This window comes from Pseudoalteromonas sp. PPB1 (assembly GCF_015356275.1).
GTDB classification, from domain to species: Bacteria; Pseudomonadota; Gammaproteobacteria; order Enterobacterales; family Alteromonadaceae; genus Pseudoalteromonas; species Pseudoalteromonas rubra_D.
Genome location: NZ_JACEQV010000020.1, coordinates 1 through 57,671 on the forward strand (window position 1 = coordinate 1; position 57,671 = coordinate 57,671).

Below are 57,671 nucleotides of genomic sequence, written 5' to 3' on the forward strand. Positions count from 1 at the left end.
ACTCACCCGTCCGCCGCTCGTCATCTTCTAGCAAGCTAGAAATGTTACCGCTCGACTTGCATGTGTTAGGCCTGCCGCCAGCGTTCAATCTGAGCCATGATCAAACTCTTCAATTAAAAGTTTTTTGAAACCGAAGTTTCGTGCTCATTGAATTCTGATTTTGATTTCCCACCTATAAAAGATGAGATATCGAATTGACTGTGCTGAAACAAGTAAACTTGTTTCCGTTGGTCACTCAGTTCAATTGAGACTCTAAATTTTTGTGCGTCATTCAGTAAAACTGAAATCCGCTGTTAGAACTCAATCTGTACGAGTGCCCACACAGATGATTGCTTCATATTTTTAAAGAACGGTGCGACTTAATGTCGCCGCGCTGTTAGCGCTGAGGGTTGTGCATTCTAATCACTTCCCATTTTATGTCAACACTTAATTTTGAAAAGTTTCAGAATCAAGTTTTATTTGACTCCCAACTCGTTGGCTCGTTGCTTTTCAGCGTTGTGCCCCGTGTCGGTGGATGCGCATTATAGGGAAATCGAAACCCAGCGCAACCCCTTTTTTGAAGAAAAGTGAGAAAAACAGCGCGTTCGAACAAGATTCAAACAAAACGCGCTTTTTTAGGCCTTTATTGTACAAAAAGAGCGCTTAATCGCGCTCAATTTTCAATATCCAGCCGGCTTTTTCCTGATACCCAGCTTCTAACTCTAATTCGCTGCGCATCAAAGGGTGCTCGTGCAGCCACTCATCAGGCAAAGTCAGGGTAAGCGTTTCAGGTTCAGTCGCTGTGATGTATAGATCTGGCAGGACATCATCCTGACGGCGCATAGATAAGATAACCGCAACCCGGAAGATCCTGACAAGTAACTCAATGAATCCCTGATGATGACCAAACTGAAGAAAGGTATCTTCTTCTACGTCGAGTCGGTGGTTACCTACTAAAGTTACCACCATCTGCTTTTGTACTCGGGAATATCCCGGCATACCAGTATGTTTTAAAATGTACGCACTGTGCAGATGATAAGACTTATAGTCAATGACCAGACCAATCTCGTGCATAGATGCAGCGGCACTCAATAAACTACAGGCGCTTTGAAAATCAAACTGCATTGGTGCTTTCAATTGCTGTAGAAAAATTTTGCATATATCAAACACACGAGCCGCTTGTCCGGCATCAACATGATACCGGGACATAAAGCCATCGAGTGTGCGTTTACGAATATCAGCCTGGTTCAACTGATCAATCATACTGTATAGAATGCCTTCACGCAGTGCACCGCCTGCAAGGCCCATTCGTTCAATCTTTAATGCTTCAAATAGCGCAATTAAAATTGCCAGCCCAGAAACAAACACCAAACGGCGTTCTTCACTCAGGCCGGGCAACTCAAGCTGCTCTATATTTTCAAACTGAATGGCTTGCGCACGAATTGCCTGAAGCTTATCCAGCGTCAGCATCTCATCCAGGCCCTGCGCCGCAAAAATTTCCTGAATCGCCTGGACTGTTCCAGATGCGCCAATGGCAAGCTCCCAGCCAGACGACTTATATTGAGCAGCATAAGGAGCAACAACCTCGTGTGCTGCAGCCGTTGCTGCAGAGAAATTGGCCTCGCTCAGTGTACCATCTGAAAAATAGCGCTCTAAATAGGTGACACATCCCATATTCAGGCTATGGTACAGCTGTGCTTCAAAGCCCTGACCAATGACAATTTCGGTGCTCGCGCCACCGATATCAACAACAAGCTGTCGACCCTGGCAAGCTGAGGTATGTGCGACGCCCTTGTATATAGACCGGGCCTCTTCTTCCCCACTAATAATAGAAATAGAGTGACCCAGAATTTGCTCAGCTTTATTCTTAAAGACATCAGCGTTGGTTGCCAGGCGCAAGGTTGCGGTGGCCACAATACGTATATTGTTAGCCGGGATATCCTGAAGTCGTTCAGCGAACAAGGATAAACATTCCCACCCTCGCTGCATCGCTTCTTCACTCAGCAAATTTTGCTCATCCAGGCCTGCTGCCAGCCTTACTTTACGTTTGACCCGACCAATTGTATGCACGCCACCGGCCATATGTTTTGCGATCAACATATGGAAGCTGTTTGATCCTAAATCAATCACCGCATACACATTTTCATGTGGAGATCTCTGAACCACGCTTACTAACCTCTATCTACCTCTACCAAAACGCCCAATTAATTGCGCGGGCGCGATTTTTGGTAACTACCTTGTCGACGGTTATTACCGCTGCGATTACCGCGCTGACCGGACGTATTTCTGCGCCTTTGTTGTCTGGCTGGCGCTTTAATATCGTCGAGCAGAGCTGACTTATCGTAGTGTGAAACCGGAATTGCATGGTCAATGTATTCTTCAATCTCATGTAAGTTATATGCATATTGCTCACAGGCAAAACTTATTGCATGCCCTGACGCGCCTGCTCGGCCAGTACGGCCAATGCGATGCACATAATCTTCACAGTCGTCTGGCAAATCAAAATTGAGTACATGACTCACCTCAGGAATATGCAAACCTCGCGCGGCAACATCCGTTGCAACCAGCAGGTCTAATTCGCCCTTAGTGAATTTAGACAAAATCGACAAACGCTTCTTCTGATTAACGTCACCGGTTAACAATCCAACCCGATGCCCATCATTTTTCAGCCACTCATACACGTTTTCACAACTGTGCTTTGTATTGGCAAATACAATCGCCTTGTCTGGCCACTCTTCCTCAATCAAGGTAAGGAGTAAAGGAATTTTGTCCTCTTGCGAGGGATGGAACAACTCTTCTTTGATCCGTTTGCCTGTTTTAACATCCGGTTCAATTTGTACATGAATCGGATTGTGCATATGTTCAAAAGCTAGCTCCTGAACACGATAAGACAGAGTTGCAGAAAACAGCAGATTCAGACGTTGTTGTGTATCCGGCATGCGATTAAACATATAACGAATATCTTTGATAAAGCCCAAATCAAACATTCGGTCTGCTTCATCTAGTACAACAACTTCAATATTATTAAGGTTATAGGCACCTTGTTTATAGAAATCGATCAGGCGTCCGGTCGTACCAATGAGGATATCCACCCCTTTTTCTAGTTGTGACCGTTGTTTTTCGTATTCTTCGCCACCATATACTAAACCAAGCTTTAACCCACACGCCGGCGCCATGATTTGTGCGTCTTTGTGGATTTGGATCGCAAGCTCTCGTGTCGGTGCCATAATCAATGCCCGTGGCTGACCGGCAACCTGAGCGTCAGATTGGCTTTGCATCAGCCTGTGACAAGTCGCAGTTAAAAACGCCAGCGTTTTACCTGTACCTGTCTGAGCCTGACCGGCAATGTCTCTGCCCTCACTAATGTAGGGCATGCACTTTGCTTGGATTGGCGTACAGTATTCGAAGCCACTCGCTGTCAAACCGGCGACCACTTCCGGCGCTAAAGCAAAGTCGATAAATTTTTTATTGGTCAAATGTGTCTTAGTCATAGCGATTAAGCATAACGTTTAAACTTGCAATAAGAAACAAGAGTGTTTAAATACGCATTAAATAATTGACCTAATTCTAACGGAGAGCGCAATGAGCGACAAAATTATTCAATTAACTGATGACAGCTTCGAAGCAGACGTGCTTAAGTCGGATACCCCTGTACTGGTAGATTTCTGGGCTGAATGGTGTGGTCCATGTAAAATGATTGCACCTATCCTGGACGAAATTGCAGACGAGTTCGAAGGTCGCGCAACTGTAGCTAAGCTCAACATCGATCAAAACTCACTAACACCACCTAAATTTGGTATCCGTGGTATCCCAACTCTGCTGCTATTCAAAGACGGTGCCGTTGCAGCCACTAAAGTTGGTGCGTTGTCTAAAACACAACTGATCGAGTTCCTTGAGAACAACATCTAACTGAACACTTATTACCAGCATCAGCGTAAGCTGGTCGCTGATAAGTCACAGTCTGAATGTAACAGGTAGTGCTGTGTTAGCACTACCTGATTAAATTTGTATAAAGACTGGACGACTGCTCCCCTAGCTGCTAACTTATAGAGCCACTAACCTTAAGCAATTTCAATTCAATCCCTCGTACCACGAGAGAACAACTTTTAAATAAAGAACCCACCAATATGCATTTACGCGAACTGAAAGACAAGTCAATCAATGAGCTTGTAAAACTTGCCGAGTCTATGGGACTCGAAAACGTCGCCCGTCTGAGAAAACAAGACATCATCTTCGCCATCTTGAAAGCGCACGCGAAAAGCGGCGAAAACATTTATGGTGGCGGCGTGCTGGAAATTCTTCAGGATGGCTTCGGCTTTTTACGCTCATCGGAAGCCTCCTATCTGGCAGGCCCGGATGACATTTATGTTTCGCCAAGTCAGATCAGACGCTTTAGCCTACGTACCGGTGACAGTATCAGCGGTCTGATCCGCCCACCTAAAGATGGTGAGCGCTACTTCGCACTGCTGAAAGTGAATGAAGTTAACTTTGATAAGCCAGAAAATTCCAGAACTAAAATCCTGTTTGAAAACCTAACACCTATCCATGCCAACGAACGTATGGTGATGGAACGTGGTAACGGTAGTACAGAAGATATCACTGCGCGTGTTCTGGATCTGGCTTCTCCGATCGGTAAAGGTCAACGTGCATTGATTGTTGCGCCACCTAAAGCCGGTAAAACCATGCTGCTACAAAACATTGCGCAGTCTATTTCTTACAACAACCCAGATGCAACACTCATGGTATTGCTGATCGATGAGCGTCCGGAAGAAGTAACAGAAATGCAGCGCCTGGTGCAGGGTGAAGTAGTCGCCTCAACCTTCGATGAACCAGCAAGCCGCCACGTACAGGTTGCAGAAATGGTCATTGAAAAGGCGAAACGTTTAGTCGAGCACAAGAAAGACGTCATCATTCTGTTGGACTCAATCACCCGTCTTGCACGCGCCTACAACACAGTCATCCCATCTTCAGGTAAAGTCCTGACAGGTGGTGTTGATGCCAACGCACTGCACAAGCCGAAGCGCTTTTTCGGTGCTGCACGTAATGTAGAAGAAGGTGGCAGCCTGACTATTATCGCTACTGCCCTGATTGATACAGGCTCTAAGATGGATGAAGTCATTTACGAAGAGTTTAAGGGCACCGGTAACATGGAATTGCACTTAAACCGTAAGATCGCTGAAAAGCGTGTCTTCCCGGCGATCGACTTTAACCGCTCAGGTACCCGTCGTGAAGAGCTACTCACTAAGCCAGATGAGCTGCAAAAGATGTGGATTTTACGCAAGATTGTTCATGAAATGAGCGAAATCGATGCAATGGAGTTCCTGATCGATAAGCTTTCAATGTGCAAAACCAACAACGAGTTCTTTGACTCGATGAAGCGAAAATAACCCTCCACTTCAGAAAAAGCCTGCTTATGCAGGCTTTTTTTATGGCGTCATAGCTTGGAACTCTCTGATTGGTGTTCTATATATTAGGAAGTGTACAAAGACACATGTTTGTATGTCAGGGAAAGGCTCCTCTCCCGACCGCACGGCTCTCAACCAGGGCCTGCAATTGCATTACGACACGTGTTATTTAGTAAGCCTGATAAGGAAGAACACTTCAATGCGTTTAGTAGCCAGTGCCATGGCCGTGACTGCGGTGAACATAGCTGCCGTGCTGGTCTGTGCAGCCATATTCTCCCTACCTCTAATAGCCACCGCCTCACTGATTGTCATGATGCTGATTTCATCTGTTGTGATCACACTCTGGGTAGACAAGAAGCAAGAAAAGGGCGCCTACCTGCAAAGTTTTGTCAGTGCGCTTCATCACCAGGACACGATTGACCTGACTTTTCGCTTTGACGAAAAAGACAAATCACTCCCCAAAGCTTGCCTAGCCATAAACGCCAGTATGGCGATGATGGAACACATTATTGGAGAAGTCTATGCCTCTTCATCGCGACTGACCCCCATGGCCGATAGCCTACGTGATACCTATGCCTCCATGACACAAAAAGCCACCATTCAACATGCACATGGAGAAGACCTGGCCACAGCCATCAACCATATGTTGACAGTTTCAAGAGAGCTGGATGACAGCCTGGAGAAAATCTACAGCTCCGTTGAAAATGCCACGCAGGCAGTCAAAAAAACCCGAGTGGATACTGACAAAAGCCAACAAAGCCTGATGACGCTGGCAAGCAATATTCAGGCGACCAGCGAACAAATAGCGATACTAAAAACAGACAGCGATGCCATTAGCTCCGTCATTGATGTGATTAATGCCATTGCAGATCAAACCAACTTGTTAGCACTGAATGCCGCTATTGAGGCCGCAAGAGCGGGTGAACAAGGTCGAGGGTTTGCCGTAGTAGCCGACGAAGTGCGCAGCCTTGCAGCTCGCACCAGCCAATCGACGCAAGAAGTACGCAACATGGTCAACAAGATCCAGGCAGGTACAGACAGTGCACATGCTCTGATGTTAACCGCACTGGAAGAAACCGATAAAACGGTTAGTTTGTCAGAAGCCTCAACGAAAGAGGTCGATCAGATTGAACGGGCTATGATTGATATTAATGCTATGTCGCACAGCATCCATGACCAGGTGAGCCAACAGAAAACCGTCTCTGATGAAGCGCAATCCAGCATTGAGTCTATGGTTGAACTCAATTCAGATGCGCTGTCCGCGTCAAAAATTCAGGCTGTATCGAGCAGTGATCTGATCAACCTGGCCGCATGTATTCATGAAAAGTTATCTATGTTTACCGCAGAGCGACCACATCCTGACATGTCTCACAGGACCGACACCAGTCGCTATAACAGCAATGTTGATACTAACGCAGTCTCCAATAAGCCCCACAGCCCCCAAGCTGAGGAACACAGTAAATTAGGAGACATCGAGCTGTTCTGAGTAACTGCACACTTTGAGTTCATCACACAGGATCAGAAACAAATCCTGATAAAGCGCAGTTTGCTCTTGCTTCAACGCCGCTTCAAACTGTGAGGCAATATCTGCAATATGCACAAACTCGAACATACTCGCCGCCCCGTTTAATTTATGGCAGTGATGCTGTAATGCCTGCCAATCCTGCTCTTGCCATAAATCGATCAGCTTATACCTTTCCTGCTCCAGGGTCTGTGCAAAACTCTGTTTGAGATCGCTCATGTCTATCGACAAGTCCAGTGCCTGAGCCGCATTGGTGCGCTGCAAGGACTGAGCAAGCGTTTGATATAGCACATCACTGTTGATCGGTTTACTGAGATGACCACTGAACCCCTGAGCCAGGTAACCTTTAATTTCATGCTCCATCACGTTTGCCGTCAGTGCATAGACCTCACCCTCAAAGCCAGCCTGACGCAATAGTTGCAATGCTTCAAGGCCATCCATTTCTGGCATCTGAATGTCCATCAACACTACATCAGGATAAGCACTGAGACAGCGTTCTACAGCTTGCCTTCCGTTACTGACGGCATCCACTTCCAGGCCCATTTTTTCCAGTAAACGAACGATCAAAGCACGGTTATCATCATGATCTTCCGCCAGCAATACCGTGCCGGACAAGCGTGTACCTGGTTCCTGATTGAGGGCGGGCTGCGCCTCATTAAGGCACTCTATTCCATTGGTGTGACTCAGCCGGGCACAAGGGACAACCAACTTAAACTGGCTCCCTTTCTCGACTTCACTATGTACCGAAATCTCCCCCCCCATCATCTTAGCCAAATGCTGTGACAGGCTAAGCCCTAATCCGGAGCCGCCAAACCGACGCGTAATACTGTTATCTCCTTGCTGGAAACACTCAAAAATCCTGGCCACCTGCGACGGTGACATGCCAATGCCACTGTCCCGGACAAGAAAGGTGAGACCATCTTCATATTGCCGAATAATCAGCTCTACCTGCCCATGCTGCGTAAACTTAACCGCATTGCTGAGTAAGTTTATTAAGATCTGTTTCAGGCGCACATAGTCAAGCCGAACCAAATAGGGGACAGGCAACTCATTTTCGACTAACAAGGCAAGTGACTTTTCCATACAAGGACGCTGAAACATATCGCAGACATCTGCCAATAAATTCTCTATGGTAAATTCGGTGTACTCCAGCTCCAGTCGCTGTGCCTCTATTTTGCTCAGGTCCAGTACATCGCTAATGAGGTCTTTGAGATGATTGCCCTGTCGCGTCACAACGGCCAATGACGACATAAGATGGGCGTCGTGCGTGTAATCCTGCTGCAAGCTTTCGGCATGGCCCAAAATTGCAGTCAGCGGGGTGCGAATTTCATGGCTGATATTGGCTAAAAACTGACTTTTTACCTGGTTTGCATTACGCAGCTCATCGGCGCTTTGCTGCAACTGTGCCGTTCGCTGTGCCACTTTTTTACTAAGCTCAATTTTTGCCCGTCGCTCGGTCGCGCGATGATAAAAAGCAAACACGGAGATCAGCGCCAGACATAAGATCAGCCCACTCATCCACAATAGTTGATTACGTTGTTCATCTTGCAGTTGCTGTAGCTCCTGCGCTTGCTTCATTTTAGCAAGCTCCTGGCTTAACTGACTTTCTTCAAACTTACTCTGGTACTTATTAAGACGTGTAATAAGCCCCTCATTGAGCAACGAGAATTGCAAGTCCCGATAGTAATCGAGCGTTTCAGCCGCAGACTGCATCTTGCCTGTTGCCGCCTGAACCAGCGCCAGCAAGTGTAAAAACTCACGTTCCCTGAGCCTATCTCCCAGTTTGCGAGTCAGCATTAACCCTTGATCAATGCTGGCTTTTGCACCGGCGATATCATTGCGCATCAGCTGCAACCTGGCCATCGGATGTAAGGCATGCATTACGCCAGCCTGATTGTCGGCTTTTTCAGCGTAATACATGGCAAAATTGACCTCCTGCTCTGCTGTCGTGTAATCACGGACCAGCAGGCTCAGTTTCGCCATATTGACATATTCAAATGCCAGATGACGCGTATCATTGATACTGTGGTAGTAATCAACAGCAGCTTTAACCGCACCACGGGCCAATTCAGGACGATTTGATTCGGTGTAAATGACCCCCAGATTACCCTGTACTAAAGCCACACCATAATGATCTTCAAGCCGCTCAAATAACGTCCTGGCACGCTTGAGTAACTCTTCTGCTTTATCGTAGCGAAATTGGCGAATATAAACGCCGGCAAGATTCAGCAGCATATCAGCCCTATCCTGCTCATTTCCATGCTGTTCATACAGCATATATGCTGCCAGATACTGTTCCAGTGAGGCTTCTAAATCATGGATCTGAATAAATGACATGCCCAGATTATTGTGGATGTCTGCGCGCTCAATGGGGTTATCTCTTTGTTCAGCAACTGCGAGTGCCTGCTGATAATCGACCACAGATGCAGCGTAATCTCCCTGATAAAACGCACTGATCCCCTGCATCTTAAGTGCATGATACAAACTGTCAGACAAACGCTCATCACGACTAAAAGATTCCAGTTGCTCAAAATAACGGATCGCCATCTCATAGCGCATGCTTTCGAGTGCAATTTTACCTATGGCCTTAAGGGTCGCCGCACGTTGCTGCGGACTTAATTCAGTGACCTGTAGCAATCGTTCGGCACTGAGTACCTGCTCCTGCCAGCTGGACAGGTCTGATAAGGCCTCAATTTGTGATGTAATCGCAGGTTTGGCAGTAGACTCAGCACGGCCTTGCGCCGACCAGATCCCCACCAGTAACACAGTGGCCACAGCCCACTTAAACCCCTTAATCATCCCTGTCTGCCCCGTATTACTTGCAATAGACGTGTTAAAAAATAAGAATTGAACAAAGAAGATACACTATGTTTACAGGCGGAACAATGTTGAACCCCCTCCTTGATGCCACTTTTAGAATAATCACCCGTGAACGCGCAACCCAATTGCATCGATTGGCCGCCGCGCTGGATGCTGAAATCGGATTGCCGAAACTAGATAATGATCCGGACAAGGACCTTTTTAAACGTAACTTTTTGTTGATGAACGCACTGTATCAGCTACAGCACGAGGGTGCGGAACAAGGTTACCACCTTCAGGTAGAGGCCATGGATATCCGCCTGACTGAGCAACCTGCCAAATCAGCTTTGCAAACACAGGATCCGCTCAGAGATTATTATTTAGATTGGCGCAATTATGATACCAGCAAGGACGACGTGATTGCGTTACTCGATCAGTTCTGGCAACGCTACCTCAAATTACCGCAACTGGCACCGCAACAACACGCCGAGTTAATTAAAAAATGGCAGCTGCCGACCCCATATTGCCGGCGCCAACTCAGTAAGCGCTGGCGCACACTGGCATTTGCAGCCCACCCGGATCAACAAGGTAACAACTCCGAGTTTCAGCAGCTTCAGTACGAATACGAGCAACTCAAACACTATGCGAAAGTAGAAAACTCAAGCAACTCGCATAAAACGGAAAAATCTTCGCGATAACACAGCAATTATTTAGCGATTTAGCCCGGCTAAATTAGCGATTTTTAACCCTATTATCGACAGATTTCCCTTCGCTTAATGTGCATTGATAACCCTACAGGCTCATTCGCTTGGCTTTAAATTTACGCCCCTTTAGCTTGCTCTCCTGTAACTTCCTCAGCGCAGGCTTGACCCCTTCTCTGGCTACCGCGACAAATGCCTGATGATCCAACACATCGATATTACCGATCAGACTTGCACCTATCCCCTGCTCAGAAGTCAGACAACCGACAATATCACCCGCACGAAGTTTATCTTTTTTACCGCCATCAACCTGCAAAGTCACCATAGGAGGCTTAAACACAGGTTTGTCGAGCAGGCTCAGTGGCGGAGGAGTTGCCGGCTCAAAGGTGTGCTCATAAATTTCGCCCAATTTAGCGACTTTAAACGCCTCGTTTTCACCGTACAAGGAGCACGCAAGGCCTTTTTTGCCACCCCGCCCGGTTCGACCTACCCGGTGTACATGAGTTTGCGGATCCAGCGCCATATGGTAGTTGATCACCATATCAACGTCTTCAATATCCAGGCCCCGGGCAGCGACATCCGTGGCAACCAATACCGATGCACTTTTATTGGCAAAGCGGATCAGTGCACGAACCCGCTCAGCTTGATCCAGGTCGCCATGTAAGGTCACGACGTTGACACCACTACTCTTAAGCTCACTGTACAGCTTTTTCGTTTCCACTTTGGTGTTACAAAAAGCAATGCAACTGACGGGTTTGTAATGCTGGAGCAACAGTCGCAAAGTATTCAATCTCAGCTTGTTATTTTTGAGTGCAAAAAACTGCTGCTTAATCTGCCTGTTGAGAGTCTCTTCTTCTCCTTTCACCATCACAGGTTCACGCATGAACTGCTGTGTCAGCGCTTCGATGTCCTTCTGATAAGTGGCACTGAACATCAAGGTCTGGCGCTCTGGTGGCAGATATATCGCGATATTTTCCAGCGCTTCGACAAACCCCATGGCCAACATCTGATCGGCTTCATCCAACACCCAGGTCTGCACTTGGGTCAGGTCGAGTGTTCCTTTATACAAATGTTCTTCAATCCGCCCTGGGGTGCCAACCACCACGTGCGCACCATGCTCCAATGAGCTGATCTGGGGCCCGATAGGCTCACCACCACATACGGTCAGTACTTTGATATTTTGCATACTACGCGCCAGCTTGCGGATCTCAGTAGCCACCTGCTGCGCCAGCTCTCGAGTCGGCGCCAGTACTAAACTCTGGATCACCTGCTCTTCGACCACCAATTTATTCAGCAGGCCAAGGCTAAATGCCAGTGTTTTCCCCGACCCTGTTTTTGCCTGCGCAATCACATCCTGGCGGGCAATAATGGCGGGCAATGCCTGCGCCTGAATGGGCGTCATGGTAGTAAAACCGGCTTGCTGTAAACCACTTTGAAGGTGCCGGGTCAACGACACTTGATTAAACGACTGAGTCACACTATTACCTCGGATGAATTCAATCCGCCAAGTTTAGCAAATCCCCCATAGCGCCGTCACTTCAGTAAGCAAAAACGCCCATTCACCCCGAAACAGTTTAATTTAACAACAATTGTTGCGACAATCTCTGTCGATGTAAATTACCAAGGGTTACTATGGATCAGATAATACGCTTTGCGCCTTTTGGCAGGCTAACCAGCGCCGCCAGACATTGGCTATTGCCACTTTGTGCGTTAACCGCCAGCTTTGTGGGTCAGGCTGATGAATTCACACAAAAACAACTCGAAGACGTCGCCAAAGTGCGCACGCTGGCAAGTCAGAGCGACTTAAGCTGGCAGTTACTGGAATCACTCACCACAGAAATTGGCCCACGCCTGCCCGGCACAGAAAACGATAAATTAACCGTGGCCTGGGCGGAGAAACAGTTTAAGCGCCTGGGCTTTGATAAAGTCTGGCTGGAAGCCGCGACCTTCCCTGAGTGGCGACGCTATCATGAATCGGCAAAACTAATCGCGCCCAGTGAGCAGCCCCTGCATATCACGGCGCTGGGCAACAGTATCAGCACCCCACAACAAGGGTTACGTGGTGAAGTCGTGCTGTTTGAAACTTTTGATGAACTCAAAGCCGCACCGGTTGGCAGCCTGAAAGGTAAAATTGCCTTCATCAACTACCGAATGAATCGGGACATCGATGGTAATGGCTACGGCCCGGCGGTTCAGGCACGCAATAAGGGGGCTGTAGAAGCGGCGAAAAAAGGGGCTATCGCTTACATGATGCGTTCCGTCAGTACTGCCCATCATCGCTTTGCCCACACCGGTGGCAGCCACTACGATGAGCAAGTTACAAAAATACCCGCAACCGCCATTGCGAATCCGGACGCCGACCAAATCGCGCGTCTACTCAAGCATGGCCACACGCCTCAGGTTGAGATCAATATTCAGACCGAAGATCTGGGCGAAGGAACCAGTTTTAACGTGATCGGCGAAATCACCGGTTCAGAGTTTCCTGATCAATATGTGCTGCTTGGCAGCCATCACGACTCTTGGGATCTTGGGACCGGCGCATTGGACGACGGCGCTGGTATGGCGCTGACCATGGCTGCGGCCAAACACATTGCGTCAGTCACTCGCCCCAAGCGCAGTATTCGGGTAGTCCTGTTTGCCGCGGAAGAGCTTGGATTGTGGGGTGCGAAAGCCTACTTTAAACGCCATGAAGACAAACTGGCGCAGATTGTAGCCGCCGCTGAGTCAGACTTTGGTGCTGACGTAGTGTATGCGTTTGAGTCAAAAGTGAATGCAGCGTCTCTGCCACTGGTACGTGCTATTGCGGAACAGCTTAAGCCGCTCGGCATTACCTATATTGGTGCTAATCGCGCGCGTGGCGGTCCGGACCTGATACCGTTAAATAACATGACATCAGCGCCCATTTTCGACCTGCACCAGGATGGTACAGACTATTTTGATTATCATCACACAGCCGACGATACGCTGGATAAAGTGGATCCGGAAAAACTCAAGCAAAATACCGCAGCCTATGCCGTCTTTGCTTTAATGGCTGCTAATGGCAAAACATCGATGCAAGGCAAATAATGCCGGCATTGTTCAGTAAGTGATTTCCGCACAGGCACCGGACTGAATTGGGCGGTGCCTCATCCCAATCAAGGAATGCCCATGGATAAACTCACCGCAGGCCTGTTTACATCCCATGACCTGATCACCCGCTTTCTCATCCGCTTCAAAAATGCGTTGCTGGTTGCGACTGTACTGAGCGTTATCGGGTACTTTTGGCTCCAGCATGCTCAGCAAACAGCGCAGTTTCAGCGGCTGTTACTCGAGCCCAAAACAGATGACCTGATTTTGGTTGATTTAGGTCGCTTTGATACGCAACGAGTCTACCAGGCCCAATATCGGATCACTCAGGTTGTGGCGACGACCGACGACATTATCACCGTCAAACAAGGGCGATATACTTATGGTCGCAAACGAGATGTAAAACGAGCAATTCAGTTAGATAACCTGATGCTGGACAATTATTTTGATGCCACGCCACTGCAATGGCCCCGCACTGAACTGGCACACTATTTTGAGCAAGGTGCGATCTACGCCATCCACCGCCCCAATGACATTTATGTCATGGGTGGGATAGTCAAGCCCAGAGTGATACCGCGCCTGCATACACCAACAGCCAAACACCGGCTCTCGCCCGACAACCAACGCGGCATAGCGCACTATCAAATGGGTGAACTGCAGCAGGCACGCGAGGCCTTTGCTCTTTCAGCGCAACAGGATGATCACTGGGGGCAGTATAATCTCGCAACCATGCTACTTGGTGGCGAAGGGGGAGAGGCAGATCCTAAGCGGGCAATCGAATTACTGCGTCAGGCCGCGACAAAAGGCAACCCCAAAGCACAAACACTGCTCAGCGAGCTGTGTCCTGGTAACAAAGCCTGTGACTAGCTAGCGCGCCACTGTTACCTGCTTAGCCTCTCCGTCAGGCTGCTCTGCATAGCGATGAATAAAAGCTTCAAATTGTGCCGCATCAGCGGGTTTCGCATGCAGGAAGCCTTGTGTGTAATCACATCCGAGCGACTGTAAAAACGCCAGCTGGGCCGGGGTTTCAACCCCCTCGGCAATCACCGTCAGGTTAAGCTGTCCGGCCATGGATACAATGGCACTCACCAGGGCTCGGTCTTCCTCGTCCTCAGGCAAGTCTCGAATAAATGCGCGATCAATTTTCAGTTTTGACAGCGGGAAACGTTTGAGATAGCTCAATGATGAATAACCCGTCCCGAAGTCATCAATAGCCAGACCAACCCCCATTGCACGCAAGGTCTCCAGCTGACGCTGAATATGGCCCGAGTTGTCCGCCAATACGGTTTCAGTGATCTCTAATGTCAGCGCATCGGCCGCTAACCCGGTTTCTTTGAGTACCTTAGCAACCAGACTGGCGATGTCCTGTCGCTTAAACTGCGTACTCGACACATTCACGGAAACAAACAAGGGCTGACCCGTTTGTGTGATCCAGGACTTCGCCTGCGCACAAGCCTGATAAAGCACCCATTCACCGATAGTGATGATCAATCCCAGCTCCTCGCAGATAGGGATAAAGTCAGCAGGCGACACCAATCCCAGCTGCGGATTGTGCCATCGCAATAAGGCTTCACAACCCAGTCGCTTTTGCCCGACAATCGGCTGGTACGCCAGGTAGAGCTCACGATTTGTCAGCGCGCGGTGTAACGCCCCTTCCAGCGCACTGCGTGCTTTTGCATGCTCATGCATCGCAGAGGTAAAGAACTGAAAACAATTACGACCATGCTCTTTTGCTTTATACATGGCGCTGTCGGCATTCCTGAGCAACACTTTGCGATCTGCGCCATCATCGGGATAGAAGGTGATCCCCATACTGCCAGACACAAACGCTTCATGGCCTTCCAGAAAAAACGGCTCACTCAACGCATGCAGTACCTTGGTCGCCAGTTTTTCCATGTCACTGATCTTCGCCATATCGGGCAACAGCAGCGCAAATTCATCACCACCTAATCGCGCAACGGTATCCGAGTTACGGGTACACTCTCGGATCCGGTTGGCCGCTTCAATCAATAATTGGTCGCCAATATGGTGTCCCAGCGTATCATTCACGGCTTTAAAGCGGTCCAGATCGATAAAGCACACCGCCAGACGAGTTTGCTTTTGTTTCGCTTGTGCCAGCGCCAAATCAAACTTAGTGTGATAATGGTGACGATTTGCCAGCCCGGTAAGATTGTCAAAGTTGGCCTGCTGCCACATCAGCTGTTCATTGCGCTTACGTGACGTAATATCATTAAACAATGCCACATACATATCGATTTCGCCCGCGGCATCAAACACCGCTGACACCTGCAACCAGCTTGGATAAACCTCACCATTTTTGCGTTTATTCCAGATCTCACCTTCCCAGTGTCCACGCGAGGTTAGCGCATCATACAACTGAGCAAAATAGGCCGCATCGTGCCGACCTGAATTGAATATCGATGGTGTGTTACCCAGTACCTCTGCAGCCGAGAAGCCAGTGATGTCGGTGAAAGCCTGATTCACCATCTGGATCTGATTGTCACGATTCGACACCAATACCCCTTCGCTGGTTGTCGAAAATACCGTGCTGGCCAGGCGTTGTTCTTTTTCGCCCGCAAGGCGCTTGCTGATGTCCTGGATCAAATAAATCGATCCAGTCTCCGTGCCCGCATTATCCAGCACTGGAGTTTTACTAATCTCAACATCGCGCCGTTTACCCGCCAGCGTAACCTGACATTCCACAGGCTCAGCACCCAGGTTATCCAGGCAGCGACAGTCCTCCATAATAAGCGCCATTGGGCGCCCCTGAATGCTGCCTAAATCTCGCCGGGCAGCCTGATTGGCCGAGGCCACCACATTACTCGAATTGGTATAGATGAGATAATCACCAATGGCATTAAAAATAGCACTGAAGCGGTTTTTCTGTAGTTCGGTGCGGCGTTTGGCGCGGCGTAAGCGCAAGGTAAATAACACCAGCACTAAAATAGAACCACCAAGAATCGCAATCACGCTGCCGAGCAAGATCAACTGCACCGTATTCGCCTCTTTCAACTCAGCAGTTTGCAGGGCGACTTGCTGCTCAAGGTTAGACTGGTAATGCCATAAGTCGCGCTCCAGACTGCGTTGTGCACTGATATCCTGGATCACCGACAACAACAGTGGCTGACCCTGTTCATTGCTAAAAGGGGCAGAATACACACTCACGGTTCTGATTTCCTGGCTGGCCAGCTGATGCTGAAAGATAAAATAATTGCGCCCTTCGCTGAGCGCAGACATTCTCTCCTGCTCAACCTGCTGGGGTGTAAACTGATTGATCTGCTGGATCTGCATGGTTTCCAGCCGGGCCTGAGAGTAGCCATAAAAGCGCGCCGCGGCCTCATTCGCCTGAACGATGTTGCCGGTTTTTGGCTCAATGAGTAACATCACCGCACTATGCTGCTCAAACGCACTCGCAGGCAAAAATGGCTGCACGGTTGAACTACTTGCAGCGGAGCAAAACAAGGCCAGAATGGCAATACATGAGCTGGCTATTATGGTTGTTATCTTCAAGCCGCCTCCAAACAAATACTGCGCAATGCAACTGACTATAACTGAAAGCCAAAAGCAAAGATATATACCCAGTTCAGACTATTGCGCCGAATCAATTATTTCCTCTGTTAGCATAATAGTCGCTAATAGAACTTTGATACACCCACAGTATGCCCTTTTTCACCTAAGTTCCCCCTGCCAGTAAACCAAACCGGCAAACCAGTCGTAAATCTCTGTTCTACATCTGGCGACTTGTTATACTAGCGCCATAAAGTCTGTGCAGCCCAAATTAATGATGAAATATAAAGATTTGAGAGAATTTATTGCTCTGCTGGAAAAGCAGGGCGAACTGGTACGGGTCAGCCAGCCCATCTCCACAAAACTGGAGATGACTGAAATTGCCGACCGTACATTACGGGCCGGTGGACCGGCTATCCTGTTTGAAAACCCCATTGGCTTTGATATGCCAGTACTGGCTAATCTATTTGGCACCCCCAAACGTGTTGCAATGGGCATGGGCCAGGATGACGTCAGTGAATTACGCGAAGTCGGTAAGCTGTTGGCATTTCTAAAAGAACCTGAACCACCTAAGGGGATCAAAGAAGCACTTGGGCAAATACCGGTCTTTAAGCAAGTACTGAATATGCCGACGAAGGAGCTCAAAAAAGCCCCATGTCAGCAAGTAGTAATGAGTGGCGATGAGGTCGATCTCACCCGCCTCCCTATCCAGCATTGCTGGCCTGGTGATGCAGCACCGCTTATCACCTGGGGGCTAACCGTCACCCGTGGACCGCATAAAAAGCGCCAGAACCTGGGCATTTACCGCCAACAGCTGATCGGAAAAAACAAGATCATTATGCGCTGGCTCTCCCACCGAGGCGGCGCACTGGATTTCCGGGAGTGGTGCCAGCAAAATCCGGGAGAACCATATCCTGTGTCTGTTGCCCTGGGTGCTGATCCTGCCACTATTCTGGGTGCCGTTACCCCGGTCCCCGACACCTTGAGCGAATACGCCTTTGCAGGCCTGTTACGCGGCAGTAAAACCGAAGTAGTCAAGTCTATTTCCAATGACCTACATGTCCCGGCCACCGCTGAAATTATCCTGGAAGGCTACATTCAGCCGGGTGAAACCGCGCCGGAAGGCCCTTATGGCGACCATACTGGCTACTACAATGAAGTAGATGATTTCCCGGTGATGACAGTGACACATATCACACACCGCGAAGATCCCATATACCACAGCACCTACACCGGCCGCCCACCCGATGAACCGGCCATCCTGGGGGTTGCGCTCAACGAAGTCTTCGTGCCGATTTTACAAAAACAATTTCCAGAAATTGTCGATTTTTATCTGCCACCAGAAGGCTGCTCGTATCGAATGGCGGTCGTCACTATGAAAAAACAATACCCAGGCCATGCCAAGCGCGTGATGCTGGGGGTGTGGTCGTTTCTGCGCCAGTTTATGTACACCAAATTTGTGATTGTGTGTGACGATGATGTCAATGCCAGAGACTGGAATGATGTGATCTGGGCAATTACCACGCGCATGGATCCAGCCAGGGATACCACTATGATAGAGAACACGCCAATTGATTACCTCGACTTCGCATCACCCGTGTCGGGCCTTGGCTCGAAAATGGGAATGGATGCCACCAACAAGTGGCCGGGTGAAACCGATCGGGAATGGGGAGAGCCCATTGTGATGGACGAGGCAACCAAACAACGCGTTGATGAAATTTGGGATAGCCTGAAAATCATTAAGACATAATGAATCCGACAGACTTTTTTCTGGTATGCGACGATAAGCTAACTGGGAATCTGTCTGTCTTGGTGTGAAAGCGGTTACAGGGTCAACCTGAGTGTGCTAAAGTGCACACACTTTCACCACCGTGCTTATTTTCTAAGGTAAAAAATGCAAGTACTCAAAGCCACAGTGGCCGAGATTTCGCCACTGACCGAATACGTCTCTAAAGTTGTCTTAACACCGGAGCAGGATGCCGAATTTGCAGCTGGCCATTACCTGCAATTAGTACTGGGTGAAAAAGACAAGCGTGCCTTCTCAATCGCCAGCAGCCCATCGAAGAAAAATGCCCTCGAGCTGCATATTGGCGCTTCAGGTGCCGACTCTTATGCGATGCAAGCATTGGATCATTTAAAAGCCGCCCACACGAACCAAACGCAAGTTGATTTGGAAGTGGGCCTGGGTGTTTCTCAGGTTCGCCCTGAACAGGCAAGACCCCTGGTATTGTTGGCAGGCGGTACAGGATTTTCGTACGTTAAATCCATGGCAGACCACCTTGCTGAAATTAACTACGATCAGCCGGTACTATTCTACTGGGGTGTTAAAGAAGAGTCTGCGCTGTATGCTAAGGCGGACATGGAAGCATGGGCAAATAGCAAAGCAAACTTTCAGTTTATTCCTGTAGTTGAACATGCATCAGAGCAATGGAAAGGCCATACCGGTTATGTCCACCAGGCGGTCATGAAAGACATCGTCTCACTTGAGCCATACAGTGTCTACATGGCAGGCCGTTTTGACATGATAGGCATAGTGCGCGACGACTTCATCAATCATGGCGCGCAACGTGAGTTCATGTTCGCAGACGCTTTTGCATTTATCAAATAATGCCCTGTGATGCGCGGTTGCCCAACCGCGCATTCAATCCATAAAATCAATCACTCTGATACAAATAATCCATTTTAAAAATTGATGATAGTTATCCATACTGGGTTTGTCACTTAACAGGAGAACCCCCATGGCTAAACAATTTATCTCAGACATCATGTCCACACAATTTCCGCTGATCACCCCTGATACTGAAATCACGCAGGCCATCGCACAGCTAGAAAAATTTGCCCTTTTTGGCGCCCCGGTCCAGGACTGTAATGGTAAACTGGTCGGCTTTATTTCCGAACAACAATTGCTTGCGCCATTGCTACAAAGTAGCTATTTCTGTGATGGTGCCACTCAGGTTGGTCAGTTGATGCGTAAGGACACTTTGTCGGTCAGCAAAACCACCACAGTGGTGGATTTAGCGACTCAGATGCAACAGGACAAGCCAAAAATCTATCCGGTTGTCGATAATGATAAGGTGATAGCGGTAGTGACCCGCAGCCAGGTGCTGAGAGCATTAAAAGAAAACTACTTAAGCTGCTCAACACACTGAGCAGCTCGGCAAAATACTAACGCGGGTTACGCATACTTTTGTAACAGCGCCTGTTTGTCTGAATCACTTAAAAATGCAATTTCAACCGCATTCTTTTGCGCCTGGAGGATATCAGAACCACTGAGCCCAGCCTGTGGTGCAGCATGCTCAAATTCATTGTCCAGCTCCACGCCTTGTACGGCAGGATCATCTGTATTGATGGTAGCCAGAATACCGTGATCTAAAAACTGTTTGAGCGGATGCGTCTCAATGCTTGCCACAGTGCTGGTTTGTAAGTTGCTGGTCAGGCAAGACTCGATGCCAATGCGATTATCACGCAGATAATCCATCAGTTTAGGATCTTCAATGGCTTTCACACCATGGCCAATCCGCGTCGCGCCCAGCTCATTGATAGCCTGCCAGATGCTGCTGGCCCCTTCGGCTTCTCCGGCATGGATTGTTGCGCCCAGGTAGGCGTCACGAACTTGTTTAAAATGATCAATGAACAAGGCACCCGGAAAGCCGATTTCATCCCCGGCCAAATCCACTGCCACTAAATCGTTTTTGAACGCCAGCAAGGCATCGAGTTCATATTGGCATTTTTCAACGCCAAAGGTACGCGACATAATACCAATCAGATTCACCTTGATATCCCGACCCCGCGTGGCCGATTTTATGCCGTCGACCACCGCCTCGACCACGCCTTGTGGATGTAAGTTATGGGTTTTAGCCATATAGTAAGGACTGAAGCGTAGCTCAGTGTAATCCATCTTCTGTGCAATGGCGTCTTCCACATTTTCAACTGCAATACGGCGACACGCATCGTAATCACCCAGCACTTTAACGCCCCAGTCCAGCTTGGCCAGAAAGGCCATCAGGTTTGGTGCATTGTCAATGACCTGAACATGTGGCCTTAACCCTTCCACGTCGTGAGCAGGCAGCGGCATATTAAACTGCTGACCAAGGTCTAAAATGGTCTCAGCACGCACGTTACCGTCTAAGTGGCGGTGTAAATCAAGTAAAGGTAGTTTGGTATTGATCATAAGGCACTCGGATTGCAGATAAAATTTTTCAGATCATACGCAGCTTAAGTGTAGTTTCAAGGACAAATATCCGCAAAGCAGAATATTCATAGCAAAAAAAACCGGTCAGGTGACCGGTGTTTTGACTGTGTCTTGGTATTATTGAGTGGCCAGCAGGTAGGCTTTATCAAATTGCCCGGTTTGGGCATAAGCGCGCTGTGCTTGCTGCTGCCACAACGTTTGCCAGGGTGACTTTGCCAGCGTGTCGAAAATCTTGGCTGCCAGTTCATACTCTCCCTCAGCATTGGCCAAACAAGCCAGACTAAATAACAACTCTGGTTGCTCCGGCTGCTTGTGTAATGCGGTCTGTATCAGTTTACGCAACTCTGGGTCTGAGCTGCCAGCATACTGCAACGCCTCAGCGAGCTGCAGGTACTGACCTTTTTTCAGATATTTTAATAAGTCACCGCGCACGGCATCAAATTGTCCCTGTCGCAAGGCTTGCTGAGTCAAAGCGCCAGCCGCCATAGGACGCAGCGCTTTGGGTAGCGCGTTAAAGGTAGCCTGCGCCGAGTTATCATCTATGGCAAACAACGCATTAAGGTGCTTTTTCCAGCGCGCTTCAGACCAGCGCAATTGTTTATGTTTTTGCTGGATCAGCGTCAACGCTTGTTCACGCTGCTCGGCCTGGATCAGCGCGTCAAGGTAACTGGCAACCACGTTGTCCGGAACTTTTTTCTCATCCATTTGTGCACCCAGTAAAGACAATGCCAGCTCACCCTGATTGGCTTGCAGCCACAACTTAGCGACCTGTCCCTGTGACTCTGGAGACATCCCCTGCAACTGCGCCAGCGCCTGTGCAGACTGTTGCTGCTGCAACGCAACCCGTGCCGCCATAGCGCGCTGCTGATCCCTCCATTGTGCTGGCAGCTCAGCAATGGCCAGAGCCTGCTGCAACTGCGCGTCATCACCATTAATGCATGCCCAGACAGCGGCTTCCAGCGCTTGTTGCTGACGCTTATTTTTGCGCCCTTTTAGCCAGCCACGGCTACGCGCGAATGTCCGCCAAAGTGCACCCAGCACGCTCAGTACCAAAGCACCCAGCAACACAGCAAAAATCACAATCACAGCAAGCGCAAACAATGAGGTCTCTATGGTGTGGTTGTTCACCGCAATCAACAGGTAGCCTTTTTCGTCAATCAACAAATGGCCTGCTGCCAGCACGCCCAGCAGCACAATGATCGAGATCAGTGTACGTGTCATTGTAACCACTCCTTCACCGCCTGTGGGGTTTGTAATTCAAGGGCTGTTTGTGCTGTAAACTCTTTTTGTTGCAGCGCTTTCAAACCTGCCTGCATCGCAACGACAGCACTGTTATCAGAGCGATAATAACGCGCTAAGGTCATGCCGGCACCTTCCAGTGCGGTGAAATACACACTCTGCTGTTGCTGCATCAGAGCGGTCTGCGCCTGACGCAGATAACTATTCAGCTGAGCGCGAATAAGCTGCTGCTCCTGAGCATCCAGCAGCGGATCAATGACCGGTTTATCATGGGTGCGAAACTTAATAAATTGATCCTGGATTTTTAACCACGAGCGCCAGGCATTGGCTTTCCAGTCACTCACCTGCTCCGTTAATTCACGCTGTTTGATTTGTGGATCTGCCGGCTTGGTCATGATCTGTAACGGTAAATCGTCAGCCTGAGTCACATAACCGTGCAAGTCCAAATACAAGGCTTCCAGCTGCGGTTTAGGCTGAGCTTTCAAGAGCGCCAGATCAGCGGCAATGGCGGTTTGCACAGTCGTTGTATTACTTTGTTCACGCACCAGTGAGTGCAAGCGTGTCAGGGTCGCGGCAGCAGCCAGATAATGGCGCTGAATATTGGCCTGAAACTCGGCGCTGCGTGTCAGGGCTGCAATTTCTGCTTTTTGAGCGCTCCCAAGCTGCTGCTTGGCTGTCTGCAAGGTCGCCTGTAATCGCTGTTCAAGCTCACGCGTTTGCGCCTGGAGTTGCTGTGCGACTGCTTGTTCGCGTTGGGCCAACTGCCCATGTAACTCAGTCAGTGCCTGTTTACTGGACGCCAGCTCGGCGTGTAATTGCTGATTATCCTGAGTCACCTGCGCCAGCGTTTGCTGATACTGAGTCAGCTGCTGTTGTCCCAGATAATAGACACCCGCAGCACCCACTCCGGAAGTCAGCGCCACCAGCAGAGCCAGGATGGCCGTTTTGCTGATTTTGCCCGACACAGCGGCGGGATTGGATGACTTGTCCGAAGACTGAGGGCTTGACTGACTTTGTTGTTGTTCTGTCATAGTTCCACCTTGGCGGGGCTGATTATCCATTATGCAGGCCAGTAACGCATCGTTATCTGCGCCTGCACTGATGGCGATTTGTTTGTCCTTTATCGCGTATTGTTCGCGAAGGTATTCTGCACTGCGTTGACTGACCAGATAAAACCGACGGCTGCTCAGCCAGTTTAATAATTCGCTTTGCTGGGTATTAAAGATGGCATCAATGGCCGCATTACTGGTGATCACTATACCGTCAATGCTTTGCCTTTGCCAGTGGTCCAACCAGATATCAGACCCTGTGGCAGCCGGGATCCGCTCATACACCACACAATGTGATACCCGGGCGCCACGCTGCTTCAGCATCTGACTGATCAACGTACGCCCTCCACGCCCTTTCACTACCACCACTCTCTTATCTTCAACCTGTTGCAGTGCGGGTAAGGCAAGTACCCCCTCAGAGTCATGCTGCTCAGGTACGATGGCGCGGCGGTCAAAACAGGCTTCTATGGCCGCTGCAGTTTTGTCACCTACAGCAAAAAACTGACAGTCGGGTGAAAAGGTAGGCTGATGCTGTGCCAGGTAATACACCGCATCCTGAGAAATGAAAATAAGCTGTTCTGCTTCCATGATAGGTGCCAGCTCAGTATCACTGACTGACAGCTTTACTAGCTCCAGCACGGGGGTACAGTCACAGCTGATCCCCTGTGCCTCGAGCTGTTCACCAAGCAACGCTCCTTTGCCTGCCGGGCGGGTGATGGCTAGTTTCACATTAGTTGTCCCGGTAAACCTCAGCCAAAATTTGGTCCGCACCTTGTGCCAGCAAAGATTCCGCCAGGCGGACTCCCAATTGCTCAGCATCAGCAACCGGCCCGCTTTGCTCGCCGCGTAAAATCTGACTGCCGTCTATGGCACCTACCAGCCCACGCAGGGTAAGTTGCTCGCCGTCGATTTCTGCATAAGCGCCAATTGGCACCTGACAGCCACCTTCCAGACGGCGGTTCATTGCACGCTCAGCCAGCACACGCATGCGTGTTTCGCTGTGCTCAAGCGGGGCAAGCCAGGCCTGAACCTGCGCATCGTCACTGCGACATTCAATACCCACGGCCCCCTGACCATTGGCAGGCAGCGAGTCTTCAACACTCACAAAACTGGCGATCCGTTCGGCCATCTCCAGTCGGATCAATCCCGCAGCCGCAAGAATAATGGCATCGAACTCACCAGCATCCAACTTCGCCAGGCGCGTGTTCACATTGCCACGTAAATCTTTGATCACCAAGTCCGGGCGCTGGGCGCGGATCTGACATTGACGACGCAGGCTTGAGGTGCCAACTACAGCACCAGCCGGAAGTTCAGACAGCGACTTGTAGCGGTTCGAAACAAATGCATCACGGGGATCTTCACGCTCACAAATGGTGTGCAGTTCCAAACCATCAGGGAAATCAACAGGGACATCTTTCATCGAGTGTACGGCAATATCCGCACGACCTTCCAGCATGGCTTGCTCCAGCTCTTTCACAAACAGCCCCTTACCGCCGATTTTTGCCAGTGGTGTGTCCAGGATCTTGTCACCTTTGGTCGACATAGGGACCAGTTCAACCGTCAGGTCGGTGTGGAACTTTTCAAGTTCAGCTTTCACATACTCGGCCTGCCATAAGGCCAGCGCACTTTTTCTTGTTGCGATGCGCAACACATTTTTTTTCGTCGTCATGCTTTACTCAGTCTGCTCACTATTGAGCGGTTGCGATAATTCTAAAGGTTTTTTGTGCCAGTAGCCGATCATCTGCGGTGATCACTTCAATACGCCATTGACCACTTTGGCTGGGCATTATGTTTTTGCTGGAGTAGGTGCGATGCCGGTAAGCACTGATAGCCAAATCAATCTCCGCCATCAATTGATCCTGATGAAACCATAAATGGCGAATGGTTTGTCCCTGCAAGCCTCGCACTTCGGTAAAGAAATACAGCTTATCCGCAAAGGCCGATTGCTCAACACTGTCTTTGAGCACATTCACCGGCTCCCGGTTCATCACTTCGGTGGTCAACACGGCACGGCTAATATGCTTAGTATCAACCTGGGCTGCCATGGCGACACTGGCAACCTGCGCGTCCTCAGCAAAACGCTTAGTCGGTGCATTGCTATTATCGTAGTCAACGGTCAAATCAGCAGTCTCCTGCTCATCAGCTACCACCGCTTCTTCATCGGTCAACTCAGGCTCATCCTGGCTCTTTACCACTGCTGCCGACACCACTAAATTCGCTGTGGATTGCGGCAATTCAGCCGCCACCGGCTCGGATACCAATGTCGCTGAGACAGGCTCAGAGGCAAGGCGCCTTTCAGGCTCACTGACAGGCTCTAAAAAGTCAGAGTCAGCAGTGTCAATGACACCGTCAGCCTGTTCCGGTTGCTGGTAGGTATTCATCGTTGTCACAGGCTGCTCATCGGCACTGACCGAATTCACGATCCCATAAAACAAAGCGGCCAGGCCAAATACTGCCGCGCTGCCAACCACACCAATGCGGCGCCAGTGGTACTGGTATGTTACGGACTTAGCCGGGGCTTCACTTGCTTTCGTTACCGCTGTTTTAATCACAATGCGTTGTGTCATGGGGGATCACTCTGTTATCACGTTAATCTGGCCAGTAACCAGGTGCGAATTGCCTCCAGCTCTTCCTGACAAACCTGATGCTGCATCGGGTAATCCTGCCAGCTTACTTCATAGCCTTGTGCTTGTAAGGTCTCAAATGCTTGTCGCCCTGCGACCATAGGCACCACGGGATCAAGGCTGCCATGAGCCATAAACACGTTCAGGTCGGTTTGGACTGCTTGTTGCGCAAGTTTTTCCGGAGCGCACATGTAGCAAGATAACGCCATCACGCCACCCAAGTGCGCCTTAAAACGCGGCGCCACATGCAGGGCCATCACGCCGCCTTGAGAAAAACCTGCCAAAATAATACGCTCTGCAGGGATCCCTGCAGCCAGTTCAGCCTCAATAAGCGCTTCAACCAACTTCGCTGAGTCTCTCACACCCGCTTCGTCGGCTCTTTTATCCAGATCAAAGGATTTGATGTCATACCAGGAGCGCATCACCATGCCATTGTTCACAGTGACAGGCTGCTCAGGCGCGTGCGGAAAAATAAACCGCACGCCCAGTTCAGCAGGTAATCGTAACTCAGGGGCAATCGGCAAGAAGCCTTCTCCTGAATCACCAAGACCATGTAACCAAATCACGCTTGCCTTGTGGGTTCCCTGGGCTGGGTATTCTACGAACGGCAGCATTAGTCGTGCTGCCATTCAATAGTTTGACCGGCCTGACGCGTGGCTGCATCACTCATAAACTGCCAGAACTCAGCGCCGCTGCGGTTGTCTATCCACTGCGTATCGCGCAGCTCAAAATGATGCCCATTAAATTTAGTGGCGACCCACACTTGGTGCAGCGGGGCTTGCTTGTTAATCACAATTTTACTACGGTCCGGAAAAATAATTTCCAGGATCCCGGATGCCGATTCATAATCCAGGTCGACCTCGCAGTCATCAATTTGTTCCTCAATGGTCAACATTAACGCATCGGCTAACTCGTGATATTCATGATCTGTCATAGCTTGATCCTTACTGTGCAAACCCCGAAAGTCCGCCGCTCAGGCGGAATTAAATTTACTTTCTAAGCTGCTTTTTTTACCAATTCTGTTACTCTGCGATTATAAAGGCACTGACATCATTAATCTAATGAAAGCGACATACACTCAATTTAGCCTATTTACCCTGATCTTGACCAGCCTCTTGCTACTAAGTGCATGCGGTCAGAGTGGGCCTTTGTATTTACCCGAGCAACGTCCCCAACCGACCAATGCGCCCGAGCAAGCACCTCAGCCTGCCCAGGATACTACACCGTCTGAAAACGATGATACGAAACAGGAGTCGTAAATGGATTTCTTTCACTATCAGGATAACCAATTGCATGCCGAGCAGGTGCCCATAAGCGACATCGCTGCACAATATGGTACACCTTGTTATGTGTATTCACGCAAGACGCTGGAGCGTCATTATCATGCATTCACCGATGCCGCACAGGGACATCCACATCTGGTGTGTTATGCCGTCAAAGCCAACAGTAACCTGGCGGTACTCAATGTACTTGCCAGACTCGGCGCAGGCTTTGATATCGTGTCCCAGGGTGAGTTAGCACGGGTGCTCAAAGCAGGCGGCGAACCCACCAAAATTGTGTTTTCTGGTGTCGCTAAAACCGCACAGGAGATAGCTTATGCACTCAATACAGGCATCAAATGCTTTAATGTAGAGTCCGCAGCTGAATTGCATCGCATCAGCGAAGTCGCCAGTGAGCTCAATCTACGTGCGCCTATTTCAATTCGTGTGAACCCGGATATAGATGCCAAAACACACCCCTACATTTCTACCGGATTAAAAGAAAACAAGTTTGGTATCGATATCAAAGAAGCCTTTGATGTTTATCAGCTGGCTTGTGCTTTGCCAGGTCTGGAAGTAGTGGGGATAGACTTCCACATCGGCTCACAGCTTACTGAGGTTGCCCCCTTTATTGCCGCACTAGACAAAGTGCTGGCCTTGGTTCAGGCCCTGGAATCAGCCGGTATCACACTGAAGCACTTGGATATTGGGGGTGGCCTGGGCGTGCCGTACGACAGTGAAAAACCACCTCACCCCAGTGCCTATGCCGCTGAAGTCAAAGCACGGCTGGCTGAGTATCAACATCTGGAGCTAATTTTTGAACCTGGTCGTGCGATTGCCGCCAACGCCGGGCTGTTGGTCACCAAAGTGGAGTACCTCAAGCCAACCAAAGAAAAGCATTTTGCCATTGTTGATGCAGGCATGAATGATATGTTGCGGCCCTCGCTGTATCAGGCCTGGCAACAAATTATTGCCGTTGCCCCCAGACAGGATGATACCCCTTTACACACTTATGATGTGGTAGGTCCGGTGTGCGAAACCGGGGACTTTATAGGTAAAGACAGACCGTTAGCTATTCAACCCGGTGATCTGCTGGCGCAACGCGGTGCAGGTGCCTATGGCTTTACCATGAGCTCAAATTACAACTCACGCCCTCGGATTGCAGAAATCATGGTCGACGGCGATACTTGTCACTTGATCCGCAAAAGAGAGACCTTAGAATCACTGTGGCAGGGTGAGCAAGTGCTTCCGTAATGGCGCACAGCATGGCAAAGTAGGGTTATCACAATCATAAATAGGTGCGGCGCATACTGGCCGCCGACACCAAAATAGATAAGGCTTTATGTTTGTAAATTTTTCTAAGATGCATGGTTTGGGCAATGACTTCGTCGTCGTGGACAACGTGACCCAAAATGTCTTTTTGTCACGAGACCAGATCCGTAAACTGGCACACCGTAATTTTGGCATCGGTTTCGATCAGCTGCTTTTGGTTGAACCGCCCTATTCCCCGGACCTGGACTTCCACTACCGCATATTTAATGCCGACGGCACCGAAGTAGAACAATGCGGCAATGGCGCGCGCTGCTTTGCCCGCTTTGTCCGCATGAAAGGCCTGACCAATAAGCATAAAGTGAGTGTCTCCACCAAAGGTGGCAACATTACCCTGTTCACCGAAAAGGATGGACAAGTCACTGTCAACATGGGCAAACCAGAATTTGCGCCTGCACAGGTCCCGTTTAAGGCAAAGCAACAAGAGCAAACCTATATTTTACGTGCCGAAGAACACACCGTTTTTTGTGGCGTAGTTTCCATGGGTAACCCCCATTGTGTGATAGAAGTCGAAGACATTGAGCAAGCAGACGTCGACACATTGGGACCCTTACTGGAACAACACGAACGGTTTCCAAAACGTGCTAATATTGGCTTTATGCAAATCATTAATCGTGAACACATCAAGTTACGTGTCTGGGAACGAGGTGCTGCGGAAACCCTCGCATGCGGCAGTGGGGCTTGCGCCGCTGCGGTGATCGGCATTGCTCAGGATAAACTAGCCAGTACAGTGCGAGTCGACTTACCCGGTGGGAGTATTCAGGTACGCTGGAATGGGCCAGGGCAAAGCGTCAAAATGACGGGTCCTGCAGAGCACGTCTTCGACGGACAAATTGCATTATGAGCCGCTCCTCAAATTCACTGACACCCGAACAGGTGCAAGCGTTTCTCCACCAGCACCCAGATTTTTTGCTGACGCACCCTTACCTGTTACTGGAGCTGAACCTGTATAACGAGACGCAAGGTGCGCCTAACCTGGCATTGTTACAACAACGCACATTACGTGAGCAAAACCAGCAACAGCAAAAGCAAATTGCACAGATGGTCGCGCATGCACAAGAGAATGAACAGATTTATCGCTTGTTCAGCGAATGTCAGCGACGCCTCTGGCAATGCCAGGACGTCGGTGCGCTGAGTGAGCTCTTAAGCGATGAACTAACACAGTTGCCCAACGTCAGTCACTGCCAACTGATCAATCTCACTGACGACAGTGAGCAGGCCCGTGCGGTCAACGCCCTCAGACAAAACCGTCTGAAAGCGTGTAACCGTTACCTGGGTCGCCTGAGTGCTTCAGAACGTAGCAGCCTGATCACGGATACCCGTTGCCAGTCATTCGCCCTCTACACACTCGGGGAAAACGATAACCCACACACAGTATTGCTATTTGCGAGTCATTGCGCCGATCACTTTGCTCCCGGCAATGGCGATCTGTTCGTCAGTGAACTGGTGTCTTCTTTGCAACTCAGGTTGCAACACCTGGCATGAGTAAGCCGCACCTTGATGCTAACCCCAATACACTCGACCCGCGCTGGCTCGAGCCAATCGCTGACTTTGCCGCCTATTTGAAGTTTGAGCGCCAGTACTCAGCACACACACTCGGACAATATCAGCGTCAGTTATTGCAAGCCGCCGCGTTTTTTGCCCCACACTGTGATCACTGGCTGGAAGTCAGCAGCGAGCTGGTCAGGCGTTACTCAGTGCAACTGCGCACCCGACAATATAACCCACGCAGTATTAATCTAAAGCTCAGCTGTGTGCGCAGTTTGTACAAGTTTTTACAGCATAAGCAATCCATCAACCATGACACACATAATCCGGCGCAAGGGCTACGAGGGCCAAAATTTCAAAAGCCGCTCCCTAAGAGTCTGGATGTGGATCAAATGGCGCAGCTGCTGGATATTGAGGATGACGATGTGCTCGCCGTGCGCGACAAAGCCATGATGGAACTAATGTATTCCAGCGGGCTGCGGATCAGTGAACTGGTCAACGCCAACCTGCATGATATCCGCGATGGCGAAATCCGGGTACTGGGTAAAGGTAACAAGGAACGGGTTGTACCGGTGGGCTCCAAAGCCCTGGACGCCATTGCGCAGTGGTTAAAACACCGTCCGCAATTTGCCCATGCCGATGAACCTGCGTTGTTTGTCAGCAAACGTAAAACACGTATTTCGGTGCGCCATGTGCGCGCCAGAATGCAGCAATGGGGGATCCGCCAGGGGATAACGGGTACCATTCACCCGCATAAACTGCGTCACTCCTTTGCCACGCACTTACTCGAATCCAGTGGTGATCTGCGGGCCATACAGGAAATGTTAGGTCACACCAGTTTATCCGCCACCCAGGTCTACACTCATGTCGATTTTGGCCACCTTGCCAAAGTGTACGACAACGCACATCCCAGAGCTCGTAAACAACGCAAAGACTGAGTGGGCTTTCAGGCATTCTTTAGGTACACTCAAGTGGACCAAAAACAAAGAGAGATGTTATGCGATTTAACCGTGCCATTGATAAGATTCAGGTGCTGAGCTTTGACCTGGATGATACGCTGTATAACAACCACCCAGTGATCGCAGCCGCGGTTCAAGCGATGAACGATTATGTCAACGCACTGGCTCCCTGGCATGCTCAAGGTCCACAGTTTTGGCTCGCATGTCGCCAACACGTCGCATTACAACAACCAGAGCTTACCCATGATGTCACTCGTTGGCGTCAAGTTGCACTGCGCTATGGTTTACAACAAGCTGGATTCAGCGCCTCAGAAATAGACACGCATGCCGAGGCAGCCTACCAGGCTTTTGCTACAGCCCGCAGTCAAATCGTGGTCGATGCGTCGGTACTGGCGCTGTTAGCAAGCCTGAGAAAGCGCTTTCGGCTCATCGCCATCACCAATGGTAATGTGGAAATAGAGCGCTTCAATCTGGCCGGCCAGTTCGAATACGTGCTCATGGCAGGTCGAGATGGTCGCGCCAAACCCCATGCCGATCTGTTTGACGCCGCGTGTCAACATTGCGCAGTAGCGCCGCACCAGTTGCTGCACATTGGGGATAGCCTAGATACAGACGTACAGGGTGCAAATCTGGCTGGATGTCGCAGCGTATGGCTGAATAACCAGGATACTTCCTACCATTATCAGGGCCTTGCTGATCTTGAGATCTCAGACATACACGCCCTGTCAGTGCTGGCTGACTAAACTCACAAGCACGTTTGCTGCAACGGGCTGGCGACCTCGTCGTCAGTTGCAAAATTTTAACAAATCACGTACTAATAAGACTTTCGTATAATAAAACAACAATCGGAAGTCTATTATGTCATCACTGGATACCCATCAGGATACCGGGTTTTTTGGCCACCCTCGGGGCCTCTCTACCCTCTTCTTCACCGAAATGTGGGAGCGCATGAGCTATTATGGTATGCGCGCCTTATTAGTACTGTTTATGACAGCGTCTTTACAAGAGGAAGGCCTTGAATTTACCGTCGCCGCAGCGGCTGCCATCTACGGTTTATACACAGGCGCTGTGTACTTTCTGGGTTTACCCGGTGGCTGGATAGCGGACCGTTTGCTAGGCGGACAACGTACCGTCTGGTATGGCGGGATCATCATTATGTGTGGTCATATTGTACTGGCCATTCCCGCCCATGAGACCTTTTTCATTGGGCTGATCCTGGTGGCCGCAGGCACTGGTCTGCTAAAGCCCAATATCAGCGCGATGGTTGGTCAGCTTTATCGTGATGAAGACGAACGACGCGATGGTGGCTATGCACTTTATTACATGGGTATCAATTTAGGCTCAGTGCTGGGGTATACCATCTGTGGCTATTTCATGGAAAACCTGGGCTGGCACTGGGCATTTGGTGCTGCCGCTGTGGGTATGGGCGTTGGTCTTATTCAGTATCGCAAGACCCTGGGTAATATTGCCCATGTCGGCGACCAACCCAGCAACCCGCTATCTGCAGATAAGGCACGCAAGGCCTGGTCGGTCATAGCAGCAGTGGTGGCTGCCGTCGCTGGCGTCGTGGCGCTGACCTATACAGGGTTGATCATCATTAACCCGGTTGTTGTTGCTCAATACGTGGCAGTGGCATTTACCCTTATCTTCTTCGCCTACTATGGATTCATCTACTTCGCCGGCGAACTGGCGCACGATGAGAAACGCAAAATGTGGGCACTCTTTTTGGTCTGTGTGGCCTCAGCCTGCTTCTGGTCAGGGTTTGAGCAGGCCGGATCTTCACTGAATCTGTTTGCGCGCGATTACACTGACCGACTTATTGGTGACTTCAGTATTCCCACAGCCTGGTTCCAGTCGACCAACTCCTTTTTTATCATTATCTTGTCTCCTTTCTTTGCAGCCCTGTGGATCAACCTGGCAAAGCGCATGATCTCCCCATCATACACAGTAAAATGTGCCATTGGTCTGGTGATTATGGCCAGCGGCTTTATTGTCATGTTCTTTGCTGCGCAATATGCTGCTCAAGGCCTTAAGGTCGCCCCCATGTGGCTGGTAACCACTTACTTCCTGCATACGGTTGGTGAGTTATGCCTGAGCCCCGTAGCACTGAGTGCCGTCAGCAAGCTGTCACCAAAGCGCTTTGCCGGACAGATGATGGGCGTGTTTGTGTTAACTTATTCTATCGGAAACATCATCTCTGGCCTGCTGGCCGGTAACTTTGACCCCAATAATGTTGAGCAGATGCCTAATCTGTATCTGCAGATCAGCCTGTTCTGTATTGGTGTGGGGATCCTGGTTGGCCTGTTTGGCTTGCGAGCCAAAATTTGGGAAGGTCAGACTCAGCAACAAGCCGCTTAGTGGATCCGGGCCGCCTCAGCCGGCCCGGATTTAAGCTCCTGTCACAGAGACAATGAAAAACCAAACATCGCATCTGGACACTGTCTGGAAATTGGGTAAGCTGACAAGGTTGTTGTCACACGCCACGGCAATTGGTGAAATCACTGCGCATGCATCCGACCTTGCCGATGTGAAGCGCCTATTTAGTAAGATAAAATGCGCGTGACACGATGCCCCGTTTGCGAGTGTAATTATTTTCACTCCCTGTATAAAACAGTCAGACAATCAACGGAGTTGCTATGCAAACCATCGCCATTACCGGTGCAACCGGACTACTGGGACGCGCACTTGTCAAAACACTGGAGACGCAACACACAATCATAGGGTGTGGCTTCCGTCGTGCCGCCCCGCCACTGGTGTCTCTTGATTTATCCGACCAGCAAGCTATCAACGCTTTTCTCGATCAGTATGCACCGGACGTGCTAATCCACGCTGCGGCAGAGCGAAAACCTGATGTCTGTGAAACCGACCATGCTCAGACACTCGCGCTGAATGTAGCAGCCAGTGAACACCTGGCTACACAATGTAGCCAAAGAGGCATCCGCTTATTTTTTATCAGCACCGATTACGTTTTTGATGGCACTCAACCGCCTTACACTGAACAGGCGCACACCAACCCGCTAAACTTTTATGGCCAAAGTAAGCAACAAGCTGAACAAGCCGTGCTATCGAGCGACCCTACACATTGTGTGGTCCGAGTGCCGGTGCTGTACGGGGATGTTGAATACCTGGCAGAGTCAGCTGTCACTGTGATTGCTGAGCAACTCAAGTTGAATGCAACAAGTGCCCATGACGACTGGGCAATCCGCTATCCCACCCATGTTGAAGACATTGCTCTGACACTGGCAGACCTGGTAGCGCTACCAGCAAAAAAACTAGGCGGTATCTACCACATGTCAGATAATCAGGCGATGACCAAGTATCAAATGGCACGGATCATAGCACCGCTGGTGGGCATAGATGGAGAACAACTCATCGCTTTGCCAGAACCAACCCAAAGCGCAGCCCGACCACACAACTGTGCGCTTCAGGACACTCGCCTGCATCTATTGGGTATCACCCATCAGCGGGACTTTGGCTCCGCGATAGCAGCGATACTGAATCAGCACGGATAGGAGCGACACACAATGCAGGTGAAATCGATACTCTTAGGGCTGTCTTTGCTACTCAATGGGTATTTAGGCTGGCAGCTCTATCGCCCTTCACCTGCTATGTCAGATCATTCTTCCACCATACCAACCGTCCCAGCTGTCATTACAAGCCAGTCCAATGAACGCCAGACGCCATTACTAATTACCCAGGCACAGCAAGCATTTCAACAGGCTCACTATGAGCAGGCTCTGGCCAGCCTGCTGCAAGCGCGAGGGACACACCCTGACGCCGCGAGCCAGGCCATCAAGCAGTGGTGGCATTGGATCAACGCACAGCTGGACCAGGCTTCACATGCTCAGCTGTTTGCACAACTCGCCCTGGTTCAGGGTTTCCTCAGAGCTGAGCCACAAGCACTGGCAGCACAGCGCCTTGAAATTCTCTTGTATCAGGCGCTAGCGCAGCCCGATGAAGCACTCAACCGGCTCCTCATTGCGTATCGACGCAACCCCCATTACGCAGACTGGCAATCTCTGGTCGACACCCTGTTGGTCTCGCGCCTGATCGAGCTGAGCCAACAACAACAATGGCATGAGCTGTTGACTCTGGCCGCGCCCTGGTACGATGAAAAGCCGCACCTGCTGCCATTGCTGACGCATCAGGTCAAAGCGCACCTGGCCTTATCTCAGCCAGACGAAGCCCTGTTTTTAATTGCACAAGCAGACGACACCTTACGCCATCATCAGGAAACAGAAGCATTGCAACAGCAAGCACAGGCATTGCAACAAGGGGTTACACACGTACCACTGCGTCGTCTCGGTAGCCATTTTGTGCTTGAAGCCCAGCTGGCAGGCACCACCATCGAATTGATGATCGACACAGGTGCCAGCGTCACCTCGCTGACCCAGCAACAATTTTCAATTCTAAATCAGGCTGTTGATTACCTAGATACCCGGACCGTATCAACCGCCAATGGACTAGCGAATGTAGAATTTTATCAAAGTGAGCAAATGCAGATTGGCGATCAGGTACGCGGGCCCATACAGTTTGCCGTCATGAATGAAATGCGCGCCGGACCGGGTTTGCTGGGCATGAATTTTCTGCGTCACTTTGATTTTGACATCGATCAGCGTAACGCCGTACTGATTTTGCGCCCCCGCAGTCAGAATTGATATACTGCGCTTTTGCTTCCCGGTTTTACTTTGTATGCAGCCAATGCGCCTAGCCAAATATCTGAGCCACTGTGGTGTCTGTTCCCGCCGTCAGGCGTCACGATTAATCGAAGCCGCCGAGGTCACGGTGAATGGCCACCCGGCTAACCACATAGATCATGTCACAGAGGCCGACCATATTCTCGTCAGCGGCCAGTTGGTTAAGGGGCCGGCCCCCAAACAACTTTACATGTATCACAAACCGGTTGGTATCGACTGTAAATTACGCCCGGACGACCCAAGCAGCCTGAGCCACTATTTGCCACCCGGTGAGCGCGTCTACCCCATTGGCCGATTAGACAAAGACAGCCATGGACTGCTCCTACTAACCAATGACGGTGAGCTTTGTAACCGCCTGATCCACCCCAAACATCATCAGGAAAAAGAGTACCGGGTAGTGGTCGACCGTCCCTTTGACGCCCAATTTTGTGACCGGATGAGTGCGGGGGTGCCGGTCGACGGGGTGATAACCCAGGCCTGCCGGGTTGAGCCTGTCGCCGCGGATACCTTTACCATTGTCCTCAGGCAGGGGTTAAATCGTCAGATCCGTAAAATGGCACGTTACTGCGGTTACCGGGTGGTGGATTTATACCGGGTGCGAATAGCAAACCTGAAACTCGATGCACAAGTTTTGCCAGCAGGGCACTTTCAGCCGATTGCGATGACAGAGCTTAAGCTCGAAGAGGAAGAAAAATAGTACCGCCCAATCAATTGTCTGGGCGGTAAAAGTAGCATCGATAAACAGTATAGCGCGCAGCCGATTGCAGCACACTGCGGCATATTGTCGCACCATCATTTCCACGCGTTATGCTGAATATTTTTCAAGGGTCTGGCATTTCTGTGCAGGTCCGGTTAGTTTCAGTGTTCCGATATTCATCAAAGCCGAAAAATATGGAATGGATTGCCTTTACCTGCCTGGCCGCTTTCAGCCAGGCCTGGCGTAATGCGCTGCAAAGCCGCCTGAGTCAACACGCCAGCGTTGCCAGCGTCACACTGGCCCGCTTTCTGCTGGCCACGCCCCTGGCCGCGTTATACCTGCTGGGCCTGTATCACTGGCAAGCAGCACCCGCACTCACTCTGAACCCAACACTGATAGGCTATGTTGCAGGCGCGAGCATTATGCAGATCATTGCAACCGGACTCATGGTGGTATTGTTCAAACGTAATAATTATGCAGTCGGTGTGGGACTGGCAAAAAGTGAGGCTCTATTGGCGGCTATCCTGGGGATGGTCTTTTTCGGATCTCATCTGAGCGCGCTGGGCTGGATAGGTGTCTTGCTGGGGGGTATTGCGGTGCTGTTACTCAGCGGTGTGACACTGCGCCACTTTCAATTGACGACAGCCCTGTTAGGACTTGCCTGTGGCGGTGCCTTTGCCCTCACCTCTTTGTGGGTCCGAGAAGCCAGTATCGCCACCCAGTTGCCCTTCCCGCATAGCGCGGCCTGGGTGCTGTTACTGGTGCTATCCTGTCAAACCTTAATACTGGCCTGCTACCTGAGCTATGCGGAGGCAGACTCCTGGCGTCAGCTTTGGCAACACCGCCGACTCACCTGTGCCATCAGTACTACCAGCTGTATCGGCTCTGTTGGCTGGTTTAGTGCCATGAGTCTGCAGCACGTTGCCTATGTTAAAACATTGGGTCAGATCGAAGTATTCTTTTCGCTTGCCATCGCAGTGTGGTGGCTAAAAGCCCCGGTTGCCCGGCGTGATACCCTGGGGTTACTACTCATCGCACTGGCTGCAATCCTGGTAATGATGAGTTAGGTAACTGGTCTGACATAAATTTTCAGGGAAAAAACGCCGGCACTTTCTATACTGAAGATATTGCAACAATGACAACAGAGTGCCTTACGTGCCGATTGCGCAACATTTTTATAGTCAGCCGGATGAAGTAGAGCTGGTCAAAGTGAAGCTGTTTAAGCAAGTCGCTTACTATTGTTTATGCTTACATTTGCTGTTTATCTTTGCTTTTTGGTACAGCCATGTCTATATCCTGTCCATCGCTAACATCGCCAGCGTTGCAGCCTGGGCAACGGGGATTTACCTGCTTAACCGGGGTCACAGCCACCTGGCACTGCGGGTTTTTTGTGTCGAAGTGACGGGACACTCGGTGCTGGTGTGTGCCACGTTAGGGATGGATTATGGCTTCCAATATTACCTGTGGACCATCGCCTGCATGTTGCTGCTGGATATGAAGCTAAAGTTACGACTGGCCATTGTTCTGTCTCTCAGCATGATTGTCTTGTTTGCCTTGCTGTTTGAGCTTTACAGCTCCGTAAATACCCCTTTTTTATTTCAGGAGTATGCCCGCTCTATTCACTTTATCAATGTATTCGTGTGCGGCTTACCTATGATCTATGTCATTGGCCATGTTCGCGAAAGTACCTTTATTCAGCGTCGCCAGCTAGCTAAGTTGGCAGCCCGAGACCCACTCACAAATTTGTTTAATCGTCGCTATGCCAAAGAACTGATACTCAGAGCGCACAGCAGCTGTGCACACAACGGACAAAGCCTTTGTGTGGTCATGGCCGATCTCGACCATTTTAAACAGATTAACGACCAACTGGGTCATGATATGGGGGATGAAGTACTGCAAACCGTCTCTGATATCTTGCGTGAGCATGTCACCGATCAGGATATCGCCGTCAGGTGGGGCGGTGAAGAGTTTTTACTCGTGCTGGTTGATTGTACCCAGGAAGAAGCACTCATACGTATTGAAACATTGCGACAAACCCTTGAGAAGCAGCGCTTTAATGGCGAAGAACTCACTGCAACCATGAGTTTTGGCGTGGCTTTGTGGCATACCGCTTTGCCTTTTTCCGTCACTTTGCAGCTGGCCGATGACGCACTCTACACCAGTAAAGCACAGGGCCGCAATCGAGTGACTGCGGCCCACACCAACTAGTTGATCGGTGTAAATGTGATACGGTGATTAATGGCCCCGGGTAATAAAGGGACTGCTTCGCCCTGCGCATAGGCGCTGAAGCCAGCACGGTAAAAGGGTGACAGCGGATGACCACTTTGCCCACCAGCGACACTCATTATCGCTTTATCAAGATGACCAGGTTGGGCGATAAAACGTTGAGATGCGCCAAATGCCGGCTTTTGTACCGCTGGCATATAACTGTCGCCAAACCCTGCCACCACCGGCATATCAAGCAAGCCACTGAGCAGCGGAATTTGCCTGCTAAACGGATGCTTCACTTCAAGCTGGTTGACCCGCCCCCATTGCCACGCGGCCATATCCCGACCTTCAGTCTCACGTAGCTGCGTTTTAGCCAACTCATAAGCGGCCAGCAACAGGGCATCCCAATCACTGTACTGCTGTTGCCAGTGCGCGGGTTGCTCGTGGATCAATTGCCATGCTGCAGGCTCGAGATAGCGCTTCAGGGGCGACAGACTGCCATCCACTTGTTGCAGAGTGTGCTCTACCGGTGCAAACAGCAGATCAAGGGTATGATCTCGAAAGCGCCTGACCAGGGTATAACCAACCGATTCAGGACAGGCACAGCCTTGCCAGTCAGACAAATAACCGCTATCTCGCGCATAACTGTCGCCCTGATTGGCAAGCAGCGTACTCAGCAACTCATGCCAGGGAGCCAAAAAGCGCGCTTCATTATCGAGCTGCATACGCATAAAATCCGCTTCATCAAACTGACTTTGCGTCATCAGGCGATCACGGATCTGCACAGCCCGCGCGCCCAGTGCATAGCCGCCATCACCGAAACGCTGATGCTGCGGTGCCGATACCACCCGTGAGTTGGCGGTCCAAATCTTGCCATGAGCTGGGTTTTTAACAATCGGTCGATGCGTTTCATTACGTTGCCAGTTGTCGCTGTATGCCTGACTAGGAACTGCTGTGTCGCTCGGTATAGCACGCCCTGGCACAGCCCCCGTAGGATACCAGGCCGCATTCCCTTGGGCGTCCACAACCACCATATTCTGGACCGGAATAGCTATCTGCGCAGCGCGTTCCAGTGCCTCATCTACCGTCCCTGCGGACTCCAGTCCCAGCAACCCTAAATTAACCGCATAATCCTGATGTGCCACCCAACTCAATGCATACGCTTCTTCGCGGATCTGCTTAACCGGCCCGTACTCGCTTAATGTCAGGGTAAACGCCTCACTCCTGCCATCCGGTAAGTTAAGCTGCTCTGTGACTTGCCAGGTCTTGTCGGCCTTTGGGTCCAGCTTGATCCAGTCAGCCGTATCCAGATAACCATTGGTAAATCCCCAGGCTACCTGGCTGTTACTGCCCACAACCACGGCTGGCGCGCCTGGCAAAGTGACCCCGGACACCTGGATCACCTCGCCTTCGGCGGTGTCATAATTAAGCTGAGCGCGATACCAGATAGCAGGTGTGTTTAAGCCCAGGTGCATATCATCAGAAAGCATTGCTGACCCTGTTTTAGTATGCTGTCCTGTTACAGCCCAGTTATTACTTCCAAAAATTGAAAGCTCTTCGATGTGCGTCACACTATCATATTTAGCAATGTCGCCTAAATAAGGCACCTTAGCGTCACTTTTGATGACTTCACTATTATCGAGTGCTGCCTGATAATTACTTGGCTGGATAATAAAATGCTTCATTTCTTTCCCAAGTAAGGATTCAACTAGAATGAGTGATTCATCTCTTTTTAGTGTGCTTTCTTGTAAATCCAGGTACATACTAAAAATAACTAACAAGCTGTCTTCTGGTTGCCAGGGCCGGACCTCTGCACCGAGCAGGAGGTACTCAAAGCCCTGCACGCCACTTTGCGCTTGCCCTTCATTAACACCCTGAGAGTAGCTCGCCAGCAAATGCTGCTCTGACACTGGCAGCTGTTGTAATATACGCTGGCTCAGGGCACGAAAGCGATGAAACCGCAACCGCTTGTCCAGTCCAAGGGCTGCTTCACCAAATAATTCACTCAATTCACCGGCCGCATTACGGCGCAACAAGTCCATCTGGAAGAAACGATCCTGACCATGCGCAAAGCCGAGCGCGAAGGCAGCGTCCTGCCGGTTCTGCGCGGTGATCACGGCCTGACCGATCGCATCCCGCTCCAGTGTCACTTCTGCACTCAACGCCGTCGACTGACCCTGCCCATCGAGCGCGGGCAAACTCAGTGATAAAATGCCATATACCACTGCACTGGCAGCCAGTGCGAGTAACACCAGCACCGCTATCCCGCGTTTCAGCCAAATCAGCATATTTTTCCCTCACTTGATTGATTAATGACCTTAGCCAGCTTAGCGTTAATTAAGCTCGATTGCATTACATGTCAGTGACATCTAACCCCGCGAAGTCTAATCAATAACAAAGACGGCCAGATAGGTATCAAAGGTTAGCAAGCGGAAGGTTTTTCCATCATAAATTCGTCCGAGTCTTGGCGAGTTTTCACACAGACAACTATAGTTAAATGATTCAAGGATACTTTTTCACGTTCACATGCAGACCATACACGTGCTGTCGTCAAGGAAAGCTTTTTTAACCCGTTTTATGGTGGGGGGATTACTATTGGTGATCCTGGCAGCTGGCTGGTACATAGATGGGGTGAACGAACGTCGCCTGATCGAAGTCGAAAAAAACCGCACATTTGAAGAACTCAATGTCTATCGGACTCAACTAGAAGGAACACTGGCCGCCAATATTCAACTGGTACGGGGGTTGGCCATTGCACTGGCACCTCAAGAACACCTCGATCAAAAGCAGTTTGAACGCTTTGCAGCGCCGCTCTTTGAGACCAGCAAAGTGCTCCGCAATGTTGGCGCCGCGCCAGACATGGTGCTGCAAATGATATATCCGCTCGAAGAAAATAAAAAAGCGATAGGGCTCAACTACCTCACTCACCCACAACAGAAAAAAGACGCCATCAAAGCCAGAGACTCCCGCACCATTGTACTGACTGGCCCGCTTGAGCTGGTACAGGGCGGGGTGGCGCTGATCGCCCGCATCCCGGTCTATGTTGATAATGACACATTTTGGGGGCTATTGTCGGTTGTGATTGATATGCCCAAACTGTACGAACAAGTGTCGCTGAATAACCTCGAGAGTGATTACCTGATTGCCATTCAGGGCAGAAATGGCTTGGGTGACAGTGGTGAATATTTCTATGGGTCACCCACGATACAAGAGCATAACCCCCTTGCTTTCACGATCCATGTCCCATCGGGTAGCTGGGTATTATACGCTGCTCCGCGTTACGGCTGGAAAGCCTCTTCCGCCGCCTTATGGCCATTTCGCCTGGCACTGTTGACCATAGTGCTGTTCTTTTTGTTCGCCTTTTCCTTTTACACACGCTTACTCTCCGAGCTAAAAAGCAAAACCAGTGCACTAACCAACATGGGCTCTCTGGCCCAGGTTGTGCCTGGTCTGTTGATCTGGCAAGTCATCAAATCACTTTGTCGGAAGTCACACGTCAGATTTTTGCCATCTCACCCTATTATCAGCCAACCTGGATGAGCAGCACTGAGTTCTTTAAAGAGGGTCCCCATCGCAAGAAGTTTCAGGATTACATGAACCAGGCAATCAAACATGGCAGGCCCTTTGAGGATGAATTCATTGTTCAGCCACAAAAAGGCCTGGAATGCTGGGTGCTCATTAAAGCGCAGGCAAAACAAGAAAATGGCTGGACGTTACAAGTATTTGGCTCGGTGCAAAACATCAATGACCGTAAACTAATGGCGATAGAACATGAAAAAGTGGCCAGGAACAATGAATTGCTGGCACAACTCAGTACGCATGAAGCCATCCTTAACAATCACACAGAACGCGCACAGGAGCTGTGCACCGATGCGGTTTGCCAGGCTGCCCGCGCATCACGTGCCAGTATCTGGCTGCTTAGCGAAGATCATGCTCAGCTCTACCCCACGTGCTTCAGCAATACTCGACGAGACAGCCTGCAACATTTCCCGCCCTGGCGCAAAGCGACACTACCCGGCTTGTTTTCGGCGGTACTCAGCAAGCAGCTCATAGAAGCAAGCACCGCCACTAAACACCCAATAACCCGGCCTCTGGCTGATCAATACCTTGAGCCGTTTGAAGTCGAAGCGATGCTGATCATCCCTATCCTTCATCGCGGTGCTGTTTGTGGCATTTTGTGCACTGAATACGGCGATCCTTACCCCGACTGGACTGACAGTGATCGGCGCTTTATTCAGGCCATCGCTGCAATGTTAGCCAGCCTGTTTAGTGGCCAGCAACAACAGCAGGCTAAGCGCAAAGCGATCATAGAAAAAGAGCTGGCAGAGCAATCCGCTAAAATCAAAGCGGACTTTCTGGCCAGTATGAGTCATGAAATTCGCACGCCCATGAATGGCATCACTGGCATGCTCGAGATCCTGGGCAATTCGCAGCTGACCGACACACAGCAACGTAACCTGGCGCTGGCGCAAAGCTCAGCAGAATCTCTGCTCACCATTATTAACGACATACTGGATTTCTCAAAAATTGAGGCTGGCAAGCTCAATATTGAACAAATCGAATGTGACCTGATCCAAATAATTAGTGACTGTTTTGCTGCCTTTGCACCTCGTGCAAACGACCAGCAGACCGAGTTATTCATTGATAGCCGAAACATGCAGTATCAATATGCCAAAACAGATCCCCACCGGCTCAAGCAGATCCTCAATAACCTGATCAGCAATGCCGTTAAGTTTACCGAAGGAGGGAAAGTTACTCTCACCTGTTATACGGAACGAACCAGTGAGCAGTCTCGCCTGTGGTGCAGTGTTGAAGACACAGGGATCGGGATAAGCAAGCAACAATTAAGCAAAATTTTTGACTCCTTCACTCAGGCCGACCCCTCCACCACCCGCAAGTTTGGTGGCACCGGGCTAGGCCTCACCATTGCCAGACAATTGTGCGAACTAATGGGTGGGGCACTGAATGCCTATAGTAAGCCAAATATAGGCAGCACGTTCACATTTTATGTTGCGCTCGAAGAGCCACAGCCTATTCGGGCACTCGATACCAACAATGACAGCCTGTATGTGATAGATTCGCACTCTCCGTCCGATCTCGCTGCACGACACATGCTGGATGCCTGGCATATACCCACAGAGCATTTTGAAAGCGTTGCACAGATGCTTGCAGCATACGATGCAGATACCTCACACAAACCTGCTCTGATCATTGCCACAGAGGTACTAAGTACGACGCCTGAATCGGATCTCAAAAATCTGCTGAAACACATCAAAGCCAAACAACTCAGCTATGCCCTGTTGTGCCATACCATGCAAGAAACCCAGGCCTGGCCGCAGTTCTCAGCGAACAACTTATTACTCTGTCCTCTCACTCCTGCCAACGCACTATCCTTAGTTAAACGCAAAGAACCGCTGGCAGCGAATACCACAGAGGACGTCTGCCTGGATGTGGATATCCTACTGGTAGAAGACAACAAGATAAATCAAACTGTGGCAACCACACTGCTTGAGAAGTTGGGGGCACATGTCACTTGCGCACATAATGGCCTTGCTGCCATTAAACACCTTAAAGTCCGCGAAGAGGCCTATGCGATTATTTTGATGGATTGCCAGATGCCCGAAATGGATGGCTACACAGCGACCAAAGAGATCCGTGCCGGCGTGGCAGGAGAACAACACCAGCAAACGCCTATCATTGCCCTCACAGCCAATGCGATGGAAGGCGATGAAGAAAAATGTCTGGCTGCCGGTATGGATGCCTATCTGAGCAAACCAATCAACTTTGCCGCACTGAGCAAAATGCTGCAGCGTTGGGTAGATGAAACCAAAGCGTGCCGAGTCACACATTGAAAATACCCGCTATTCACCTGAGGCCACTATGCAAGGTCGTGCAAATCGCATAGAGTAAAGTCATGAAAATCAACCTGATCTGCTGCAAAGTATCATAGCACTTCATATAGGGAATAGAGATGAACTTATCCAAGATTGAACAACGGATCATCGGCTGTCTGCTGGAAAAGCAAACCACCACCCCCGATCAGTACCCTTTATCACTTAACGCGCTGACTAATGCCTGTAACCAAAAATCTAATCGCGAGCCGGTCATGGCCTTGTCTGAGTCAGACGTTCTGGACACTCTGACACAACTCGAACAAAAACGTATTGTCGTTTGTGATGAGGGTTTATCCGGTCGAGTAAGTAAGTACAAACATCGCTTTTGTAATAGCGAATTTGGTAGTCTGAAACTCACAGAGCAACAACGCGCCATTGTCTGTCTGCTGCTATTACGCGGACCACAGACGCCTGGCGAACTACGTACCCGCAGCGGCCGATTAGCCGAATTTAGCACGGTTGTTGAAGTTGAGACCGCACTGAATGAGCTCATACAGCAAGAACTCGCCACTCGCCTGGCCAGAGAGCCTGGCAAACGCGAGGCACGCTACCAACACTTATTCGGCGATACAGAAGACCTGGAACAGGCTGAGAGCAGCGCGACTGAACCCGCTGTAAACCTGGATGAGCTGTTACAGGAAATCGATCAGCTTAAGCAGGAACTTCAGACTATCAAGCAACATCTTGGTCTGTAACCACGCAATCAGGGTAAGAAACAGATCTAATTGGTAACAATTTCAAGTAAACTTAGGGCAATCAATCATATTTAGGCCAGCCAGATAACATAACGTTGGCCAGAGGGAAATCCCATGCGTGAAGCTATCATTGCTGAAATGAAAGTTCAGCCAACCATTGATGTCGCGGCGGAAGTCGCCCGACGTGTTCAGTTTATCAAACAAACGCTGATCTCAGCCCATTGTCACAGCCTGGTACTGGGGATCAGTGGTGGTGTTGACTCTTCTACCTGTGGCCGTTTGTGCCAACTGGCCATTGATGAACTGAATGCCGAGCAAGGCCGACAGGGTTATCAGTTTATTGCCATGCGCTTACCATATGGTACCCAGGCTGACGAAGATGAAGCCCAACAGGCCCTATCTTTCATTCAACCCACAAAGCGCTTAACAGTCAATATTAAAGCTGCAGCTGACGCCATGCATGAGCAAGCGATTCAAGCAATGCAAGCCACTGAAACCGAGCTGCCGAGCGCAGCCCTGGTCGACTTTGTGAAAGGCAATGTGAAAGCCAGACAACGCATGGTTGCCCAGTATGAAATCGCCGGCCTGACACGCGGCCTGGTAGTCGGTACTGACCATAGTGCTGAGAATATCACCGGTTTCTATACTAAGTTTGGAGATGGTGCCTGTGATTTAGCGCCACTGTTTGGCCTGTCTAAACGCCAGGTAAGGGCATTGGCTGATCATCTGGGTGCACCTCAGTCATTGGTCCATAAAACCCCCACTGCAGATTTGGAGTGCGACCGCCCGGGCCTCGCGGACGAAGAAGCCCTGGGTCTGAGCTATGATGACATTGATGACTTCCTGGAAGGCAAGCCCATTAGCCTGGATGTCGAGCAACTGCTGATTGATATTTATCAAAAGACCCAGCACAAGCGTCAGCCCATCCCCACTATTTACGACGATGAGTAATACCCCGACATAGTCTCAGTGATCTGGCCTGCGATACACCACGTACAAGGCCAGACGCACTACGGGTACAGTCGCGGGGTCACCCGCCACCCGTTAACTCTGCAAAAAAGGACACATGCCAATGACAGCGCCCATTTTAATCACCGGAGCCGCACAGCGTATTGGTCTGGCAATGGTTCAGCACTTTATCGCTGAAGACATTCCAGTGATCATGACCTATCGCACACAACGCCCGATCATAGATACCCTGACAGAACAAGGCGTGATCTGTATCCAGGTAGATTTCAATCAGAAAGACGCAATCGCGTCGCTGATTGCCCAAGTTAAGCAACATACCGATACATTGCGCGCGGTGATACATAATGCCTCAAGCTGGGATTGTGAAGCACTGAACCTGGATCACAATGCCTTATTCGATGCCATGATGCATATTCATGCCAAAGTGCCGTATCTGCTCAATATGGGTCTGGCACCTTTGTTGCAAAACTACCCAGGTACGGCCGACATTATTCATATCACCGATTATGTGGTTGAAAAAGGCAGCCCGAAACATATCGCCTATGCCGCGAGCAAAGCTGCGCTGGATAACCTCAGCCGCTCTTTTGCCGCCAAGTATGCGCCGCATATCAAAGTGAATTCCGTCGCCCCGTCTCTGATCATTTTTAATGACGATGACAGCGACGAGTACAAAGAGAAAACTCTGAAAAAATCCATTATGGGTATTGAACCTGGCTGTCGCGAAGTGATCGACGCCGTAGAGTTGCTGCGTAAAAGTAATTACATCACCGGCCGCACTTTGGCCGTGGACGGAGGCCGCCACCTGAAATAGCAGGCCTGAGCGAATTAACTACAGTGAGTTTTATTATGCATGACGAATTAAAAAGCAGTTTCCAACAGATCATCACCGCCGTAGGCGAAGACAAAGACCGTGAAGGGCTGCTTGATACCCCCAAACGTGCTGCCAAGGCCATGGAATACCTGACTCAGGGCTACCGTCAGGAGCTCAGTGATGTGACCAACAACGCCGTATTCAGCTCTGATGCCGATGACATGGTCCTGATCCAGGATATCGAGCTTTATTCTATGTGTGAACATCACCTGTTGCCATTCGTTGGCCGCGCCCACATCGCTTACATTCCTAATGGCAAGGTGTTAGGCTTATCTAAGTTTGCACGCATCGTGGACATGTATGCGCGTCGCTTTCAGATCCAGGAGCAACTTACGCATCAAATCGCTAAAGCCGTGGAGGAAGTGACCGGTGCCCGTGGTGTTGGTGTGGTTATTGAGGCGAAACACATGTGTATGATGATGCGTGGCGTTGAAAAACAAAACTCGCAGATGCGTACCTCAGTGATGCTGGGTAACTTCCGTGAAGATGCCAAAACACGTAATGAATTCTTACAACTACTAAAACGCTAAGGACCGCTTATGCACACGGCGATCATCAATATTACCAACCTAAGGTTACGCACCTTCATCGGGTTCAATCAGGAAGAAAGAGAGAAAAAGCAAGATGTTGTGATCAACATCGAGATCCACTATCCGGCCGATGCGGAGTGTTTGTTTCACGATGAAGTTGGCCATGCACTGAACTACAAAACCATTACCAAAGCGGTGATCGCTAAAGTAGAGGAAGGCCACTTTCTGTTGTTGGAAAAACTGGTCGCAGACATTCTGACAGAGTGCCACCAACACCCTGATGTGAGCTATGCGAAAGTGAAGGTCGATAAGCCTCATGCGCTGCGCTTTGCGGATTCCGTGTCACTGACGCTCGAATGGCGTAAACCCGTCTGATCATACTCTGGCAGCCACTTACATAAAACCGGCTGCCAGCCCTATTACCACTGCGTAACGCAACCCCTTACCTGCCGCGACTAACAGTAGAAAGAGACTGAACCGGGTTCTAAAGACGCCCGCAACCAGAGTCAGAGGGTCTCCGACTACGGGCACCCAGGCAAACAACAAACTGTATACCCCATATTTTTCGAATTGATGTTGCGCTTTGCTCATTGCCGGTTTGGAAACAGGAAACCAGCGCTTGTCTTCTACCCGGCTGACAATGGTACCGAGGTAATAATTAATCACACTACCGAGCACATTGCCGGTGGTTGCGCTGAGCCATAGTAAAAACAGCTCTCCCTGCTGCTTTACCACCAATCCGGACAGCAACAACTCAGAAGAAGCTGGCAGCAGGGTGGCGGAGATCAGGGCCGAAAAAAACAAAGAGATATACAACATAGCAATTACACTCGGTGCTGGTCTGCCAGGATGCCATGACAGCCTGTCTCATCGCAGCAGTTCAGACACCACTGAAACTTGCGCTCACCTTAAAAATACGCATTAATGAGGGTATTGTACCGCAAGGACCATAATAATGATAAAACCTCTCACTATCGTCGCTCTCGTAACCGCGCTAGGCAGTCAACTGAGTGCCTGTAATGCCACCTCATTGCCAGACGCTCACCCCAAGGGATATGAAACTTATATCAATCCCGGCGACACTTTCAGGCACACTCAGCTAATCAATATAGACGGTGAGCCCGTCCAGTTAGCTCAGGGAAACAAGCTGATTATCCTGTTTGCCAGCTGGTGCTCGGACTCTCAGCGTACGCTGAACGAATTAAAAGCATCTGAACTATTAGCCGATCCGCAATTACAAATCATTGCCATAGGCCGCGAAGAAGATGTCGAGACCTTAAAGGCCTTCCGCACCTCTTTTGGTATCGACTTTAACATAGTGGCCGACCCCGACAGAGCCATTTACAGTCAATATGCCAATAAGGGGATCCCACGTTTGATTATGCTAAATAAACAAAATCAGGTTGTAAAAACACTGATTGGCGAACAGGCGGGTATTATTGAACAGGTACGTTGGTAATGAATACGGATGTAGTAAGCATACTGACGATGGCGAAGGTGATCCAAACGGCCGTTGCACCTGTTTTTTTAATTACAGGAATTGCAGCCACATTGGGTGTCTTGTCAAATCGGCTGGCACGGATCACCGACAGAGCCAGATTACTGGATCGAAAGTTAAACAACAGTCCGGACGAAGAGCTGAAAGGTCACCTCACCCGCGAGATGCGCGCATTACTCAAACGCTCACGCTATATTCACATTGCTTTTAGCATGAGTGTACTCTCTGCACTGCTGGTGTGCGCCGTCGTCATGGTGTTGTTTATTTCCCACCTTTATTCGTTGTCGCTGGGCGTGACCCTGTCGAGCTGCTTTATAGCCGCTATGCTATTACTGATCTGCGCCTTTTTAGCCTTACTCGCCGAAGTATTTCTGGCCACCCGGAGTATGCGCCGGGGTATGATCTTTAAAGATATCGGGGAATAACCCGGCACAGAGTACCCTCAGCCACTCCAGGCACGTGTCCGTAAACGCATAAGTCAGGCTATAAACAGCCTGACGCCATTCCTTTAAACCCTGACCGTCTTTTATACCAAGTTCAAACAATATCTGTTCTATTTCAAGGAGCACCTATCACGCTAACGGCGTTAAAAGTTTCTCATTTAAAACCTTTACCTAAGGTATCAATTCGCAAATTTTTGCCTCGCCTATGTGGACTTAAGTGCCTCAACGATAGCAGTATTATCGACCCTATTGTCTCGCCTCAAGATAGAACACTTAATTAAGCAAATGGGTATTACTCACAACCGACAAAGCCAATATCAGGGTGCCCAAAACACCAATAGTATAAAAGTAACCCTATAAAAAAACCGCCTCGGGTTACCCCGAGACGGTTTCTTCAACTAATGATGTATTAGCTGCTTATTTACGCTTACGGCGACGTAGTGCTGCAAACGGAGCTGCAAGTAACGTCAACCAAGCCAGTGAACCTGAGTCGTCGTCATCATTATCATCACCACCTGTCAGGTCGTTCACACGAACTTCAACCATCACAGGTTCAGACGATTTACCCATTTCATCTACAGCTACAACGTTGAACTTGATTACACGCTCGTACTCAAAGTCAATGTCGCCAGCCACAGTGATGATACCGTCTTCGTCAATAGACACCAGATTAGTACCTGTCACTACGAACTGAGTCACGTCACCATCAATATCAGAGTATGCTAGTCGGCCAATCTCAGTACCGATTGCAGCATTCTCGTTCACTGAGAAACGTTGGTTCATTTCAACAACTGGCGTACCTTCATACTCGTCTTCAAGGATGTAGAAAACAACCGCTACAGGCTCGGACATGTTACCCGCTTTATCGTGCGCAGTAACTTTAATCGTGATCATGTCGCTTGCATCGTAGTCGATAGGACCAACAACTGTAATGTAACCTTCCTCATCGATTGCAAATGAAGAGCTGCCTTCAACGCTGAAAGATACCAGGTCATCGTCCTGATCCATCACCATCAGCATGCCAACTTCAGTGCCTTCTTCTGCATTTTCCATCACTTCAAAGGTCTGGTCAGGAGCAATAACTGGTGTCTGCTCTTCAACCGTATCTGCTTCGTTGGTAATCATCACTGTGATGTAACCTTGCTCAGACACGTTACCTTGTACGTCAATCGCTACAACAACCAGCTCAACCTGATGTACGCCAGCATCGTAATCTAGCAGGTCACCGTTGGTTACAACAATGTCACCTTCTTTAGTTACTGTGATGCCTTCATTAGACTGGAAGCGGACATAGAATTCAGAAACATCAACTGTGCCTTCTTGCTCTACAAGCTCTACCTGACCTAACACCGTACCTGTTTCTGTGTGCTCAGGCGTCTCATGCATCATGCTTACAATCGCAGGAGGCGTCGCAGCATCTGGACCAGCCAGTACTTCTTCAGTTACCGCAGCCAGAATTTCAGTACCGCTTGCTTCTGCAATTGCAAATGGTGCTGCTGTATTCACATACGCTTTTTCACCCGGCGCTAGCGATCTTACAGCGTTGCCGTCTGCATCTACTAACGTTGCAGCTGAAGTACCGAAGATTGCGTTACCAGTCAGTGAGTCAGTTACTGTGCTGATACCAAGCTGGTAGTTATCCCAACCAACCTGCGCTTCGATGCTCATTTCGTTGCCCAGCTCATTAGAAGTCAGACCAATAAGGTCGGTACAACCAGCGAAGGTAACCGTGCTTGAGCCTGTCTCATGGTACATCGGCGTCAAGAATTGCCATGATGGAGCACCATCTACAATTGGACCTGATACGGTACGACCACGACCAGGTACCGCAGCGCTACGACCTACATCGTTGTAAATCGATAGTGCATAGTCAAAAGTGCCGTCATTGTTGGTATCAAGATTCATCTGATAACCAGCTTGACGCAGATGTGTCACATCATCACGCAACTTCATTGATGCCGTGAAGAATAGACCTGTATCTGTACACCCTTCTGAGGCAAACACATTGAACGTTGTACCCAGGATGTTGAAGGCTTTTTCTTCTTCGCTCGCTTCTTCACCAACAGCAACTAGCTGATCTGCCAGTGGGTTAACTGTTCTGTAACCGTTGTTCATTGCAACCAGCATCGGCTCGCCATTAACCATTTCATGGTGTAGATCGAGGCCTACATGCGCTTTAGGCAACATGTGGTAAACCATGTGTAGATCGTGGTCACCTTCAGTTTCAACGTCGTTAAATACCAGCGCACCGTCCATTTCTGACAAGGTCAACGCAGCAGTACGAGGGCCAAGGTCATCAGCTGATAGCGGGTTAGTCATGCCCCACTCAGGTAGCTGAGCAGGATCAACTGTCACAGATACGTCAAACGCAATCGTTTGACCCGCAGGAACAGTCACTTCCTCTGGGTATTCCCAGCTTAGCGCACCTGCATCTTCGTCATTGTCATAACGCGCTTCGATGCGAAGGTTATAAGTCTTATGCTTATCAGAGAAGTTCTTCAGCTCAACTGTTTTGGTGTAAGTTGTAACTTCTTCAAGCACGTCAAAGCCAAATGACAATGCGCCTTGATTTGTTTCATATTCAGAAATCCAGCTCCACGCAGCAACCGGCGAAGCCATCGCTTTTTCAACATCTACCAGACCGGCACCGATACGGCTGATTGGTGCTAATGGTGACTCAGGATCAACATTCAGTGAATCAACATGGATATCCAGGTTGGCAGTGTTCATCAGCATGGCTTTGATTTCAAAAGCATCCAGCTCAGGACGACCTTCTTTCATCAGGGCTACGGCACCCGCCACAATTGGGCTCGCCATAGATGTACCAGACATTCTGTGCAGCTGGTCACCGGTAGATGGCGCTGCCGCCAAAATGCTTGAACCAGGTGCCGCAATTTCAGGCTTCAACAAACCGTCCATTGAAGGACCACGTGAAGAGAAGTCAGATACGCCGCCCTGAGACGTTTTAGCAACGGCAGAGACACTGTAAGTGGCTTTGCCGCCATCTTTCATTTGCTCTTTGAGTTTTGCACCCGCTGCAAAATTCAGACCTGCTGACGGGATAGTCACGGCATCATCGCTTCCACCCATAGGGGCCGGTGTACCGTCATCATTGTTGTTTGCGATGAGTACAAATACTGCGCCACGCTCTTGCGCATTCAGTACTTTCTCAGTGAAAGCACAGGCACCACGGTCAATCAGTACTGCTTTACCAGTAAAGTCCATATCGGCGAATGGATTGGTTCCTTTCGCATCTGGGTCAGCACCATCTTCAGGTGGGATAGTACACCCATTTTGATTTACTTCTGGGTAAACCAACTCCGCGGTGTCTTGAGTAATTTCAAAATCAACGATAGGACCAAAGCTTGCTGGTTGAACGACCGTAGCTTCGCCAGCAACCGTTGACCCTTTATCGAACAAACTCTCTAAAGTTGGGTGAGTCAAAGACGCAACAGATATTGCATTTGGCGTTGTACTTGGACCACCAACACGGAATGGAATGTCGTCATCGTTACCGGCCGCGATGATCATGTTAGTACCCAGCTCTACCGCACGCTGGATCAGGTATTGCGTACCGTCGCCTGTGTAGGTATTACCAAACTCGCCACCCAGTGACATGTTCATCAGGTCTACACGGTCACTGATGTCGCCGTCACCATTTGGATCCATTGCCGCTTCAAGTGCACTGATCTGTGCAGCCCAGGTACAGCCGCCGCCACATACAGAATACACATATAGTTCAACGTCAGGTGAAATGCCCGTTACATCGTGTGATACGTGCGTACCATGGTCAGTCAGTTCGGTCGCACCTTCACGGAATCTTGGATCATCTTCAATCGGGTCAGCGTCGTTACGAACGAAGTCATAACCACCTTTTACCTGGCCTTGTGGCCAAGCAACTGTTGTCGGATCAGCCGCTTCAGCTTCATACGCTTCAACGGTACCAGCCGCTTCATTGAACACTTTGTGCGTGTAATCGATACCAGTATCTAGTACAGCAACTTTAACGCCTTCACCAGTTACGCCCAGGTTTTGTTTTACTGAGTCAGCACCAATGTAGCCTGAACTTTCTTCAACAAACAGTCGAGAATCTCTCAGTGGTAAAATGCGCTCAACGGCAGCATTGTTGCGTAGCTTATCTAGTGTGCTGTCTGATGCTTCAACAATCAGAGTAGAAGCAAGTACTTTAGTTGCGCCAAGTACCTTAGCACCTGAGTCAAGCTGTTGAATTTGCTGTCTTAGGTTAGACTGAGCAGCCTGTACGCTAGCAAATGTATGCTTTGCTGCTGCTTCGCTGTATACGCCTTTAGCAACCAGATCTACAGCCGTGTTTTGCTTCATAACGACTAGGTATGCGTTGGTGCGCGCTTCAGCGGTGTTGCCTTGTTCGAATGCAACCTGGCTGACTTTAAGTGATGTGCTTGGTTGAACCTGAACGGTTGCAGCCGTTGCAGATGCTGCCATCAATGCACCTGAGACAGCAGATGCTACCGCGGTGGCTTTAAATGAATACTTGGCCATAGTTTCCCCTAGGACTTGTTGTGTAAAAGATGTTTCTTTTAGTTTTAGAGAGTAGATTCGCCCATCAATATAGTGTGACTCGCCTGTTAATTACAATATTAAACAAACAAAGAAGTTACAAACTTTTCATTCAAATCACAACTTGCCACACAACTCACTGTTTATAAAGGACTTTAAAACTGTAAACGAACGTAAACCAACCCGCAATAATGTTGTCATATTGAGGCTGTTGTAAAGCAAGATGAACAAAATACACACAATTTGATTATCAAAGGTAGTTCATAATTCCGAACTCGTCTAAGAGACTTGCAATATCTTTTGTAAAGGCATAGAAAAGAGGCAGTTTTTTTAATTAAGGGGTCGAAATGAGAACTACACTATTATTAACAAGTTTATTAACCGGACTGTCTTTAAATGTACAGGCAAGCTCACTATTCGAAAAACCAGAAGACGCTATCGAATACCGTAAAGCGGCATTTCAACTGATCCGTTATCAGATTGGTGATATGGGTGACATGCTCAAAGGTAAAGTCCCGTTTGATGCTGAACGTTTTAAGCAACGTGCTAACAACGCTGCGCATTTATCAGCGATGCCATGGGAAGCCTTCCCGGCAGGTTCAGACAAGGGGGCAACAGACGCACTACCGGCCATCTGGTCTGACAGAGCAACGTTTGATAAAAAAGCACAAGCTTTTGCAGACTACGCACAAAAGCTGGCTGTTGCAGCAGAGTCAGGCGACAAAAAAGTCATTGGCGCGGCATTTAAGAATTGGGCGAAAGGCTGTAAAGATTGCCACAACTCATTTAAAGACTAAGCAGTAAATAGCAATAAGGCAGCCTCTGCTGCCTTATGATTTTACCTTGTATCACGGCGCACATATCATGTGCACCTAGCTCCTAACCAAGTAGCCACTCAGGTTCAGTCATCTAAAAAGTCTAAATCGTCCTCGCCAAGATTACGCTTCAGGCGTTTTTGCTCCAGATAATCATCCAGGCGACGTTTCACCTGTTTCTTTTGCTGTGCCTGTAGTTCTTTATCCAACGACCCAAAGTCGTCTTCATAATCATCATCTAACGGATCATAGGAAAATGTTTTACCCACGATGAGCTCCAAACTTAATTATGCAAAATAGTCCAGCAGTTCACACTATGATGACGCTGCATAAGTTAGTATTTAGCGCTAAAAGCAGGCGCTGAAAAGCAAGTCTTTTTTATCCATACGATAAAAATTTTTTATTGCCAACTTCCCCACGCAACACTCTGGTTAAAACCACCACTTTTTGGTCATATTACCGACAAAGTGATACCGCACCTCAGAGATAAAAATGACAAAACCCATTATCTATCAACAACATAATAAAGTGGCATTGTTCTTGTTATTTCATACTGGTCATCAACACATCAAGGAACACATTATGAAAACCATGCTGCTTGCTTCAACTCTGGTTTTGTCCACTCAGGTCGCTGCCCATTCAGATAGCCACTTTTCTGTCAGCACAGATGAATGTGCCGTCGATTTTAAAAACGACGTACACATTACGCCCGATCAGGTGTACATCAAAAACGGCTCAGGTCAGCCTTTGATGATAGATGCTCAGGGCTTTCTTTATATCGCGGATCAACCCGTGTCACTGAGCCAGGATGAACGCGTGGCCATGCAAGCATATGCGGATACCCTCAGAGGCGAACTGCCCAAAGTCGCTAGTATTGCATTGCAAGGCGTGGAACTGGCCGGCGTTGCCATTGAGGAAGTCGCCAGTGCCTTTAATCTGCATGGCTTCGAGTCGCTGTCAGGCCTGATGGATGAGCTGCACACTGAAATCGAAGGCGCGTTTTATCAGCAAGGTACTTTCGTGATGGGTGAACAAACCTTTAATGAATTTGGTGAACACTTTGAGCATCAGTTTGAAGAAAAAATAGAGCAAGCCGTTGAAGGTGCCATGATGGAATCCATAGGCAGCCTGCTGGTTGCTATCGGATCTGAAATGGTCAGCTCAGGTGGCGATATGGCGCGGTTCGAGCAACGGATGGAAAATCTGGGTACCGAGATTGAACATAAAATCGCATATCAGGCAGACGTGCTGGAACAGCAGGCTGATGCCTTGTGTGGCAACTTCAAATCCATCGCAGAGCAGGAGTCACAGCTCAGTGCAATGATCCCCCAGATGAAAGGGTATCAGTTATTCGCTTATCGCTAAGCCCCGGTTATCCCTGTGCAGTCAGCCACACTTATCTAAGCTAACTACTTATTTCATGTGTGGCTGCTTTTTTGCCTGAGCTACCAACTCACCCAGGGTGCGAACATAACCTTCCATGTTATCGCACCAGGGTAAACCGTAGCTGATCCGCACACAACTTCGGTACCGCTCATAGGCACTGAATATCGCACCGGGTGCGACACTGATCCCCGCCTGCAGGGCCAGCTGAAAAAACAGCCCACCGTCATATTCTTCCCCCAGGTCCAGCCATAACACACATCCCCCTTTGGGATCACTGACACGAACATGGTCAGGAAAATACTTCTGAACCGCCAGGCGCATCTTTTGCTTATTATCAAACAGGCGCTTACGAAGTTGTCGCAAATGACGCTGAAACTCACCACTGGCCATAAAGTCTGCCAGTGCCCATTGATTCATCATAGGTGCAGAGCAGCTCAGTGCCCGCTTAAAGCGCTTTGCCCGGGCGCTGTGTGGCCCTGCCAGCATCCAGCCAACACGATAGCCTGGCGCCACCGTTTTAGAAAACGACGAGCAGGTCAGTACCTCACCCGGTTGAGCAAAGCACTGTGCAGGCCTGACTCTTTGCTCACCAAAATACAGGTCTCCATATACATCATCTTCGATCAGCACCACATCGTGCGCGCGGAGCAGCTGCAACAACTGCTGCATGCGAGATTCAGGCATCTGACTGCCCAGTGGATTATTGATACTGGTTGAGAACAGACAGGCCTTGATCGGATGCCGCGCCAGAGCGGCACTGAGATCATCGAGCCAAATGCCATCATCCGGACAAACGGGAATTTCGATCGCTTTCAGACCGAGGTTTTCGACCAGCTCAACAATCCCAAAGTAACAAGGTGACTCAATGGCCACTATGTCTCCGGGTTGAGTGACACACTGTAGCGCAATGGCTATCGCTTCCTGGGCACCATTGGTGATGATCAGCTCATCACTATTCACCGTCAGTCCCAATGCCAGATAATATTGCACCACCTGTGCTTTAAGCATCTTCAGGCCATCAATGGCTCCATAGTCCAGCATACGCGCCTGAGCCTGTCGCATTGCCTGGCGCATACTTCTGGCCAGCGCCTGTTGCGGGCTTGACGCTGCAACCGGGTTTGCCAGCCCCAGCGGGGCAACATCCGACAAATGGATCCCTTCATACACGTGTTCAATCAGCTGCTGCTTGTTTACCATCACAGGCTTAGCCGGTAATTTGCTGCGCTGTGGTGTCGCCGCCTGTTGACCATCTTGCAAAAAATACCCCGACTTCTCACGCGCCACAATCTGACCCGACATTTCAAGGTGCTG

General features: G+C 49.7%; 49 protein-coding genes and 1 rRNA gene (1 of these 50 running past the window's edge). 32 read left to right on the forward strand and 18 right to left on the reverse strand.

Going from position 1 to position 57,671, the window contains the following annotated elements; translation table 11 throughout:
* The 3 genes from IY568_RS17925 to rhlB all read right to left on the reverse strand — a co-directional run.
* A 16S ribosomal RNA gene (locus tag IY568_RS17925) occupies positions 1-116 on the reverse strand; the annotation flags it as partial.
* Between the two features lie 526 nt (positions 117-642).
* Positions 643-2,145, reverse strand: coding sequence for a guanosine-5'-triphosphate,3'-diphosphate diphosphatase (gene gppA, locus IY568_RS17930; protein ID WP_125564119.1), 1,503 nt, complete (start codon positions 2,143-2,145; stop codon positions 643-645).
* Positions 2,146-2,183: 38 nt separating this feature from the next.
* Entirely contained in the window at positions 2,184-3,470 is a 1,287-nt protein-coding gene (rhlB, locus tag IY568_RS17935) for an ATP-dependent RNA helicase RhlB (protein ID WP_010387093.1), read from the reverse strand.
* A 91-nt stretch (positions 3,471-3,561) separates the two neighbouring features.
* Here rhlB and trxA point away from each other — a divergent pair, with 91 nt between their 5' ends.
* From trxA to IY568_RS17950, 3 genes are all read left to right on the forward strand, one after another.
* Complete coding sequence (trxA, locus tag IY568_RS17940; RefSeq protein WP_010387092.1) at positions 3,562-3,888, forward strand: thioredoxin TrxA; 327 nt, start codon at positions 3,562-3,564, stop codon at positions 3,886-3,888.
* A gap of 218 nt (positions 3,889-4,106) precedes the next feature.
* Entirely contained in the window at positions 4,107-5,366 is a 1,260-nt protein-coding gene (gene rho, locus IY568_RS17945) for a transcription termination factor Rho (RefSeq protein WP_010387091.1), read from the forward strand.
* Between the two features lie 217 nt (positions 5,367-5,583).
* Positions 5,584-6,870, forward strand: a complete 1,287-nt coding sequence (locus tag IY568_RS17950) for a methyl-accepting chemotaxis protein (RefSeq protein ID WP_138538798.1) — start codon at positions 5,584-5,586, stop codon at positions 6,868-6,870.
* Here IY568_RS17950 and IY568_RS17955 read toward each other — a convergent pair.
* Entirely contained in the window at positions 6,847-9,705 is a 2,859-nt protein-coding gene (locus IY568_RS17955) for an ATP-binding protein (protein WP_194868306.1), read from the reverse strand. The genes IY568_RS17950 and IY568_RS17955 overlap by 24 nt on opposite strands.
* A gap of 86 nt (positions 9,706-9,791) precedes the next feature.
* Here IY568_RS17955 and IY568_RS17960 point away from each other — a divergent pair, with 86 nt between their 5' ends.
* On the forward strand, positions 9,792-10,403 hold the full coding sequence (locus tag IY568_RS17960) for a DNA-J related domain-containing protein (protein WP_194868307.1): 612 nt from the start codon (positions 9,792-9,794) through the stop codon (positions 10,401-10,403).
* A gap of 94 nt (positions 10,404-10,497) precedes the next feature.
* Here the strand turns inward: IY568_RS17960 and dbpA are convergent, their stop codons facing one another.
* On the reverse strand, positions 10,498-11,883 hold the full coding sequence (dbpA, locus tag IY568_RS17965; RefSeq protein WP_194868308.1) for an ATP-dependent RNA helicase DbpA: 1,386 nt from the start codon (positions 11,881-11,883) through the stop codon (positions 10,498-10,500).
* A gap of 155 nt (positions 11,884-12,038) precedes the next feature.
* Between dbpA and IY568_RS17970 the strand changes: the two genes are divergently transcribed.
* Complete coding sequence (locus tag IY568_RS17970) at positions 12,039-13,472, forward strand: M28 family peptidase (protein WP_228553433.1); 1,434 nt, start codon at positions 12,039-12,041, stop codon at positions 13,470-13,472.
* Between the two features lie 81 nt (positions 13,473-13,553).
* Positions 13,554-14,339, forward strand: coding sequence for a tetratricopeptide repeat protein (locus tag IY568_RS17975; protein WP_194868309.1), 786 nt, complete (start codon positions 13,554-13,556; stop codon positions 14,337-14,339).
* Here the strand turns inward: IY568_RS17975 and IY568_RS17980 are convergent, their stop codons facing one another.
* Complete coding sequence (locus IY568_RS17980; RefSeq protein ID WP_194868310.1) at positions 14,340-16,982, reverse strand: EAL domain-containing protein; 2,643 nt, start codon at positions 16,980-16,982, stop codon at positions 14,340-14,342.
* A gap of 274 nt (positions 16,983-17,256) precedes the next feature.
* On the opposite strand from IY568_RS17980, the gene ubiD reads away from it, so the two are divergent.
* From ubiD to IY568_RS17995, 3 genes are all read left to right on the forward strand, one after another.
* Positions 17,257-18,729 (forward strand): 4-hydroxy-3-polyprenylbenzoate decarboxylase, encoded by a 1,473-nt coding sequence (gene ubiD, locus IY568_RS17985; protein ID WP_194868350.1) that lies wholly within the window; start codon positions 17,257-17,259, stop codon positions 18,727-18,729.
* 144 nt (positions 18,730-18,873) lie between these two features.
* Complete coding sequence (gene fre / locus IY568_RS17990) at positions 18,874-19,587, forward strand: NAD(P)H-flavin reductase (RefSeq protein ID WP_125564131.1); 714 nt, start codon at positions 18,874-18,876, stop codon at positions 19,585-19,587.
* A 130-nt stretch (positions 19,588-19,717) separates the two neighbouring features.
* Complete coding sequence (locus tag IY568_RS17995; RefSeq protein ID WP_194868311.1) at positions 19,718-20,128, forward strand: CBS domain-containing protein; 411 nt, start codon at positions 19,718-19,720, stop codon at positions 20,126-20,128.
* A gap of 26 nt (positions 20,129-20,154) precedes the next feature.
* Here the strand turns inward: IY568_RS17995 and add are convergent, their stop codons facing one another.
* The 7 genes from add to cyaY all read right to left on the reverse strand — a co-directional run bounded on the left by add (position 20,155) and on the right by cyaY (position 27,017).
* Positions 20,155-21,150, reverse strand: a complete 996-nt coding sequence (add, locus tag IY568_RS18000) for an adenosine deaminase (RefSeq protein ID WP_194868312.1) — start codon at positions 21,148-21,150, stop codon at positions 20,155-20,157.
* 138 nt (positions 21,151-21,288) lie between these two features.
* A complete protein-coding gene (locus IY568_RS18005; RefSeq protein ID WP_194868313.1) occupies positions 21,289-22,392 on the reverse strand; it encodes a heme biosynthesis HemY N-terminal domain-containing protein in 1,104 nt (367 codons plus the stop codon).
* Positions 22,389-24,188: a uroporphyrinogen-III C-methyltransferase gene (locus IY568_RS18010; protein WP_194868314.1), complete on the reverse strand. Its 1,800-nt coding sequence runs from the start codon at positions 24,186-24,188 to the stop codon at positions 22,389-22,391. Before IY568_RS18010 ends, IY568_RS18005 begins: the two co-directional genes overlap by 4 nt.
* A gap of 1 nt (position 24,189) precedes the next feature.
* On the reverse strand, positions 24,190-25,128 hold the full coding sequence (gene hemC / locus IY568_RS18015; protein ID WP_138538805.1) for a hydroxymethylbilane synthase: 939 nt from the start codon (positions 25,126-25,128) through the stop codon (positions 24,190-24,192).
* Between the two features lie 19 nt (positions 25,129-25,147).
* Positions 25,148-26,026, reverse strand: a complete 879-nt coding sequence (locus tag IY568_RS18020) for a DUF2914 domain-containing protein (RefSeq protein ID WP_194868315.1) — start codon at positions 26,024-26,026, stop codon at positions 25,148-25,150.
* 17 nt (positions 26,027-26,043) lie between these two features.
* Positions 26,044-26,697, reverse strand: a complete 654-nt coding sequence (locus IY568_RS18025) for an alpha/beta hydrolase (protein ID WP_194868351.1) — start codon at positions 26,695-26,697, stop codon at positions 26,044-26,046.
* Positions 26,697-27,017 (reverse strand): iron donor protein CyaY, encoded by a 321-nt coding sequence (gene cyaY, locus IY568_RS18030; protein ID WP_010387071.1) that lies wholly within the window; start codon positions 27,015-27,017, stop codon positions 26,697-26,699. The genes IY568_RS18025 and cyaY overlap by 1 nt, the downstream gene beginning before the upstream one ends.
* Before the next feature lie 127 nt (positions 27,018-27,144).
* On the opposite strand from cyaY, the gene lptM reads away from it, so the two are divergent.
* The 12 genes from lptM to IY568_RS18090 all read left to right on the forward strand — a co-directional run bounded on the left by lptM (position 27,145) and on the right by IY568_RS18090 (position 38,720).
* Positions 27,145-27,342: an LPS translocon maturation chaperone LptM gene (gene lptM / locus IY568_RS18035; protein WP_125564144.1), complete on the forward strand. Its 198-nt coding sequence runs from the start codon at positions 27,145-27,147 to the stop codon at positions 27,340-27,342.
* Positions 27,343-28,596: a diaminopimelate decarboxylase gene (gene lysA / locus IY568_RS18040; protein WP_194868316.1), complete on the forward strand. Its 1,254-nt coding sequence runs from the start codon at positions 27,343-27,345 to the stop codon at positions 28,594-28,596.
* 88 nt (positions 28,597-28,684) lie between these two features.
* Positions 28,685-29,515 carry a diaminopimelate epimerase gene (gene dapF / locus IY568_RS18045; protein ID WP_125564148.1) on the forward strand — a complete coding sequence of 277 codons (831 nt, stop codon included), beginning with the start codon at positions 28,685-28,687 and terminating at the stop codon, positions 29,513-29,515.
* Entirely contained in the window at positions 29,512-30,156 is a 645-nt protein-coding gene (locus IY568_RS18050; protein WP_125564150.1) for a DUF484 family protein, read from the forward strand. Before dapF ends, IY568_RS18050 begins: the two co-directional genes overlap by 4 nt.
* Complete coding sequence (xerC, locus tag IY568_RS18055; protein WP_194868317.1) at positions 30,153-31,097, forward strand: tyrosine recombinase XerC; 945 nt, start codon at positions 30,153-30,155, stop codon at positions 31,095-31,097. The genes IY568_RS18050 and xerC overlap by 4 nt, the downstream gene beginning before the upstream one ends.
* A 59-nt stretch (positions 31,098-31,156) precedes the next feature.
* A complete protein-coding gene (locus IY568_RS18060; protein WP_125564153.1) occupies positions 31,157-31,861 on the forward strand; it encodes an HAD-IA family hydrolase in 705 nt (234 codons plus the stop codon).
* 115 nt (positions 31,862-31,976) lie between these two features.
* Complete coding sequence (locus IY568_RS18065; protein ID WP_125564155.1) at positions 31,977-33,476, forward strand: peptide MFS transporter; 1,500 nt, start codon at positions 31,977-31,979, stop codon at positions 33,474-33,476.
* A 278-nt stretch (positions 33,477-33,754) separates the two neighbouring features.
* A complete protein-coding gene (locus IY568_RS18070) occupies positions 33,755-34,630 on the forward strand; it encodes a dTDP-4-dehydrorhamnose reductase family protein (protein ID WP_194868318.1) in 876 nt (291 codons plus the stop codon).
* Positions 34,631-34,642: 12 nt separating this feature from the next.
* The gene (locus tag IY568_RS18075) at positions 34,643-35,776 is read left to right on the forward strand and encodes a retropepsin-like aspartic protease (protein WP_194868319.1); all 1,134 of its coding nucleotides are present in this window, start codon (positions 34,643-34,645) and stop codon (positions 35,774-35,776) included.
* 43 nt (positions 35,777-35,819) lie between these two features.
* Positions 35,820-36,512 carry a pseudouridine synthase gene (locus tag IY568_RS18080; protein WP_194868320.1) on the forward strand — a complete coding sequence of 231 codons (693 nt, stop codon included), beginning with the start codon at positions 35,820-35,822 and terminating at the stop codon, positions 36,510-36,512.
* Positions 36,513-36,706: 194 nt separating this feature from the next.
* Positions 36,707-37,579 (forward strand): multidrug transporter, encoded by an 873-nt coding sequence (locus IY568_RS18085; RefSeq protein WP_194868321.1) that lies wholly within the window; start codon positions 36,707-36,709, stop codon positions 37,577-37,579.
* An 88-nt stretch (positions 37,580-37,667) separates the two neighbouring features.
* Positions 37,668-38,720, forward strand: coding sequence for a sensor domain-containing diguanylate cyclase (locus IY568_RS18090; RefSeq protein ID WP_230090606.1), 1,053 nt, complete (start codon positions 37,668-37,670; stop codon positions 38,718-38,720).
* Here the strand turns inward: IY568_RS18090 and IY568_RS18095 are convergent.
* The gene (locus IY568_RS18095) at positions 38,717-41,008 is read right to left on the reverse strand and encodes a penicillin acylase family protein (protein WP_194868322.1); all 2,292 of its coding nucleotides are present in this window, start codon (positions 41,006-41,008) and stop codon (positions 38,717-38,719) included. The two genes, IY568_RS18090 and IY568_RS18095, sit on opposite strands and share 4 nt — an antisense overlap.
* Positions 41,009-41,246: 238 nt before the next feature.
* On the opposite strand from IY568_RS18095, the gene IY568_RS24880 reads away from it, so the two are divergent.
* The 7 genes from IY568_RS24880 to folX all read left to right on the forward strand — a co-directional run bounded on the left by IY568_RS24880 (position 41,247) and on the right by folX (position 48,054).
* Positions 41,247-42,260, forward strand: a complete 1,014-nt coding sequence (locus IY568_RS24880; RefSeq protein WP_228553435.1) for a CHASE domain-containing protein — start codon at positions 41,247-41,249, stop codon at positions 42,258-42,260.
* Complete coding sequence (locus tag IY568_RS18100) at positions 42,200-44,572, forward strand: ATP-binding protein (protein ID WP_228553436.1); 2,373 nt, start codon at positions 42,200-42,202, stop codon at positions 44,570-44,572. The genes IY568_RS24880 and IY568_RS18100 overlap by 61 nt, the downstream gene beginning before the upstream one ends.
* 119 nt (positions 44,573-44,691) lie before the next feature.
* Entirely contained in the window at positions 44,692-45,309 is a 618-nt protein-coding gene (locus IY568_RS18105) for a YceH family protein (protein ID WP_125564169.1), read from the forward strand.
* A gap of 114 nt (positions 45,310-45,423) precedes the next feature.
* Entirely contained in the window at positions 45,424-46,260 is an 837-nt protein-coding gene (gene nadE / locus IY568_RS18110) for an ammonia-dependent NAD(+) synthetase (RefSeq protein WP_125564171.1), read from the forward strand.
* A 121-nt stretch (positions 46,261-46,381) separates the two neighbouring features.
* Positions 46,382-47,089, forward strand: a complete 708-nt coding sequence (gene folM / locus IY568_RS18115) for a dihydromonapterin reductase (protein ID WP_194868323.1) — start codon at positions 46,382-46,384, stop codon at positions 47,087-47,089.
* A gap of 35 nt (positions 47,090-47,124) precedes the next feature.
* Positions 47,125-47,679 carry a GTP cyclohydrolase I FolE gene (gene folE, locus IY568_RS18120; RefSeq protein WP_058796844.1) on the forward strand — a complete coding sequence of 185 codons (555 nt, stop codon included), beginning with the start codon at positions 47,125-47,127 and terminating at the stop codon, positions 47,677-47,679.
* Positions 47,680-47,688: 9 nt separating this feature from the next.
* A complete protein-coding gene (gene folX, locus IY568_RS18125; protein WP_125564175.1) occupies positions 47,689-48,054 on the forward strand; it encodes a dihydroneopterin triphosphate 2'-epimerase in 366 nt (121 codons plus the stop codon).
* A gap of 18 nt (positions 48,055-48,072) precedes the next feature.
* On the opposite strand, the gene IY568_RS18130 is transcribed toward folX, so the two are convergent.
* Positions 48,073-48,498 carry a YqaA family protein gene (locus IY568_RS18130; RefSeq protein ID WP_125564177.1) on the reverse strand — a complete coding sequence of 142 codons (426 nt, stop codon included), beginning with the start codon at positions 48,496-48,498 and terminating at the stop codon, positions 48,073-48,075.
* Positions 48,499-48,634: 136 nt separating this feature from the next.
* Here IY568_RS18130 and IY568_RS18135 point away from each other — a divergent pair, with 136 nt between their 5' ends.
* Entirely contained in the window at positions 48,635-49,138 is a 504-nt protein-coding gene (locus IY568_RS18135; protein ID WP_194868324.1) for a TlpA family protein disulfide reductase, read from the forward strand.
* Entirely contained in the window at positions 49,138-49,602 is a 465-nt protein-coding gene (locus IY568_RS18140) for a DUF2721 domain-containing protein (protein ID WP_125564180.1), read from the forward strand. Before IY568_RS18135 ends, IY568_RS18140 begins: the two co-directional genes overlap by 1 nt.
* A 435-nt stretch (positions 49,603-50,037) precedes the next feature.
* Here IY568_RS18140 and IY568_RS18145 read toward each other — a convergent pair whose 3' ends face one another.
* Complete coding sequence (locus IY568_RS18145; RefSeq protein ID WP_194868325.1) at positions 50,038-54,141, reverse strand: S8 family serine peptidase; 4,104 nt, start codon at positions 54,139-54,141, stop codon at positions 50,038-50,040.
* A gap of 365 nt (positions 54,142-54,506) precedes the next feature.
* On the opposite strand from IY568_RS18145, the gene IY568_RS18150 reads away from it, so the two are divergent.
* Positions 54,507-54,956, forward strand: coding sequence for a c-type cytochrome (locus tag IY568_RS18150; RefSeq protein WP_049864369.1), 450 nt, complete (start codon positions 54,507-54,509; stop codon positions 54,954-54,956).
* A 104-nt stretch (positions 54,957-55,060) separates the two neighbouring features.
* On the opposite strand, the gene IY568_RS18155 is transcribed toward IY568_RS18150, so the two are convergent.
* On the reverse strand, positions 55,061-55,243 hold the full coding sequence (locus IY568_RS18155) for a PA3496 family putative envelope integrity protein (protein ID WP_125564184.1): 183 nt from the start codon (positions 55,241-55,243) through the stop codon (positions 55,061-55,063).
* Between the two features lie 313 nt (positions 55,244-55,556).
* Between IY568_RS18155 and IY568_RS18160 the strand changes: the two genes are divergently transcribed.
* A complete protein-coding gene (locus IY568_RS18160) occupies positions 55,557-56,339 on the forward strand; it encodes a DUF2884 family protein (protein ID WP_194868352.1) in 783 nt (260 codons plus the stop codon).
* A 48-nt stretch (positions 56,340-56,387) separates the two neighbouring features.
* Here IY568_RS18160 and IY568_RS18165 read toward each other — a convergent pair whose 3' ends face one another.
* On the reverse strand, positions 56,388-57,671 hold the 3' portion of the coding sequence (locus tag IY568_RS18165) for a PLP-dependent aminotransferase family protein (protein ID WP_171045096.1). The gene runs 165 nt beyond the window's last position; only the last 1,284 of its 1,449 coding nucleotides appear in the window; the start codon falls outside the window, past its right edge — the gene reads right to left on this strand; its stop codon occupies positions 56,388-56,390.

Coding starts and splice junctions, on each gene's coding strand:
- rhlB (WP_010387093.1), bottom strand. CDS start 3,470: ATGACTAAGACACATTTGACCAATAAAAAATTTATCGACTTTGCTTTA.
- rho (WP_010387091.1), top strand. CDS start 4,107: ATGCATTTACGCGAACTGAAAGACAAGTCAATCAATGAGCTTGTAAAA.
- folE (WP_058796844.1), top strand. CDS start 47,125: ATGCATGACGAATTAAAAAGCAGTTTCCAACAGATCATCACCGCCGTA.
- IY568_RS18135 (WP_194868324.1), top strand. CDS start 48,635: ATGATAAAACCTCTCACTATCGTCGCTCTCGTAACCGCGCTAGGCAGT.
- IY568_RS17975 (WP_194868309.1), top strand. CDS start 13,554: ATGGATAAACTCACCGCAGGCCTGTTTACATCCCATGACCTGATCACC.
- add (WP_194868312.1), bottom strand. CDS start 21,150: ATGATCAATACCAAACTACCTTTACTTGATTTACACCGCCACTTAGAC.
- dapF (WP_125564148.1), top strand. CDS start 28,685: ATGTTTGTAAATTTTTCTAAGATGCATGGTTTGGGCAATGACTTCGTC.
- trxA (WP_010387092.1), top strand. CDS start 3,562: ATGAGCGACAAAATTATTCAATTAACTGATGACAGCTTCGAAGCAGAC.
- IY568_RS17960 (WP_194868307.1), top strand. CDS start 9,792: ATGTTGAACCCCCTCCTTGATGCCACTTTTAGAATAATCACCCGTGAA.
- IY568_RS18075 (WP_194868319.1), top strand. CDS start 34,643: ATGCAGGTGAAATCGATACTCTTAGGGCTGTCTTTGCTACTCAATGGG.
- folX (WP_125564175.1), top strand. CDS start 47,689: ATGCACACGGCGATCATCAATATTACCAACCTAAGGTTACGCACCTTC.
- IY568_RS18065 (WP_125564155.1), top strand. CDS start 31,977: ATGTCATCACTGGATACCCATCAGGATACCGGGTTTTTTGGCCACCCT.
- nadE (WP_125564171.1), top strand. CDS start 45,424: ATGCGTGAAGCTATCATTGCTGAAATGAAAGTTCAGCCAACCATTGAT.
- lysA (WP_194868316.1), top strand. CDS start 27,343: ATGGATTTCTTTCACTATCAGGATAACCAATTGCATGCCGAGCAGGTG.
- IY568_RS18105 (WP_125564169.1), top strand. CDS start 44,692: ATGAACTTATCCAAGATTGAACAACGGATCATCGGCTGTCTGCTGGAA.
- ubiD (WP_194868350.1), top strand. CDS start 17,257: ATGAAATATAAAGATTTGAGAGAATTTATTGCTCTGCTGGAAAAGCAG.
- IY568_RS18150 (WP_049864369.1), top strand. CDS start 54,507: ATGAGAACTACACTATTATTAACAAGTTTATTAACCGGACTGTCTTTA.
- IY568_RS18080 (WP_194868320.1), top strand. CDS start 35,820: ATGCGCCTAGCCAAATATCTGAGCCACTGTGGTGTCTGTTCCCGCCGT.
- IY568_RS18060 (WP_125564153.1), top strand. CDS start 31,157: ATGCGATTTAACCGTGCCATTGATAAGATTCAGGTGCTGAGCTTTGAC.
- IY568_RS17995 (WP_194868311.1), top strand. CDS start 19,718: ATGGCTAAACAATTTATCTCAGACATCATGTCCACACAATTTCCGCTG.
- IY568_RS18145 (WP_194868325.1), bottom strand. CDS start 54,141: ATGGCCAAGTATTCATTTAAAGCCACCGCGGTAGCATCTGCTGTCTCA.
- xerC (WP_194868317.1), top strand. CDS start 30,153: ATGAGTAAGCCGCACCTTGATGCTAACCCCAATACACTCGACCCGCGC.
- folM (WP_194868323.1), top strand. CDS start 46,382: ATGACAGCGCCCATTTTAATCACCGGAGCCGCACAGCGTATTGGTCTG.
- IY568_RS18085 (WP_194868321.1), top strand. CDS start 36,707: ATGGAATGGATTGCCTTTACCTGCCTGGCCGCTTTCAGCCAGGCCTGG.
- lptM (WP_125564144.1), top strand. CDS start 27,145: ATGAAAGCGACATACACTCAATTTAGCCTATTTACCCTGATCTTGACC.
- IY568_RS18140 (WP_125564180.1), top strand. CDS start 49,138: ATGAATACGGATGTAGTAAGCATACTGACGATGGCGAAGGTGATCCAA.
- fre (WP_125564131.1), top strand. CDS start 18,874: ATGCAAGTACTCAAAGCCACAGTGGCCGAGATTTCGCCACTGACCGAA.
- IY568_RS18095 (WP_194868322.1), bottom strand. CDS start 41,008: ATGCTGATTTGGCTGAAACGCGGGATAGCGGTGCTGGTGTTACTCGCA.
- IY568_RS18160 (WP_194868352.1), top strand. CDS start 55,557: ATGAAAACCATGCTGCTTGCTTCAACTCTGGTTTTGTCCACTCAGGTC.
- IY568_RS18025 (WP_194868351.1), bottom strand. CDS start 26,697: ATGCTGCCGTTCGTAGAATACCCAGCCCAGGGAACCCACAAGGCAAGC.
- IY568_RS18130 (WP_125564177.1), bottom strand. CDS start 48,498: ATGTTGTATATCTCTTTGTTTTTTTCGGCCCTGATCTCCGCCACCCTG.
- IY568_RS24880 (WP_228553435.1), top strand. CDS start 41,247: ATGCAGACCATACACGTGCTGTCGTCAAGGAAAGCTTTTTTAACCCGT.
- hemC (WP_138538805.1), bottom strand. CDS start 25,128: ATGACGACGAAAAAAAATGTGTTGCGCATCGCAACAAGAAAAAGTGCG.
- IY568_RS18005 (WP_194868313.1), bottom strand. CDS start 22,392: ATGACACGTACACTGATCTCGATCATTGTGCTGCTGGGCGTGCTGGCA.
- IY568_RS17970 (WP_228553433.1), top strand. CDS start 12,039: ATGGATCAGATAATACGCTTTGCGCCTTTTGGCAGGCTAACCAGCGCC.
- cyaY (WP_010387071.1), bottom strand. CDS start 27,017: ATGACAGATCATGAATATCACGAGTTAGCCGATGCGTTAATGTTGACC.
- IY568_RS18070 (WP_194868318.1), top strand. CDS start 33,755: ATGCAAACCATCGCCATTACCGGTGCAACCGGACTACTGGGACGCGCA.
- IY568_RS18050 (WP_125564150.1), top strand. CDS start 29,512: ATGAGCCGCTCCTCAAATTCACTGACACCCGAACAGGTGCAAGCGTTT.
- IY568_RS17950 (WP_138538798.1), top strand. CDS start 5,584: ATGCGTTTAGTAGCCAGTGCCATGGCCGTGACTGCGGTGAACATAGCT.
- IY568_RS18020 (WP_194868315.1), bottom strand. CDS start 26,026: ATGACACAACGCATTGTGATTAAAACAGCGGTAACGAAAGCAAGTGAA.
- IY568_RS17955 (WP_194868306.1), bottom strand. CDS start 9,705: ATGATTAAGGGGTTTAAGTGGGCTGTGGCCACTGTGTTACTGGTGGGG.